74 protein-coding genes and 3 tRNA genes (1 of these 77 only partly in view) are annotated in these 54,390 nt (G+C 49.1%); 46 read left to right on the top strand and 31 right to left on the bottom strand.

The window, feature by feature from the left end; translation table 11 throughout:
* The 46 genes from HF312_15715 to dnaE form a co-directional block, all read left to right on the top strand.
* Positions 1 to 498: the final stretch of a hypothetical protein gene (locus HF312_15715; protein MCU7521664.1), read on the top strand. The gene continues 825 nt to the left of window position 1, outside the view; only the last 498 of its 1,323 coding nucleotides appear in the window; the start codon falls outside the window, past its left edge; its stop codon occupies positions 496 to 498.
* A gap of 69 nt (positions 499 to 567) precedes the next feature.
* Positions 568 to 858: a hypothetical protein gene (locus HF312_15710; GenBank protein ID MCU7521663.1), complete on the top strand. Its 291-nt coding sequence runs from the start codon at positions 568 to 570 to the stop codon at positions 856 to 858.
* A 72-nt stretch (positions 859 to 930) separates the two neighbouring features.
* Positions 931 to 1,842, top strand: a complete 912-nt coding sequence (locus tag HF312_15705) for a hypothetical protein (protein ID MCU7521662.1) — start codon at positions 931 to 933, stop codon at positions 1,840 to 1,842.
* Between the two features lie 496 nt (positions 1,843 to 2,338).
* Positions 2,339 to 2,575 (top strand): hypothetical protein, encoded by a 237-nt coding sequence (locus HF312_15700; GenBank protein ID MCU7521661.1) that lies wholly within the window; start codon positions 2,339 to 2,341, stop codon positions 2,573 to 2,575.
* A gap of 706 nt (positions 2,576 to 3,281) precedes the next feature.
* The gene (locus HF312_15695; GenBank protein MCU7521660.1) at positions 3,282 to 3,896 is read left to right on the top strand and encodes a hypothetical protein; all 615 of its coding nucleotides are present in this window, start codon (positions 3,282 to 3,284) and stop codon (positions 3,894 to 3,896) included.
* A gap of 57 nt (positions 3,897 to 3,953) precedes the next feature.
* Positions 3,954 to 4,127: a hypothetical protein gene (locus HF312_15690; GenBank protein ID MCU7521659.1), complete on the top strand. Its 174-nt coding sequence runs from the start codon at positions 3,954 to 3,956 to the stop codon at positions 4,125 to 4,127.
* 23 nt (positions 4,128 to 4,150) lie between these two features.
* The gene (locus HF312_15685) at positions 4,151 to 4,630 is read left to right on the top strand and encodes a hypothetical protein (protein ID MCU7521658.1); all 480 of its coding nucleotides are present in this window, start codon (positions 4,151 to 4,153) and stop codon (positions 4,628 to 4,630) included.
* Between the two features lie 282 nt (positions 4,631 to 4,912).
* Positions 4,913 to 5,143 carry a hypothetical protein gene (locus HF312_15680; protein ID MCU7521657.1) on the top strand — a complete coding sequence of 77 codons (231 nt, stop codon included), beginning with the start codon at positions 4,913 to 4,915 and terminating at the stop codon, positions 5,141 to 5,143.
* 327 nt (positions 5,144 to 5,470) lie between these two features.
* A complete protein-coding gene (locus HF312_15675) occupies positions 5,471 to 6,028 on the top strand; it encodes a hypothetical protein (GenBank protein ID MCU7521656.1) in 558 nt (185 codons plus the stop codon).
* A 44-nt stretch (positions 6,029 to 6,072) separates the two neighbouring features.
* Positions 6,073 to 6,417 (top strand): hypothetical protein, encoded by a 345-nt coding sequence (locus HF312_15670; GenBank protein MCU7521655.1) that lies wholly within the window; start codon positions 6,073 to 6,075, stop codon positions 6,415 to 6,417.
* 45 nt (positions 6,418 to 6,462) lie between these two features.
* Positions 6,463 to 6,813: a hypothetical protein gene (locus HF312_15665; GenBank protein MCU7521654.1), complete on the top strand. Its 351-nt coding sequence runs from the start codon at positions 6,463 to 6,465 to the stop codon at positions 6,811 to 6,813.
* 11 nt (positions 6,814 to 6,824) lie between these two features.
* Positions 6,825 to 7,163 (top strand): hypothetical protein, encoded by a 339-nt coding sequence (locus HF312_15660; protein MCU7521653.1) that lies wholly within the window; start codon positions 6,825 to 6,827, stop codon positions 7,161 to 7,163.
* Positions 7,160 to 7,396, top strand: coding sequence for a hypothetical protein (locus HF312_15655; GenBank protein ID MCU7521652.1), 237 nt, complete (start codon positions 7,160 to 7,162; stop codon positions 7,394 to 7,396). Before HF312_15660 ends, HF312_15655 begins: the two co-directional genes overlap by 4 nt.
* Positions 7,383 to 7,778, top strand: coding sequence for a hypothetical protein (locus HF312_15650; GenBank protein MCU7521651.1), 396 nt, complete (start codon positions 7,383 to 7,385; stop codon positions 7,776 to 7,778). Before HF312_15655 ends, HF312_15650 begins: the two co-directional genes overlap by 14 nt.
* A 513-nt stretch (positions 7,779 to 8,291) precedes the next feature.
* Positions 8,292 to 8,729, top strand: a complete 438-nt coding sequence (locus HF312_15645) for a hypothetical protein (GenBank protein ID MCU7521650.1) — start codon at positions 8,292 to 8,294, stop codon at positions 8,727 to 8,729.
* Between the two features lie 11 nt (positions 8,730 to 8,740).
* Positions 8,741 to 8,986: a hypothetical protein gene (locus HF312_15640; GenBank protein ID MCU7521649.1), complete on the top strand. Its 246-nt coding sequence runs from the start codon at positions 8,741 to 8,743 to the stop codon at positions 8,984 to 8,986.
* A gap of 39 nt (positions 8,987 to 9,025) precedes the next feature.
* Positions 9,026 to 9,247, top strand: a complete 222-nt coding sequence (locus tag HF312_15635) for a hypothetical protein (protein MCU7521648.1) — start codon at positions 9,026 to 9,028, stop codon at positions 9,245 to 9,247.
* Between the two features lie 95 nt (positions 9,248 to 9,342).
* The gene (locus HF312_15630; GenBank protein ID MCU7521647.1) at positions 9,343 to 9,678 is read left to right on the top strand and encodes a hypothetical protein; all 336 of its coding nucleotides are present in this window, start codon (positions 9,343 to 9,345) and stop codon (positions 9,676 to 9,678) included.
* Between the two features lie 100 nt (positions 9,679 to 9,778).
* Complete coding sequence (locus HF312_15625; protein MCU7521646.1) at positions 9,779 to 10,273, top strand: hypothetical protein; 495 nt, start codon at positions 9,779 to 9,781, stop codon at positions 10,271 to 10,273.
* A complete protein-coding gene (locus tag HF312_15620) occupies positions 10,270 to 10,878 on the top strand; it encodes a hypothetical protein (protein MCU7521645.1) in 609 nt (202 codons plus the stop codon). Before HF312_15625 ends, HF312_15620 begins: the two co-directional genes overlap by 4 nt.
* Complete coding sequence (locus tag HF312_15615) at positions 10,859 to 11,233, top strand: hypothetical protein (protein ID MCU7521644.1); 375 nt, start codon at positions 10,859 to 10,861, stop codon at positions 11,231 to 11,233. The genes HF312_15620 and HF312_15615 overlap by 20 nt, the downstream gene beginning before the upstream one ends.
* 127 nt (positions 11,234 to 11,360) lie before the next feature.
* A complete protein-coding gene (locus tag HF312_15610) occupies positions 11,361 to 11,504 on the top strand; it encodes a hypothetical protein (GenBank protein MCU7521643.1) in 144 nt (47 codons plus the stop codon).
* Positions 11,501 to 11,791: a hypothetical protein gene (locus HF312_15605; protein ID MCU7521642.1), complete on the top strand. Its 291-nt coding sequence runs from the start codon at positions 11,501 to 11,503 to the stop codon at positions 11,789 to 11,791. Before HF312_15610 ends, HF312_15605 begins: the two co-directional genes overlap by 4 nt.
* 10 nt (positions 11,792 to 11,801) lie before the next feature.
* Entirely contained in the window at positions 11,802 to 12,164 is a 363-nt protein-coding gene (locus tag HF312_15600; GenBank protein ID MCU7521641.1) for an STAS domain-containing protein, read from the top strand.
* 282 nt (positions 12,165 to 12,446) lie between these two features.
* Positions 12,447 to 12,659, top strand: a complete 213-nt coding sequence (locus tag HF312_15595; GenBank protein MCU7521640.1) for a hypothetical protein — start codon at positions 12,447 to 12,449, stop codon at positions 12,657 to 12,659.
* Positions 12,660 to 12,661: 2 nt separating this feature from the next.
* Entirely contained in the window at positions 12,662 to 13,024 is a 363-nt protein-coding gene (locus tag HF312_15590; GenBank protein ID MCU7521639.1) for a hypothetical protein, read from the top strand.
* Between the two features lie 325 nt (positions 13,025 to 13,349).
* A complete protein-coding gene (locus HF312_15585) occupies positions 13,350 to 14,687 on the top strand; it encodes a DEAD/DEAH box helicase (GenBank protein MCU7521638.1) in 1,338 nt (445 codons plus the stop codon).
* A 4-nt stretch (positions 14,688 to 14,691) separates the two neighbouring features.
* Positions 14,692 to 15,213, top strand: a complete 522-nt coding sequence (locus HF312_15580) for a helix-turn-helix domain-containing protein (GenBank protein ID MCU7521637.1) — start codon at positions 14,692 to 14,694, stop codon at positions 15,211 to 15,213.
* 201 nt (positions 15,214 to 15,414) lie between these two features.
* Positions 15,415 to 15,696 carry a hypothetical protein gene (locus HF312_15575; protein ID MCU7521636.1) on the top strand — a complete coding sequence of 94 codons (282 nt, stop codon included), beginning with the start codon at positions 15,415 to 15,417 and terminating at the stop codon, positions 15,694 to 15,696.
* A 28-nt stretch (positions 15,697 to 15,724) separates the two neighbouring features.
* The gene (locus HF312_15570; GenBank protein MCU7521635.1) at positions 15,725 to 15,907 is read left to right on the top strand and encodes a hypothetical protein; all 183 of its coding nucleotides are present in this window, start codon (positions 15,725 to 15,727) and stop codon (positions 15,905 to 15,907) included.
* A 437-nt stretch (positions 15,908 to 16,344) separates the two neighbouring features.
* Positions 16,345 to 16,407, top strand: a tRNA-OTHER gene (locus HF312_15565).
* A 21-nt stretch (positions 16,408 to 16,428) separates the two neighbouring features.
* The gene (locus HF312_15560) at positions 16,429 to 16,644 is read left to right on the top strand and encodes a hypothetical protein (protein MCU7521634.1); all 216 of its coding nucleotides are present in this window, start codon (positions 16,429 to 16,431) and stop codon (positions 16,642 to 16,644) included.
* Position 16,645: 1 nt separating this feature from the next.
* Positions 16,646 to 16,721: transfer RNA gene (locus tag HF312_15555), tRNA-Val, on the top strand.
* A gap of 377 nt (positions 16,722 to 17,098) precedes the next feature.
* Positions 17,099 to 17,174 (top strand) — tRNA-Leu (locus HF312_15550).
* A gap of 28 nt (positions 17,175 to 17,202) precedes the next feature.
* On the top strand, positions 17,203 to 17,682 hold the full coding sequence (locus HF312_15545; protein ID MCU7521633.1) for a helix-turn-helix domain-containing protein: 480 nt from the start codon (positions 17,203 to 17,205) through the stop codon (positions 17,680 to 17,682).
* Between the two features lie 71 nt (positions 17,683 to 17,753).
* Complete coding sequence (locus HF312_15540) at positions 17,754 to 19,625, top strand: AAA family ATPase (GenBank protein MCU7521632.1); 1,872 nt, start codon at positions 17,754 to 17,756, stop codon at positions 19,623 to 19,625.
* Between the two features lie 59 nt (positions 19,626 to 19,684).
* Positions 19,685 to 20,689: a PD-(D/E)XK nuclease family protein gene (locus HF312_15535; GenBank protein ID MCU7521631.1), complete on the top strand. Its 1,005-nt coding sequence runs from the start codon at positions 19,685 to 19,687 to the stop codon at positions 20,687 to 20,689.
* Complete coding sequence (locus tag HF312_15530) at positions 20,679 to 21,473, top strand: AAA family ATPase (protein ID MCU7521630.1); 795 nt, start codon at positions 20,679 to 20,681, stop codon at positions 21,471 to 21,473. The genes HF312_15535 and HF312_15530 overlap by 11 nt, the downstream gene beginning before the upstream one ends.
* Before the next feature lie 14 nt (positions 21,474 to 21,487).
* Complete coding sequence (locus tag HF312_15525) at positions 21,488 to 21,901, top strand: DUF669 domain-containing protein (GenBank protein MCU7521629.1); 414 nt, start codon at positions 21,488 to 21,490, stop codon at positions 21,899 to 21,901.
* A 61-nt stretch (positions 21,902 to 21,962) separates the two neighbouring features.
* Positions 21,963 to 22,871 (top strand): hypothetical protein, encoded by a 909-nt coding sequence (locus HF312_15520; protein ID MCU7521628.1) that lies wholly within the window; start codon positions 21,963 to 21,965, stop codon positions 22,869 to 22,871.
* Entirely contained in the window at positions 22,828 to 23,274 is a 447-nt protein-coding gene (locus HF312_15515) for a hypothetical protein (GenBank protein ID MCU7521627.1), read from the top strand. Before HF312_15520 ends, HF312_15515 begins: the two co-directional genes overlap by 44 nt.
* Positions 23,246 to 23,827 carry a hypothetical protein gene (locus tag HF312_15510; GenBank protein MCU7521626.1) on the top strand — a complete coding sequence of 194 codons (582 nt, stop codon included), beginning with the start codon at positions 23,246 to 23,248 and terminating at the stop codon, positions 23,825 to 23,827. The genes HF312_15515 and HF312_15510 overlap by 29 nt, the downstream gene beginning before the upstream one ends.
* Positions 23,827 to 24,126 (top strand): thioredoxin family protein, encoded by a 300-nt coding sequence (locus HF312_15505; GenBank protein ID MCU7521625.1) that lies wholly within the window; start codon positions 23,827 to 23,829, stop codon positions 24,124 to 24,126. Before HF312_15510 ends, HF312_15505 begins: the two co-directional genes overlap by 1 nt.
* Complete coding sequence (locus HF312_15500; GenBank protein ID MCU7521624.1) at positions 24,126 to 24,506, top strand: hypothetical protein; 381 nt, start codon at positions 24,126 to 24,128, stop codon at positions 24,504 to 24,506. Before HF312_15505 ends, HF312_15500 begins: the two co-directional genes overlap by 1 nt.
* 20 nt (positions 24,507 to 24,526) lie before the next feature.
* Positions 24,527 to 24,754: a hypothetical protein gene (locus HF312_15495; GenBank protein MCU7521623.1), complete on the top strand. Its 228-nt coding sequence runs from the start codon at positions 24,527 to 24,529 to the stop codon at positions 24,752 to 24,754.
* A 127-nt stretch (positions 24,755 to 24,881) separates the two neighbouring features.
* A complete protein-coding gene (gene dnaE / locus HF312_15490) occupies positions 24,882 to 27,863 on the top strand; it encodes a DNA polymerase III subunit alpha (GenBank protein MCU7521622.1) in 2,982 nt (993 codons plus the stop codon).
* 33 nt (positions 27,864 to 27,896) lie between these two features.
* Here dnaE and HF312_15485 read toward each other — a convergent pair whose 3' ends face one another.
* The 31 genes from HF312_15485 to HF312_15335 all read right to left on the bottom strand — a co-directional run bounded on the left by HF312_15485 (position 27,897) and on the right by HF312_15335 (position 54,363).
* Complete coding sequence (locus HF312_15485; protein ID MCU7521621.1) at positions 27,897 to 28,496, bottom strand: dCMP deaminase family protein; 600 nt, start codon at positions 28,494 to 28,496, stop codon at positions 27,897 to 27,899.
* Positions 28,497 to 28,531: 35 nt separating this feature from the next.
* Positions 28,532 to 28,993 carry a hypothetical protein gene (locus HF312_15480; protein ID MCU7521620.1) on the bottom strand — a complete coding sequence of 154 codons (462 nt, stop codon included), beginning with the start codon at positions 28,991 to 28,993 and terminating at the stop codon, positions 28,532 to 28,534.
* Positions 28,972 to 30,459, bottom strand: coding sequence for an FAD-dependent thymidylate synthase (locus HF312_15475; GenBank protein MCU7521619.1), 1,488 nt, complete (start codon positions 30,457 to 30,459; stop codon positions 28,972 to 28,974). Before HF312_15475 ends, HF312_15480 begins: the two co-directional genes overlap by 22 nt.
* A gap of 150 nt (positions 30,460 to 30,609) precedes the next feature.
* Entirely contained in the window at positions 30,610 to 31,155 is a 546-nt protein-coding gene (locus HF312_15470) for an N-acetylmuramoyl-L-alanine amidase (protein ID MCU7521618.1), read from the bottom strand.
* Positions 31,155 to 31,478: a hypothetical protein gene (locus HF312_15465; GenBank protein MCU7521617.1), complete on the bottom strand. Its 324-nt coding sequence runs from the start codon at positions 31,476 to 31,478 to the stop codon at positions 31,155 to 31,157. Before HF312_15465 ends, HF312_15470 begins: the two co-directional genes overlap by 1 nt.
* Positions 31,479 to 31,548: 70 nt before the next feature.
* Complete coding sequence (locus HF312_15460) at positions 31,549 to 32,616, bottom strand: radical SAM protein (GenBank protein ID MCU7521616.1); 1,068 nt, start codon at positions 32,614 to 32,616, stop codon at positions 31,549 to 31,551.
* Positions 32,617 to 32,780: 164 nt separating this feature from the next.
* Positions 32,781 to 33,104: a BppU family phage baseplate upper protein gene (locus HF312_15455; protein MCU7521615.1), complete on the bottom strand. Its 324-nt coding sequence runs from the start codon at positions 33,102 to 33,104 to the stop codon at positions 32,781 to 32,783.
* Positions 33,097 to 34,686: a hypothetical protein gene (locus HF312_15450; protein ID MCU7521614.1), complete on the bottom strand. Its 1,590-nt coding sequence runs from the start codon at positions 34,684 to 34,686 to the stop codon at positions 33,097 to 33,099. The genes HF312_15455 and HF312_15450 overlap by 8 nt, the downstream gene beginning before the upstream one ends.
* On the bottom strand, positions 34,670 to 34,930 hold the full coding sequence (locus tag HF312_15445) for a hypothetical protein (protein ID MCU7521613.1): 261 nt from the start codon (positions 34,928 to 34,930) through the stop codon (positions 34,670 to 34,672). Before HF312_15445 ends, HF312_15450 begins: the two co-directional genes overlap by 17 nt.
* Positions 34,931 to 34,937: 7 nt before the next feature.
* Positions 34,938 to 36,512, bottom strand: coding sequence for a glycosyltransferase (locus HF312_15440; GenBank protein MCU7521612.1), 1,575 nt, complete (start codon positions 36,510 to 36,512; stop codon positions 34,938 to 34,940).
* On the bottom strand, positions 36,512 to 37,597 hold the full coding sequence (locus HF312_15435) for a hypothetical protein (protein MCU7521611.1): 1,086 nt from the start codon (positions 37,595 to 37,597) through the stop codon (positions 36,512 to 36,514). The genes HF312_15440 and HF312_15435 overlap by 1 nt, the downstream gene beginning before the upstream one ends.
* 9 nt (positions 37,598 to 37,606) lie before the next feature.
* Positions 37,607 to 38,596 carry a hypothetical protein gene (locus HF312_15430; GenBank protein ID MCU7521610.1) on the bottom strand — a complete coding sequence of 330 codons (990 nt, stop codon included), beginning with the start codon at positions 38,594 to 38,596 and terminating at the stop codon, positions 37,607 to 37,609.
* Positions 38,597 to 38,599: 3 nt separating this feature from the next.
* Positions 38,600 to 38,797 carry a hypothetical protein gene (locus tag HF312_15425; protein MCU7521609.1) on the bottom strand — a complete coding sequence of 66 codons (198 nt, stop codon included), beginning with the start codon at positions 38,795 to 38,797 and terminating at the stop codon, positions 38,600 to 38,602.
* An 8-nt stretch (positions 38,798 to 38,805) separates the two neighbouring features.
* Positions 38,806 to 41,337 carry a hypothetical protein gene (locus tag HF312_15420; GenBank protein ID MCU7521608.1) on the bottom strand — a complete coding sequence of 844 codons (2,532 nt, stop codon included), beginning with the start codon at positions 41,335 to 41,337 and terminating at the stop codon, positions 38,806 to 38,808.
* 229 nt (positions 41,338 to 41,566) lie between these two features.
* Positions 41,567 to 42,535: a hypothetical protein gene (locus tag HF312_15415; protein ID MCU7521607.1), complete on the bottom strand. Its 969-nt coding sequence runs from the start codon at positions 42,533 to 42,535 to the stop codon at positions 41,567 to 41,569.
* Positions 42,536 to 42,573: 38 nt separating this feature from the next.
* Positions 42,574 to 45,237, bottom strand: coding sequence for a tape measure protein (locus tag HF312_15410; protein MCU7521606.1), 2,664 nt, complete (start codon positions 45,235 to 45,237; stop codon positions 42,574 to 42,576).
* 19 nt (positions 45,238 to 45,256) lie between these two features.
* The gene (locus HF312_15405; protein ID MCU7521605.1) at positions 45,257 to 45,430 is read right to left on the bottom strand and encodes a hypothetical protein; all 174 of its coding nucleotides are present in this window, start codon (positions 45,428 to 45,430) and stop codon (positions 45,257 to 45,259) included.
* A complete protein-coding gene (locus HF312_15400) occupies positions 45,420 to 45,614 on the bottom strand; it encodes a hypothetical protein (GenBank protein ID MCU7521604.1) in 195 nt (64 codons plus the stop codon). The genes HF312_15405 and HF312_15400 overlap by 11 nt, the downstream gene beginning before the upstream one ends.
* 5 nt (positions 45,615 to 45,619) lie before the next feature.
* Entirely contained in the window at positions 45,620 to 46,012 is a 393-nt protein-coding gene (locus HF312_15395) for a hypothetical protein (GenBank protein ID MCU7521603.1), read from the bottom strand.
* 14 nt (positions 46,013 to 46,026) lie between these two features.
* Positions 46,027 to 47,013: a hypothetical protein gene (locus tag HF312_15390; protein ID MCU7521602.1), complete on the bottom strand. Its 987-nt coding sequence runs from the start codon at positions 47,011 to 47,013 to the stop codon at positions 46,027 to 46,029.
* Between the two features lie 11 nt (positions 47,014 to 47,024).
* Positions 47,025 to 47,240, bottom strand: a complete 216-nt coding sequence (locus HF312_15385; protein MCU7521601.1) for a hypothetical protein — start codon at positions 47,238 to 47,240, stop codon at positions 47,025 to 47,027.
* Position 47,241: 1 nt separating this feature from the next.
* Complete coding sequence (locus tag HF312_15380) at positions 47,242 to 47,715, bottom strand: hypothetical protein (protein ID MCU7521600.1); 474 nt, start codon at positions 47,713 to 47,715, stop codon at positions 47,242 to 47,244.
* Positions 47,715 to 48,200 carry a hypothetical protein gene (locus HF312_15375; GenBank protein MCU7521599.1) on the bottom strand — a complete coding sequence of 162 codons (486 nt, stop codon included), beginning with the start codon at positions 48,198 to 48,200 and terminating at the stop codon, positions 47,715 to 47,717. Before HF312_15375 ends, HF312_15380 begins: the two co-directional genes overlap by 1 nt.
* Positions 48,193 to 48,648, bottom strand: coding sequence for a hypothetical protein (locus HF312_15370; protein MCU7521598.1), 456 nt, complete (start codon positions 48,646 to 48,648; stop codon positions 48,193 to 48,195). The genes HF312_15375 and HF312_15370 overlap by 8 nt, the downstream gene beginning before the upstream one ends.
* Positions 48,648 to 48,923 (bottom strand): hypothetical protein, encoded by a 276-nt coding sequence (locus HF312_15365; GenBank protein ID MCU7521597.1) that lies wholly within the window; start codon positions 48,921 to 48,923, stop codon positions 48,648 to 48,650. Before HF312_15365 ends, HF312_15370 begins: the two co-directional genes overlap by 1 nt.
* A 48-nt stretch (positions 48,924 to 48,971) precedes the next feature.
* Positions 48,972 to 50,030: a hypothetical protein gene (locus HF312_15360; GenBank protein MCU7521596.1), complete on the bottom strand. Its 1,059-nt coding sequence runs from the start codon at positions 50,028 to 50,030 to the stop codon at positions 48,972 to 48,974.
* Positions 50,031 to 50,046: 16 nt separating this feature from the next.
* Positions 50,047 to 50,472: a hypothetical protein gene (locus tag HF312_15355; GenBank protein MCU7521595.1), complete on the bottom strand. Its 426-nt coding sequence runs from the start codon at positions 50,470 to 50,472 to the stop codon at positions 50,047 to 50,049.
* A 16-nt stretch (positions 50,473 to 50,488) separates the two neighbouring features.
* Positions 50,489 to 51,088 (bottom strand): DUF1682 domain-containing protein, encoded by a 600-nt coding sequence (locus HF312_15350; protein ID MCU7521594.1) that lies wholly within the window; start codon positions 51,086 to 51,088, stop codon positions 50,489 to 50,491.
* Between the two features lie 42 nt (positions 51,089 to 51,130).
* Complete coding sequence (locus HF312_15345; GenBank protein MCU7521593.1) at positions 51,131 to 52,759, bottom strand: hypothetical protein; 1,629 nt, start codon at positions 52,757 to 52,759, stop codon at positions 51,131 to 51,133.
* A complete protein-coding gene (locus HF312_15340; GenBank protein MCU7521592.1) occupies positions 52,756 to 54,096 on the bottom strand; it encodes a terminase in 1,341 nt (446 codons plus the stop codon). The genes HF312_15345 and HF312_15340 overlap by 4 nt, the downstream gene beginning before the upstream one ends.
* A 12-nt stretch (positions 54,097 to 54,108) precedes the next feature.
* Positions 54,109 to 54,363 (bottom strand): hypothetical protein, encoded by a 255-nt coding sequence (locus HF312_15335; GenBank protein MCU7521591.1) that lies wholly within the window; start codon positions 54,361 to 54,363, stop codon positions 54,109 to 54,111.
* Positions 54,364 to 54,390: the final 27 nt, after the last annotated feature.

Below are 54,390 nucleotides of genomic sequence, written 5' to 3'. Positions count from 1 at the left end.
GACAACTACTACACCGACGAAGACGACAACATCTACTGTTCGGACTGCTGGCACGAGCGTTTCGTGCAGTGCGAATGGTGCGACGAATGGATCCCGCGTGACGAGGCGATTTACGCCGAAGACACCGGAGATCCCTACTGCCAGCACTGCGCCGACCGCCATCTCTACGAGTGCAGCGACTGCGGTAATTACTACACCGAATCGCTGACCGAAGTAGAGGGCATGAGGGGCGACGGCGTGTGCGAACACTGTCTGGAATGTGGCGACTATACCTGCTGCGACCACTGCGACACCTGGATTCGCAGCGAAGACGCAGTGGAGGTGCAGGGCGACTACTGGTGTCACGACTGCGCCACGCAGGAAGCCTTCGAGTGCGAGGAGTGCGGCGCAATGCACTTCAAGACTCAGCACTACTACGACCAGGAAACCGGAAAGCACCTGTGCCGCGAGTGCTACGAGGACGCGCAAGCGAACAAGGAGGAGTTGGTAACCGCTTGATCGTTGATCTTGCACCATTGGAGGATGGTGCAAGAATGAGCGATCACGCTCATTAGGGGGGAAACACACATGAAAATCAAGATTGAACCGCCGATGCGTACGATCACTGTCGAAATGGATAAAGAAAAATTCATAATTGACAGTGCCACACACACGGAATTTGAAGCACGATTATTGATCGCGCTTCGCGACTTGAACTTTGATGGCGGATTTCACATTAGTAATGATGTGGAATACTGTGGGCTTACTGAATACATCAAACCACAGTATAAGATCACGCGTTATGTCATTCTCACGCGTGACTGGCAGATGCCGGAAGAAGACATTGTGAAAGCTATCACAAGCGCCTTCCAAGTCTGATCGTTGATTGAGTCCTGTCACGCAGGACTCAAATGAGCGATCAAGCTCAATAGGGAAAAGGGGGAAATACGCATGAAATATGACATAGACACCCTGTGTCACCGCTGTCTGGCCGACATCGGCGACTTCCGCCGGTTCGGCACGCCGGGCGGCTTCGCGGAAGAAGAATACATTTTTCGCGACAATAACTCACCGATCCTTGGTGTCGCTCACCTGGACACTGTATTTGACGATAAGTCACACGACATGTTCGTTGAATACAAGAATAAGACTGGCAGTATCCACGAAGTTATATCGCCTAGACTAGACGACCGACTAGGAGCGTATGTGCTACTTGACCTACTTCCTAGGCTTGGTATCACACTGGATATACTGCTGACTACAGGTGAGGAACACGGTGCGAGCACGGCAGATATATTCGCCGTTGACTGCAAGAAAAAGTACAATTGGATCGTGGAGTTCGACCGTGCCGGAACCGACGTGGTAACCTACCAATACGGCGATGAAACACTGGATAATTTGCTGAAAAACTATGGCTTTAAGCTAGGCTGTGGTAGTTTCAGCGACATCAGCGTAATGGACGAACTAGGTTGCAAGGCCTTCAACGTCGGGATCGGCTACCACGCGGCGCACACGACGCACTGTTACGCCAACCTAGGCGAACTCACCGGCCAGATCCGTAAATTCGCCCGCTTTTACAAGAACAATCGTGACGTATTCCTGCCGCACCAGTACGAACCGCTGCGGCAAGCGTATACCTACGGTTGGGGCGGCAAATACGAACCGTGGTGGGATCGCGGCTACAGTTGGAGCAAGAAAGACGATGGCGAAGCGGAGAATCTGCGCGAAATGCTAGGCTACAATTACGACGAAGACGACCTCTACGCGGGCGGAAAGGAGGACGACGACCCGATTTACCGCAAGCCGGGTTACGACCCCGGCCCGGAAGAATTACGCGAAAACGGCTTAATTACCGACGATTGACCGTTGATACTGCGCTCTACGGAGCGCAGTAATGAGCGGTTACGGGAAAGAAACACGCCGTGCAAGCTAACGTATGCAGCTAAAATCGACGTAAAGGCACTTTACAGGCGTTTTAAGCGACTTTTATCCCTCAGACGGGTAATTAGCCATGCGACAAAAAATCTCCGCTTAAAACGCCTGTAAACGCGTTATGTGTTTTCTTTCACCATGGTGAGGCTGTGCGTTCCCCTGGAAGACGCCCCTTGTGAGCATACCGAGGGGTGTCTTCCCCCTTAAAATCGACGTAATAGGGCCTAGCGTGCCCGTAGAGCGACGAAACTAGCGCACGCGACTAATTACCCATGCGCGAAAGAAACGGGCCTTAAAACGGCTGAAAACGCGTTGCACGGCGCGAAACCCTGTTTTCACCATGTGAGAGAAGGGGTGATCGTTGACGGAGCGCCTTACCGGGCGTTCCAGTGAGCGATCACGCTCAGGAAGGGAGACACGCGAATGTATGGGCCTATGGCGTGCAATACTCACGCGCCTTCACACGGCGCAGTTCCGGTCGGAATGGGATTCGATCCTGGCGTTCGAGCGCCGGGAGAGAACGCGCCCCCCGGACGCCTACCTTAGCTACGTGGTGCAACTGGAGAAAAAGAGCTTGGTGGCGAGAAGCCCGAAGATCGACTACTGGCTTCTCGCCGCTTGGGTGCGGTCGCTGCGCGACCACAACCCGCGCTCGCCGCCCTAACTTTTGCAGTGTTTTTGTGGCACTGCAAAAGTGGCGGTGCAATGTGTTGCACGCAACAACCTAGGGTTGTTGCATGCAACACTTTTTTTGTTGCACGGGTTTATACGCGAGATTTTCAAAAAAGTATTGTTATGCAACAAAAAGACGGCGCCTGAGTTTGTGGCCAATTATAACGCAACTTTTCACCGAAAAGTTGCACACCCCTGTTGCATAGTGAAAAAATGGGGTTTTTTCAACCTGTTGCACGGGGGTTCGCGATTAGTGTACCACGAAAAACTGAAAATCGCTTCATAGTTTTTTCGGTATTTTCGTGGCATGATTTTCATAGCCATTTGCGTCACGCGCTTGAGTCAAAGAATCGGCGTGGTGTCTAGCATCGCGCCGAATTATGACGTTAATTTTTCGACCCGAGTTAGGCCGTTTTTGCGGCGCGATTACCATGCAATTTTTGGTGCCAAAGTCGTGTTGTGATTTTTCCCATTTTGTTGCATGATGCAACACTTTGCAACACGATGCAACAAATGGGGTAAAAGTTGCGTTATAATTGGCACCTTTTCCGCATGGTGCAACAGTTTTGCGACACAAGAAAAAAATCGAAAACATTACTTAGTGTATCGAATAATTAGCCTATAGAATTGTATACCGAATTGTATGCCAAATTCAGTCTTGCTAGGCAATCATGCCTAGCATAAGGGGGAGGAACAAAATGCCATTCGACACCGGAAATCGCGATGCCGACCGTTTCATGAACGGTCTAGCCAGTTACATTGAGCAAGACACCGGCACCGACGTCTTCCATGAAACATCGCAGATGCCAAACATTCGCCCGGTAATGCGTCAGATCATGGAGTACGCCGCCCGTAATGGCGCGGTTGACGAACGCGCACTGCGTTTAGTCACCAGCTACACGCGAGACGCGGCCAGTCGCCTGATTAATATGATGGCGTCCGTGCTGTGGTACGCGACAAAAGACAAGTCGTCAGAAAACGAGGTCTATTTCGGCGGTTTCGCCGGTCAGTTGGTGCAATACCTGAAGAATCGCACCGACACCGACGCGGACACGCCGGACTTCCCGGCCACTTGGCAGGAAGCCTCACAGCCGTCGCTTTCCACCATGGCGGGGGCGGCCTTGCTGCAGTCGCTGGCCGAACACCAGAGCATTCGCCAGGATACCACCATGGTGAAACGGGTGAAGGCCGACTTGGATGCCCTGGCCGCCGAGCTGGAGGACATGAAGGGCCTGATTGACGACTACTTCAAGCAGCCGGACGCGTATCGCTCGCGTCCGGGCCGGCTTGATCCGCAAGACGAAGACGAGTAGATCACGCGGTCAGTAGAGTATAGGTAAGCTATACTCTACTGACCTGGGGGGAAACGCATGGATGATTTCGATTGGTACTGTATGAAATGGATCGTTGGCGCGTTGCTGCTGGCCTGCTTGCTGGTTCATTTCTACGGCTGGCCGAAAGACGATGGCCGCGTTCCGTCAGTGCAGATCGTTCCAATTCATAACGGTACCTCTATCCAAATGGTGCCGATTGTGACGCCGTAAATCACCAAATAGGGGGAAGCACGATGAAGAGAGTAACATGCCCGCACTGTGGGATGCAACTCACAATGACTGAGATAGATGATTTGCCTCGTGGTGGTACGCGTCCTGCGGCCTTGCGTCGGTTGCTTAACAAGCCTGATGCCAAGGTGAAGGCGCTTGGCGACAATAGGTTTGAGTGCGAAGGTGAGGAGTATATGATCCTCACTGACCTTGAAGCTGACTCAAAGTGTTACGATGCTGTAACCGACTCGCTATGGTCATTCAGACCGTCGTTTATCCTGGATCATGTGAGTGGTGTTGACAACACGGTTGAGTTACAAAACGCACTCGCTGACATGCAAGATAGGTTGTGTGATAACAGTAATGCGCTCATAAAAGTCATGATAGACGACCTTTATGACTTCGTTAACGACGCGGTGGCCGCGGATGGGCGGGGTCATTTCTTGGCCTTCTACGACTGCATCGAACACCAGGAAGGAGAATACTTTATCTATCGCGTATAGGCTATCGTGGAAGGAAATATGAATACTGTTTATGGCATTGGTAAGAATAATCGTGGAGGCTATGTGCATCAGTGCTGCTACAGAAAATATTACCGCGAAAACGGTATTCCGGTAGGCAGCATCGAGGATGTAATTCCTTGTGAGGCTGAAAAACCGCAAGGAAAATGCTCTATCTGTGGAAGGAGTTTGTTAAACAGTCCAGTCAAAAGTTATTAACCGTTGATAGAGCGCCATACTGTGGCGCTCTAATGAGCGGTTAAATTTCAGGAAGGAGAATGCGCAGTGAAAACAACAAGAGTCCGTCAAGAAATGCGCCGTTCTATAGCCGTTGAGATAGAGATTGGAAGGGTGAACGAGCGTTTTGGTTTTTATCTCACCATGATGGCGTTTGCCTGTCTGATGGTGTATGTTGCTGGAAACATGCGGCTCATGATTATTCCTGTAATCGGCGCTGTGGTTAATACGATTTTCTGGTTGATAGCTAGACATTTAGTGGAATCTCAAAGAGCGTGACAGATACAGGAAGGATAACCTGAATGGCGAAGATGAAAAACGAAGCTGAAGTCATGCCAAAAGACTCGGTGTTAGTCATTCGAGTTCAGTTCAAAATTCCATTGACTCGTACTCAATGGAATCGAATACGTGTCAAGTCTGAAGAAATATTAAGGCTCGATTTACCGAGTGCGACCATCTACACGTGTCCGATTTTTACGCCTGACAGGACAATTCTAGTAGTTGACTACTGGGTTTACAACGAGATTCATTACTCGTTAGAAGGAATAGCGTATATGATCGGTAAATCTGTGGTATAATATCTCACATGGCGAAAGGGATGGAAACATGACAACCGACGAACAACTTTACTTGAAGGAGTTGAATCCTGAGCAGCGAAGTGTATTAGCGCAAGCGGCAACTTTTGAGCTAATCATGGCGCAGAAAGGAGATGTCTACAACATTGGCATCATTCAAGAAAACCATGTCGCCGCACGCCGTGCAGCGGAAATGCTAGGCTGGCACTTCACTGGTCGTAATGACGGTTGCTCACCCCGCGTCTTTAATGGCGAAGAGTGGGAGGATGCTGGTGACACGCGCTTATGGGAAGTGGAAAGAAACGGCATCACGCTTTCGCTTCTCCTGGCGCACCGGAGCCTGAACTTCCTGCCGTATGACTATGACGCCGCGTGTGGCTATTTGCCGTACAGTTGTGACCGGGTAGAGGAAATTCTGCTTGACCAATTAGAGGAAGCTATGGCAAATGGTGTAACGCCTGGATTTGTTACTAGAATTTCGCAAGCAGCATCGGAGCGTTGCGAGATACGCGGCACTGTCAAGGCACTGGAGTTGAAAGAACGCGCAAACGCGTTACGAAAGCGTTGTGAAGGGGTGGCGAAGAAATAGGAGCGATTTGCTGTACAGCAAATGAGTAGGGTTAAGGGGGCGGAATGAAAGTCGAAGATAAAGTCATCAGGGAATACACGCGGGAAATTGGAATGAACGAAGGTTCCTTCCGCCATTATTTCGACCTGGATGAGTCGAAGGTTAGCGGCAAGGATCTTATTATGTCGCTCGAAGTCAAGCCTGTGGTTCACGCCATTCGCCGTGCTATTGAGCTAGAGCAGGAGCGTTGCTTGAAGCTGTTGGAAAACGCAATTAAGAAAGAGAAACTTATAGCTGCTATCCATAGCAATCCTGTGTCAAAATGCCGACATGAATACGCTGTTGCAGCTCTACGGGACATAGTGCAACCTATTGCCGATGGCATAGAACCGGAGGATATGGAAGAATAAGTTTGCACGATTTGCTGTACAGCAAATGCGTGATCTGGAGGTATAATGGGGGTTAAGAACATGACGCCTGAAGAGATGGCGATTAAAATTTACGCGGAATCATCGAGACTTGATGAAGGGCAAGTCCGTTTCTTAATGAACTTGCGTGATGAAGATTCGCCTCTTCCATGGGAGAAAATACAGGCTCACCATGTGAGGCTATTCATCGAATTGATCTCTCGCGCCATTGAAGTTGAGCGAAATCGGTGCGCTGCACTAACGCGACAGGAGGCTCATTTAATAGAAAATGATCCATCGTACTCTTACAACAACGCGCTTGAAATATATGCTGGTAAGGAGGTCGTCAGTGAATTAAGGTGGCTTGCTAAACTGATTGAAAACGGCACGGAGGAATAAGGAGTTATAAGATGGACACGCCTAGAGCTGGTATCAAATCCGATGGCGAGGTTTTACACGCCACGCTTTACGGTAAGGCGAAGCCGCAACAACCAAGCGCCTTAGAAACTGAGTTGTTAGAGGCGCTCGTCAATATCGCGAAAGGGGTGCAGGACTGTCTGGAAGGTGAAATCTCGATCCAGGAACTCCGGGAGGACTTAAATTATGCGCGTTCAATCCGTGAACAGATCCGGCAGCACGGTTGCGACTATTGGGGCCTGCGCCCTGATGGTGTGATCGGGCCTTGCGGAAAATGCGTATCTTGTCTGGCAGTGTTCAATACGTATTGGAGTGATACGGAGGGCTTGTGAAACTGATTAGTTTTCTGAGAAACTTATTTCATCGTCGCGCTATCCAGCAGGAGCGCGACCGCTGTTTACGGATCCTGGAACGTGAATACAATCGGCAAACTTTGATCGCTGCGGATAGCGTCACTGGTCTTGAAACCCAATTCGCTGAAGGGATTGCCGGAGCTTTGCAGGAAATGATGCACTCAATCGCGAAAGGCGCGGAACCAGAGGAGGTAATAGATGGACACTTCTAATACCGCTGTGACCATCCCAGGCTGTGTAGAAAGAGAACGTAAACCGACCTTAGAGGATGTGGCAATTCGGATCTATGCTAAATGGAAAGGGTTTAGTGAAGAGTATGTCCATGCTTGCATGAATTGCAGTGACGAAAATGGCTTAGATGCTTTGCAGACACCCCGTGGCGTGGTGAAAAAGGAGATCGGCATGGTTTGTCTCGCCATGGAAATCGAGCGCGAGGCTTGTATCAATCTAGCGAGTGAGCAAGCCGCGATGTTGTATAAAAAAGCTGGCACTCGTGGCGATTTTGGGATTAGATGCGCAGACTTATACGCAGGACGTAACATAGATCGAGTAGCTGACATGATCAGCAACGGCGAAGAATGGAATGTGGGGTGATATGGAAGTCACAGTGGCGTTAAAGGATTCAGAACGGAAGTTCGCTATTACATTTAATAATGGCGTAAAAGTGTCTGAATGGGGTTTTGTGACTGAGACAATCCGTAACATGGTGAGAAGGAAGTTACCTGGCGCAACGGTGGTGATTTACGGCATACCGCTAACTACCGATAGCCAGTATATTGTCGCCGCACGGGTGACAATCTGGGAGGCCGCGAACCATTCGGATAACGAGATAAGATCCATGTTGCAAGAAACACTGACGCAACTAGACTTATCATAGAAAGGATAGTGATGAAACACTTTTGTGTCAATTGTAAACATCATGTGGGGTGGTGTTATGACAGGCATTTTTGTTATGCTAAACAGCTTAGAAAAAGGGTTGACTTTGTAACTGGAAAGGAGTATAATATTGATAAAGATGGATACGTGACTGCTGATAAGCACCCATTCTGTAAAGATATAAATTCAGATGGATTGTGTACTATGTATGTAGATAAAGAAGGGGGATAAATGGGAGCACCAAAGAGTTATCCGCGCTATAGCCGTCAAGAGGCTTTACGGTTATACCTTGGCTGTCCAGATTTTGAGATTCGTATACGCAAGTATGGACTACTTGCTATCGAAGATCAAGAATACGCGGTCTGGAACGATGCTGAGGCCGACATAGAGTGCCGTCGTATTATCGAAAGTGAGCTATGGAAATTCGACATTCATTTTATCATGGCTCACCTGCCCGCCAATCTGCAAACTGCGGCGATGAAAGGAGTGCTTGAGCATGCACAGAAAGAACTTGGTGTGGATTCAAACCCGCTAATAATGTCTGTAATAGCGAACCTTACTCAATTTTGCCAAGATGTAATCGCGATGTTTGGGCGCGAACATTTTCTGGCACCATATGACGGCAAGGAAGGTTTGTATATCGGATACTTTATCTACCGGGTGAAATGAAGGGATACTAAATGAAGTCGTATTGGTTTTATGTAGCCTTGCGAGTGGCCGATACGCCGGAAAAGATTTCCAGGCTGCGGAACTTGGTCGGTGCTGCAGTGGAGGGGGTGATACACAGCAAGAACTATTTCGTGCTGAACCAAGAAGGGGGAACCAAGATGTGCTTCTATATCGGAGTGATTGACGAACATAACTCCGATGCGGTCGAGGACGCGATAGATAGCGCGTTGCTGGTTTTTGCCAACGAAACTTTGTAACCGTAGGCTTGATGTTCGTTCACGGGAAAGGGGATTAGGATGGATGAAGAGTATAATTTACAAGACCTCAACAGGTCATTAGCCGACGGCCCAAAAGAAGAGGCCCCGGTTAAAGTAGACGACGATTTAGAAAACGCCATGCAGGTGATTGAACTCACTCTAGCTGGCACGCACAACATAATCTCTGGTTTATATACTGGAGAGAAGCCGCCAGAAGATTTAATGCTACTCAGTGTCGTGACTACTGCGCGGGCGTTATGATCCGCTAAAAACATGCGGGCTATGTTGGCTGCACGCGGTCTGGTTTCGCAACAGGACGCGTTGAGCCAAGCGAACAACTGAAAAGGGGATTGAAAATGATTAAAGTGCCGCCGACGTTAATTCAATACGCGAAAGACCACAACTGCGAGATCCGTTATGGTGCATTGCGCGAGGTTTCTTGCGGAAACTTCAAGGTGACGATCAGCACCGAAGACGACAAAATATTTGTTCTTGCTTTCTACATGCAAGACAAACAGATTCACTCGTTTTCCATGCGCTACCCGAACTGGGTTGCCACCATGGAGCGGGAGGCTTACATCGGTAATGTAGCGGTGAATTGCCTTTCCCTCATGGTGCAAACGGTGCAGGAATATCACAAGGTGCGCCGCGAATTGGAAGGAGCATGGTTGGTATCTCACATGGGAGTGTAAGTGATGCTTCATTTCTAACAAAGAGCAACTTTTACGTTGCTCTTTGTTAGAGGTGTTGACATACGCGTTTAGTTCTGATATAATACAGATGGAGGTCAGCATGGCTGAGAATAAATGTGGTATGCTTACACTTGATGGACTTGCTCAATCTGTTGTTGACTTGGATAAATCGTTTGTTGTTGGCATGCTTGCTAATCATAAGTTTTTTAATTTCAAAACTTATGAAGATGTAGTTTTAAACGATCAGTCGAAGTATTTATTCTTGCGCGAGGCGACCAAAATCTTGTGGTCTGAAATTGCGGAGCGTGTAAGAAAGCATCCAACTTATCAAAAGCTGAAGGAGTGTTATGAGCGTACGCCTGACTACCTTGGAAACGCGAATAATGCCTTGCAGTGGATAATCAAGCATTTAGAGATTGAGATCAAAGAGCGACAACTTTCCATGGAAACACTGGCTATTCGTGCTGGCCTGTCACTGGAGGAAGTCTTTCAGGTTTTTACTTATCGGCTAAACGATGTGCCGATGCGCAACTTGATCGTAGTTGCAAATGCGCTAGGCTATCGCTTAGAGTTTCAGAAAGAGGCGGACAAGTGAAGATCAATGACATCATCACCATGCGAAAGAAATATGGTCGCCCGGCGTTCTGCTGGTCGAAGCAGTGCAAGGAGAGCGGCTTCACTGCGCTGAATATTGACTGGATGGTTGATGAAGCAGTTGTGCTGCGCTACGATTACGGCCAGTTTCCTGAGCCAGAAGTAATCATCGGCGATCAGTGCGAGATCATGTTGCCGGAGATGATCGACGCCGACGCGCTTGTTCGCTGGCTGGAAGACGAGCAGGTGCAGCATCTTATGAATTGCATACAGTCAACCTACGAGATCATGGCAAACCATGACTTTGATTGTAGCACGGACATTTTGTTCCAGGCACAGATTCGGAGGTTGCGTGAAAGTTTTGATCGCGATGTGAAGCTGTTTCTCCTCCCTGATGGCGGCTATATGGATGCTGTCGAGTATTTCTACCCAATCCGTTACGAGATTGGTATTGACGGCAATTATGAGCGCCGCCAGTTGGAGGAAGTGGCGTGGCATCACGCGCAGTTGGCAGCGAAACGAAACATCATCTTTTCGCTTCCCGGCGCAGTGGAGTATTTAACAAGCATCCGTAATGAATATTCGGATGCGAAAAATCGCGCATAGGAGGTGTATTGCTATTAAACGCGCAGTTTTTCTAGGCGCGGCCATCTGGCATTTTCTTGTTGCTACTCCGGCTTTAGCGCATGTAAAGATGAAAATGCGGGTGACCGCGTATTGCAATCGCGGTAAAACAAAAAGCGGCATAATGGCGAAACAGGGCTGCATCGCGTCTGACCCGGCTATTGTGCCGATTGGTTCGACGGTATATATTCCTGGCTACGGTTATGGAAAGTGCGTTGACACTGGCCGTAAGGTTAAGGGCCACCATTTAGATGTCTGGTTGCCGTCTCGCTCTAGTTGTGTGCAGTGGGGTAACAAAAAACTTTTTGTTCACGTCAATAAAAAATATGTCAGATAGATTGACATATTGGTGATATTGTGCTACAATAAACAAGATGGAGGTTGGCATGATACGCAAGATGCTATGTAAGTTAGGACTGCATGATTGGGCGTATTGGTCGCCTGAAGCAATCACTTTTCCGTTGATGCGTTGGTGCCGACACTGCTGCAAGACTGAAATCAATATGGATGCGGAGCATCCAACGTGGTTCGACACCGAATCGCTGAAAGGCCAGGAGATCGTTGAGGCTCTCAAGCAGGAATCCACGCTGCAGAAAGGCTTGAAATGACTTCCAATGAGTATGCCGATCAATTATGGAATCGTGTGTTGAAGAAAAGCTATTTGCAATGGGTTCCTAATTCAGTATACATTAAGTTTATCAAAAAGCAAATAGCTAAAATCATTTATCAAGCCGTAGTTGAGGAGCGTCAGCGTTGCGTTGCCTATATACGAGATGAAGCTGAATATAAGCATAGCATGGCTCGTTGTAGCGATCCTTTATCTAAATTCGCAGAGCAAAATGCTTCTCACGAATTAGATAGACTGGCTGATCGTATTGAGGATGGCTTGGATTAAAGGAGGTCGTATGAATCAACCGGAGTATCAAATCCAGCAGGAAGCTAACGGCTCGGCAAGAGTGACAGTCCTTGCTGGATCCTTCGATATTTTCTGCGACATGGATGCTTTTAGCAAGGAGCTTGGCGATTTAGCCAAAACATGCAGGGAGATCGCAGTTGATTTAGAAGCAGTGCGTCATATCGACATCACAACTGTATGCGCCCTGATTAAAATTCAACGTCTACTCTCTAAATATCATGGCGAAGCCGGTAAGCTCGTGCTGCTAAATCCAACAAAATTTGTTGGCGAAATTTTATCCTGCATGCACGCAGACCGGATTTTAGAGCTTGAGTATGAAGTAGACATCACATGGATGGAGGAGGGTGAATAATGCACAGTACACAAGGGCTTGTGTGTTTGTTTGCGGTAGCCTTTTGGCTTATCTTTATTCCTCTGCTACTTTCTACACAGGGGAAAATCTCAAAACTGTTCGATACCTTTGTCGCGTATATTATTACGCTATTTGAGATGGCGTTGTGTGCATGTGGGCAGCACTGTTGGTCTAATGGTGATCCAAATAAATCGAACCGCTATAAAACGGTATCTCGCCATTGCGTATCGTGTAACTGCATTGAGCATTTAGTTAATGGGCATTGGCAAAAGGAGAACCGCCATGCAAGAGCTTCCTTACATCGGCTTTGCGCCGGGAGATCACATCACGATAGAGATGATGAACGGCAAACTCTATGAAGACGTGGTGTTTATTCGTTGGTTCGATAATGATATACTAGAGATAGCTGATAGTGATAGGCAGAATAGCCGCCATCGTTTAGTGGTGTTCGCTAATGCCTGCGAGATCAGCAAGTGTCTTACAGAAAGGGAATAAGAATGGCTTGGGAGGAATATCAGGGAATCGTTACGGGGGAGTACACTGCCACCGCGAATAAAGGTGGCTCTATTTCGTTCAGTAGCGCGGTTGCAAAAACGATCTTGAAGGACATTCAGTTTTGCGTGCTGTATGTGGATAAGGAGCGGCAATGTATCGGATGCAAGCCGGTGGATAAAGATGCCGCGAATGCGCGTCGTGTGCGCAAGTCTGGGAGCGGCATGCAGGTAAACGCCGCTGGTGCGATTTCGTTGTTAGATCTCCATCCCAACCCGACCGTGAAAGGTCGCGTGTATCGTGAACGCGATATGGTGGTGGTGGATTTTTCGGAACCGTTGCCGGTTACCCATCGCGCTCGAAGGTAATTGACTAGAGGCGGCACAAAGCCGCCTCTTTTCTACATGTTTGTGAAGGCGAGGTGATACACTTTGGATTGGCAACCTGTAGTCAAGGCGGTGCGCAAAGATGCCGGGCCGCATAAAGGCCCACTTACTAACGATGAATGGGCCACGCTCTTAGAGAGTAGCAGTAAATTACCAAAGAAAGCATACGTGCTTTTAGAGCGGTTAGCGATCTTTCATGTTGGTGGAATACCGATGCACCTTCAGAAAAAGGACGCGGATGATTAACTCGTTGCGGCCAGTTTTACGCCCGTTTCAGGAAGAGTGTCTGGATTGGGGATGCCAAAAGTTGAAAAAGACTCGTGGCATCCTCATTGCCGATCAGCCGGGAACTGGAAAAACGCTAGAATCTCTCGCCATTATCGCGGAGCGGCAACTGTTCCCGGCTTTGATTATCTGCCCTGCAAACCTGCGCTTAAACTGGCTGCGCGAAGTACAACGCTGGCTGCCTGATATAAAGGCACAAGCCGTCTTATCCGGTGGCGGCTGCGATAAAACAGCGGACGTGCTGATTATCAATTACGAATTGCTCTTGCAAAACTTAGTGACGTTACACAGCATTCCGTTTCAGGTGATGGTTTGTGACGAATTTCACTATGTCAAGTCGCCCGGATCTAAACGCTCGATTTTAGTGCGCGAGTTGAGCCAGCGTATCGCCTACCGCATTGGGTTGACCGGCACCCCTATTCAGAATCGACCGATTGAAGCCCTGAACCAGATCGATATTCTTGGTCGTCTATGGTGCTCCCATGACCAATTCCGCGAACAGTATTGCGGCCCAACTACCGTATGGAATGGTTACAAGCACGTCCAGGAGTATAAAGGAAGCTCGAATGAGCTTGGTCTGCACAATATGATGCAGTCCTTCACCATTAGGCGCAGGAAACAAGACGTGCTGCCTGATTTGCCGGAAAAGCAGTTTAGCGTCATTCCGGTCGAGATCCCTAACATGGCGGAGTATCGTAAGGCGGAAGCGGATTTTCGCCAGTGGGTCGCGGAGTTCGGCGAACAGTCGCTTGAACTGGAGTACCAGGATAGCTTTGATCTAGATAGCGAACTGCCGTTTGCTCAAATGAAACGTTTGCAGGCTGAAAAGCTGCGGCATTTCTCCAAATTGCGCGGAATTATCGCCGCCGGTAAGGAGCAAATCGCCCGAGACTGGGTAGCAAACTTCCTGGAAAGTGATGAAAAATTACTGGTGTTTGCATTGCACATCAATGTGCAGCAGGCGCTTGTCAAGGCGTTTCCCGGTTGTGCCCACGTTCTCGGCGCGGACAGCATGCAAAACCGCATGGCGAACGTGGATCGCTTCCAAACCGACCCGGATTGTAGGTTGGCGGTGCTCTCCATGCAGGCCGCTGCCGAAGGCTTGACGCTTACCGCTGCCTCGGACGTGTATTTCCCGGAGCTTGGTTGGGCACCAGGACACATCGAGCAGTGCATTGACCGTGCCCACCGCATCGGCCAACAGGCAGATGCGGTAAACGGCTATTTTACCGTGGCGATCAATACGGTAGAAGAAAGCGTAGCGCGGTTGCTGGATTGGAAAAGTGAAACGATCAGTCTCGCCACCGATGGTAAATTACTGGTCGATGTTTTGATTAGTCAGATGTTGAAAGGATATTAAGCTGATGCGCCGTTATTCTACTGAAGAAATGCGCTATATCATTTCGCTTGCTGAAAAAATTGGCGCTTCGGAAGCCGCTAGAATTTGTTCAGTGCCAGTTAATACTATAAATTCCTGGCTATTCTATGCCAGACGCGCAAAGAAGAATGATGCGGAAAAGTATACTGTTGAGCAAAAATACGAGATTGTCCGTTACGCGCAGGAATATGGAACGCATGCTGCTTCTCAGGATAATGGTGTTTCTGAATATACCCTAAGCAAATGGCGAAGAGAATTTGAGAATGGAGACCACCATGGATATCGGGTTGTCAAGCGTAAACGACTCGGATTTTATCTTAATCGCAATGTGTTCAAACGTCGGTTGAAAAAACTCGGTATTAAGCAAAAGGATTTGGCGGCAATGGTTGGCCGTGATGTAATGACAATATCTGCTTACGCGAACGGAAGCCGCTCGATGAAGCCTGCAATCGCGGAAAAGATCGCTGCCATACTTCAGGTTGAATTTAAGGATTTAGTTAGTAAATAGGACACTTGAAATCGAATTGCCTATGCGATATGATATACGCGTATGTTGTGACAAGCCATTTCTATCCTCACTATCTCCTAAAAGGGAAGGGCCGGTTTTAGTAACCGGCCCTTTTAGGGGATAGGATTTAACTTCGCACATTATGTCCACCTACATCTTACCCTATTTTACCCAAAAAATCAAGGAGAAACACCATTCAAGATGGAAGGCAAAAAATACGATGCCGGGAAAGACCGATGGGATCTCCTGCCATTCGCGCAAGTCCGGCAAATCGTCAAAGTTCTTACCTTCGGCGCGGCGAAATATGAGCCGAATAACTGGCAAGGCGTTGAGAAGGAACGCTATATCGCCGCCGCCTTTCGTCACTTAACCGCCTGGATCGATGGTGAACGCTGCGATCCTGAGAGCGGAATCCACCACCTCGCACACGCTGCTTGCAATCTCCTCTTTTTGTTATGGCAAGACGACAACCCAAAGCAGTAGTCTTGTCTCCCCTATTTAGGACACCATGATGCTAAAAGTAACCCTCGCTGGAGAATACATGATCCCCGCCGTTTGGATTGGTAAACGAGACTTCAATGAAATTCGGGAAGACCCGTCGATTATCTACGACATCGTAGCCGACGAGTTAGGCGAAATCGTTGAGGACTTGTCGGAATTGATTGAGAATGTGGAGTGGGTAGACAATCCGTAAATTGTTTCAAAAAACGCTTGACGCAAAAGCCTAAAGGTGCTACAATATCGGTGTTGGAACAAATAAAGGATTGTTCCAATAGACACCGCTGGAAGCTAACGGATGCAGTTCGATTCTGCTGAGGTGTCGCTAATGAAACGTCGCTGGCCTCATAAGGCTAAGGATGTTGACTCAACAGCGTTATTCTGTTTCATGTGCTGTTCTTCCTCCGTTTAAGGGCCGGGGGTAGTCTCCTTGGCGCAAGATACAGATGCGCGGCGACTGGGTAGCGGCGCTTAATTCGCTGCCCGCCATGCCAGAGTAGTTTAAGTAAAACGCAACCGCGAGATTGCCTAATGCTTACACGGTTGAAATCACGGTTCGACTCCGTAATCTGGCACTGATAGAACGATCAGGCCAAGGCGGCAGGAGTGCAGCGCCTAATCTGCGCTCCCAATGCAGGCGTGGGCTAATTGGCATGTCACCATGTGGAGATGAAGGTTCGAGTCCTTCCGTCTGCTCTAAAAAGAATGGCGGTGTGAATGAGCAACCAAAAAATCATCGAGCAACTCCGCGATGGCGTGTATGATGGCTTGTTGTGGCGTATTTCAATCATTGGCATCTTTAGTGTGCTTGCTTGGAATAATTTGAGTCACTGGTTTTTGGTTGTCTCATTTTTTTTCGCGATTAAGTGTATCGCTTGGGCTGAACAAAACCTGGAAGACATTGACGATTTAGAAACAGTTTTGTGTAAGTAATCGGAGCGTAGCTCAATTTGGATAGAGCGCCCATGACGTCTGGGAGGTTGCAGGTTCGAGTCCTGACGCTCCGACCAGTTTTCAATAATGACAATAAATAGTTCGGCGGTGTGGCGCTTATGACACGCAGGGTACAGGTTCCTGGGGGCCGTGTATGTAGCTAGGAGTACGGTGAAATTCCGGTAGCTCAATAACCCCCTAGTCAGGTGAAAGACTGACCCGAACTAGGTTTGATACTACAGTCAAAACGAAAGGAATGCACGTCATGCAAATCACAAAGGAAGAAATCGTAAAGATTATTGATCAAGAAATCAGTTGGTGTATGTGTCATAATTTCGATTATTACATAGACGAAGAATATAAAAAGGGTTTTATCAATGGCATGGAAAGTGTCAAAAAACTTTTTGAAAACTTGTTTGATGTATTGAAAGATGATTAAGGAAAGCCATATTTTGCCGCTGTAGGCCAATGGCAGAGTCAGGCGATTTAAAATCGCTACAGTGAGGGTTCGACTCCCTCCAGCGGCACCATTAAGGGGATAGGTAGAAAGAGGGTTCGATGCCGGAAGTGAATGTGGAGTGCAACCTGGAAGATTCGTCGCAGTGTGGTGAGCAAAAGTGGCAGGTTGTCACCGTCTCGTTTCTACCTAATGAATGGGAAAACCTTGCCGCTTTCGTTTTAGAGGACAACCCGGCGCTCCGGCCAAAGCTATCTGGCGATTTGAGAGATCGCGTGGCGCAGGTGGAGCGTAACCGGGCGATCCCGGAATATGGCGCAGACAACACGGAAGCCGAGCCTCCTAACTGCTTGCGTGAATTACGGCTGCGTTCGCGGCTCAACATCAACGAAGCCGCCGCCGCGCTAGGGCAAAACTTCGATGCGGCAAAAGTCTCACGTCAGGAGCGCGGTTCTCGCAAGCTATCCGCCGAGGACATCATTGCTTACGCGGCGCTATACAAGGTTCCTACGTATCGCCTGTTTGTGAATTTTTCAGCGGCCTTAGATGCTGGCGAAGAAGATTTAAGCGACGTAAGCTAACGTTGCTATCCCAAAAAAGCCCGCCTTCACTGTATGTGCTGGCGGGCTTTCGTTTCAATGTGGAGGAGACAGTGAACAATGTGTTAGAAGGGAATGAGAGGCTTGAGGCCGCGCTGCAATATGTCCGAGACGGCTACTCTGTTATTCCTGTTAATAATCAAACAAAGAGATCGTTGATTAAGTGGAAAGAGTTCCAAACTCGCCTCCCTACCGAAAACGAAATCCTCCAATGGTGGGAGCAGTTCCCTTCCGCATCGGTGGCGATTGTCACCGGCAAGCTGTCGAACATTATTGTATTGGACGCCGACCTTCGCCATGGCGCGAGGCCGGACGCGATTTTCGAGAAAGCTCCAACTAGTCGAATCGTACAAACTGGAAACGGCTATCACTTTTGGTATCAATACCCGGAAGGGTATGAGGTAATTCCTCCACTCACCTCAGTGCTCGAATCTGTTTCTCTTGGCCTTGACGTGCGTGGCGATGGCAGTTACGTGATTGTGCCGCCCTCAATGCACAAAAGCGGAGCACAATATCTCTGGTATCAAGAGGAAGAAATAGGTGTTTTACCAGATAAATTTTGCAAAGAGATTCTCAAGAATTACCATTCTAGCAATACAACCGAGCAGGATTCTAAAGCCACTCCCGAAGCGCCTAACGAAGAAAAATGGCTCAGTAACATCATCGCTGGCGTTGGTGAAGGCGAACGCAACCAAGCATTAACTAAATATGTTGGGTATCTTGCCGGTAAGGGCATCCCAATAGATGTCGCGACCCGCATTGTCGAAGAGTGGGATAGCACAAAGAACATCCCGCCCTTGCGGGCAGAAGATCCGGCGCAGTTTCAACGCACCATCGAGAGCGTTTACAACATGGAGCGGGCTAAAACCGCTGCCGCCAAGACTAACGATTCCGGTCTTGAGTTCACCATGCAGGATTACAATTCCTACATGATGGAATACGTCTCGGAAGAAGTATCTTGGTTGATTGATGGTTGGGTGCCACTTGCCACTACTGGATTGATCGTTAGCCCTCCTGCAACTTATAAAACTTGGCTCCTGGCTGATCTAGCGGTTTCAGTAGCCACAGGAACACCATTTTTAGGGCGTTTTAAGCCTAGTATTACAGGCCCGGTGTTCATGTTTCAGCAGGAAGACGCGCACCAGATTATCGCCTCGCGCTTAAACTTGATCTCTACCGTGCGCATGCCCAATCTGGTGCCAGACGTAAATTGGGATGAAAAGCGCGACGATTTCACTTTTCGTATGCCACCAAAGATTCCGATTTACATTCACCCGGAGCGCATGCTGCGTTTTGGTGACCGCTACTCCATCGAGCGTTTAGAGTATTTCGTGAAAACTTATAGGCCGGTATTGGTGATCCTTGACCCGCTTTACTCTGCCGCTGGCACGGATGATTATATGGCGAGTGCCGCTGGCGACATGATGATTTTCAAGCGCCTGCGTGATGAATACGGCACTACCTTCCTGGTGGCGCACCATACAAAAAAGGGCGCGGACGGCGGACGTGAAGGCGCGTGGGGTAGCCAGTTCTTGAATGCTTGGTTGGAAACCGGCTGGCAAATTCGTAAAACGGAAATGCCGAATGTCGTCACTTTGATGCGCCACTTCAAAAACACCGGCACGATGGACACTGTAGCGTTGCAGTTTGATATTGATGATGCAACTGATTGGCGCTACAACGTTATTCTCGATGATGAAGATAGAGAAGTCGCAGCAGTAGCGAGTCCTAACTCAAGTCACGACATAATTACCAATGCCCTCTCTCATGGTGGAATGGATATTAGCGAATTGGTTGAAGTCACCGGCAAGAATCGCACTACGGTTTACCGCTGCATTAATCAAATGCTTAAAGATGCTGAGATAGTGAAAGTAGACCGTAAATTTTTCTTGCAAAAACTGATCGCTACGCAAATGTTCGACTAGCAATCGCTTGACAAATCAGTATTTGTTGTGCTATACTTAGACAAACAAAGGGGGATAGGATGCAAAACCTGGGAAGGACAGTTAGTTATTCAGAAATTTCAACGTGGCTGAGTTGTCGCTACCGTTGGATGTTTGCCTACGAGCAGGATTTGCGACCACTTATCGGCAGTCCTGAGCTTGACCTTGGAACGGTTACGCATGCTTGCCTTGCCGCTATCCATTCATCCGCTTTTGACGGCGTGATGATGCAAAAGAACGCGAAAGACGCGGCTGAGAAGTGGATTGATGAAACTGCCGCCAAACGCACCATGTTAGAGGGCGGCATGCAGGAGTTGCGCAAAACAGCGGAACTTGCTTACCACCTTGCTTTTCGCGCCATGGAGTATATAGGCGTTGACCGTTGGGAAACTGTTTCCTATAACGGCAGTCCGCTGATTGAGCGCACTCTAATCGTTCCATTGGCTTATACCGGAGGGTACAAGTTTATCCCTGACTGGGTTGCGCGAGATCGCGTCACTGGTACAGTATGGGCATTTGACTACAAGGTGCGCAAAACGCTTCAGGAAGAAGACGGTTCTCAGTTCGTGCAACTTCCGACCTACCAAGCGGCATTACACCAGCTTGGAATCAAGGTGGATGGCACAGCAACCTTGCAAATTCGTAATAAATTGCCGACAATCCCGAAGTTAAATAAGGATGGAAGTGTCAGTCGTGAAAACATTACTACTAGTTGGGATATTTATCGCACTTTCGTGATCCAGCACGGCTTGAACGTTTTAGATTATGAGGACATGAAAGATAAGCTGTCAAACGTCAAGTTTTTCAGCATGGATCAGCGTTATCGCAACGAAGAAACCTTGCAACGCATCTGGAGCACCATTGTTGAGCCTGCGGCGCGAGGCATTGCGGAAGGTAGTGTCGGTGCGGTGATGGCGCGGACTGGCTTCAACTGCAACCGTTGCGACTATTGTCCGATTTGTGACGCCATCCTTGATGGCGACGACGTGGAATGGATTAAGTCTGTGCATTATGTGAAGGAGGAGCGCCACAAAAATGCCAAATAGCTATATTGTAACCCCCGATCAAGTGATGGCGAAGGGGTTTAACTTGCTCATTTACGGAAACCCTGGCTGCGGCAAGACGATCCTTGCCGCTTCAGCCCAATATCATCCGAAAATGACCGAAGTGCTAGTGCTGAACATTGAAGGCGGCTTGATGTCCGTGGCGCATAGCTCAGACATTCGCGCTATCGACATTCATAATACGCAAGAAGTGGAGGATATTTTCTGGAAGCTCTACAATCACGACAAGGAATACGCCAAAGTGCGCACGGTCGTGATTGACTCTCTGACGGAATTGCAGACGATTAACTTGGAAGAGATCGTCAGGGAGCGCAACCCGAATAAGCTGGATGATATATACCAGCAGGACTATAAAAAGTCTACCGCTATGCTCAAGCGCATTACTCGCTGGTATAAAGAACTGCCGATGAACTTTATCGCCACTGCCTTGCCAGCCGAAGAATACAGCAAGTCGGAGGACGGCAAGGATCAGTTGTCGGAGATCCACCCGGCAATGACCAAAAAGCTATGCTTGGCGGTTCAGGGTTACATGGACGCGGTGTGGTATATGTATGCCACGGAGACAAAGGTGAAGGGGGAGGAGATTGTTAACCGGCACTTAATGACTCGTGACCATGGCGTATACAAAGGCAAAACAAGGGGCATCAAGTTTTCGCAGGCGTTGGGGTTAAAGGTTGACAACCCAACGATGCCGATGCTTTACGATATGTATGTCAACTCTGAGGTAGAGGAACAGAACGAAAATCTTGCTAATCTTGGCAAGTAGAAAAGAGCAGTGTAATGGCTGGTAATCCTTTTGGCGGCGGTTCTGAGGACGGCTTTTCCGTAGATTTGACGCAGGTTGAGGAGCAGGGTAAAATCCCTGCCGGTACCTATCCTGCGGAAGTGATTGGTCTGGAAAAGACCGTTTCGCAGAACAGCGGCAACCGGATGTGGGTCTGGAAATTCATGATCAACGATGGCGACTATGAGGGCCGCAAGTTTCAGGTCTACTCCGTCTTAACCCCAAAGGGCCTGTGGCGCGTTGCGGAAATTCTGAACGCGCTGCATCTCGGCAAGGCTGGAGAGGAGGTCAACTTTACGCTGGATCAGGTAATCGGCGGTGAGGTGCTTCTGCAGATTGTTGACGATGTATACAACGGTGAACCGCGCAGTTCGGTGAAGCACGTCAAGCCGGTTAGCGAAGAGGTGTAATCTGTTTGGAGGCGATAGCCATACGGCTATCGCCTCCAGTTTTCATTGTAAAGGGGGAGACATGGGAAATATTTACGCTGTTATCGGCTCCCAATATGGGCACGAGGGCAAGGGGGATGTGGTAGCGTGTTTATCTAAAGGGTGCGAGTTGAACGTGCGTTGCGGCAAGCCGGGCATGACGAAGACAACTTACTGGCAGGGCAATAAATACACCACTGAGTTTATCCCTTCCGGCTGGCAGCATGAAGACACGGTGCTCTGCATTGGCAAGGGCACGCGTTTAAATCCGGCGGTCTTTTACGAAGAGTTGCAATACTTATCGAAGTTTGATGCCAACCTGCGCCATCGGATCATTATTGACGGTAGCTGCACTTTATATCACTCCTTCACCATGGTGAAGGATTTTGAACCGTTTGTCAATTTCTGCAAAGACCGCGATATTGAGATTGTAGACAATACCACGAGCTTGATCATCAGCGCCGCCAAACAAGGCGAGGTGATCATTGAGGGCGAAGGCGGCTTTGAGTTATCACCCTATAACGGAAATGGGGTTGTGGAGTCCGCTTACGACACAACCATCAACACGCTTTCTTCGGAAGTTGGGATACCTTTAAGTTTATTGACCGTGTTAATGGTAGTAAGAGCGCGTGCTGTTTCTAATGAAAGAAAAGTGATCGATTTTGATGCGCAATCACTATCACGTGCCGTGTTTGTGAACAGACCGAATGCGTTTATCGCTACTTATCTGGATTACATTAGCCCCAGAGATCGTGATGTTAATGAGTATGACAAGCTCCATCCTTCCAGTATAGCATTTGTTGACTATCTGGAAGGATTATGGCAGATCCCGGTTGCTTATCTTGGCACCGGAAGGGGGGTGTTGATGGCTAACAAAGACACCTCAAAGAATAGGAGAAAAAGCACAAATGCTAAAACCGACCGTAGCGGAGCGAACAAATGCGGAAAGTAAGCTCCCTTTCTTCACCAAGTCTTTTTCAGTGCCGGTGTATGGTTACGACTGCACGCTAGTAATCGGTTCGGTCGAAGAAATGAACGGCTGGATGCAGCGCAAGTTCAAGATCCCTTTTAATTATGAGGATGGCTGGACTGGCTGTTATTTGGAGTTTGCGGCACGTGATAAGTGGAACCGCGTGATTTGGTTGGATGGCTTCAAAGGCCAAAACACTATTTGTGATCTGGTGCATGAGTGCGTGCATGCCGCGAATGGCATTTACGCGGCGATTAACGCAAACCCGGATACCGAGAATGACGAACCGTTCGCCTATTTAGTAGGGCATATTTTTGAGCAGTGCATAAATATTCTTTCACAAAGGAGTGCCGCTGATGCAAAAGCCAAAACAGCCGCAGCCTGAGACACCTACCGTAATTCAGGGCAAGGACTTGTTCGCCAGTCCCAACTACGCCACGGACTTGATTGTTCCCTATCTTCGCCATGTGGTAGAGAGCGAGGAGTATATCTGGGAGCCTGCAGTTGGCGAGGGGAAAATTTATGATCGCTTACAGTCATACGGCTTTCATGTCTGTGGCAGCGATATTAGCGGCGATTGGTTACGTTTTAATTTTGTCACTGATCACCTAGATAACATGGGCCGTATTGGTGCGATTGTGACAAATCCGCCATTCTCTTTGAAAAAGAAGTTTGTCTATAAAGCGATTGAATACGGACTTCCGTTCGCGTTTTTAATCCCGTGCGAAGCGTGCCAGTGGTTTTTAGACGCGGTGAAGGATTATCACTGCCAAATATTGGTGCCGACACGCCGGATTGATTTCATTACACCAACTGGAAAGTCCGGGAAAAAGTCAAGCGCCAAGTTTCATTCGTGTTGGTTTACTAGTGGTTTTAATCTGCCGAGTGACTACACGGTTGTGGAGCTTTCTAACGAAACAAAGAAACGAGATATTTAGTGGTTCTCACATTACAGAATTATCAAGAAAACATCGCAGAATCTCACGGCTTGGCGATGTTGGCCTTTACTGCCAAATGGTGCTCCTCCTGTAAGGCGATGTATCCGATCATGGAGCGGGCTGACTGGCTGCGCATTTATCTAGTTGATGCGGAAGAGGAGGAGAAGTTGGTGCAACAGTTTGGCGTACAAAGCCTGCCGACTTTCATTCTGTTTCGTGACGGTTGCATCATTAGTGAACTGCGTGGCAAGGTAAAGTCAGAACTGTTTCTTGCATGGGCGAGAGGGGATAATCCGTAATGAAAAAGCCGGTCGTATATGTTGCAGGCCCTTATCGCGATGCGAGAGGGCCTTGGTTTATGCGCCAGAATATCTATCGCGCTTCGTTGGTTGCGGCCCATCTTTGGGCCGCTGGCTTTCCAACAATCTGTCCGCACACTAACTCTGCGTTCATGGACGGCATTGCCGCAGATAACGTGTGGCTAGAGGGATATATACGCATCTTAGAATTATGTGATGTGGTTGTATTCTTGCCACATGAAAATAGCGAAGGTTCCAAAGCAGAACATTCACGCGCAGTCAATCTCAAAAAGAGTGTTTATGAGATGGATTCTGTTGACCCTGAAGACATCGACAAGCTCATTCGCCATCTGGATGTTGTTGCGCATGTTCTTGGTTAGTGTTATAATAAGGGGGTAACATGATCAAGAAACTACCGCCTGATGGCACGCGAGTTCACGTTTCTGGTTTTGGTTGCGGCAGGATTGTGCAAACCACAAAAGAGATGTGGCGTAACGGCTTTGTGATTGTCATGCTGGAACACACACCGCCAGTTGAGTATAACATGGGAACTAATCCGGCACTAGTGTTACGAAGATGGCTACAGGCGCTCAAGCCAAAACCGCCATATAAGGGGGAGAAGAGATGAAAATTATTTATGCTGTACTGGGAATTGTATGCTTTGTAGGCGGAATTGTTAATATTAGGAGCGATCCACAAGTAGCAACAATCAACTTTCTGTGTTCGGCGCTTATGTTGCATATTACGGGGGAGAAGTGACAGATAGCAATTTCGTTCATTTACATGTGCATACCGACTACTCGCTGCTTGACGGCGCAGCGCAGATTGGCGATCTGGTCGCTGCGGCCTACGACATGGAACAACCAGCTTTAGCCATCACCGACCACGGTAACATGTATGGCGCGGTGGAGTTCTATGATGCCTGCGTAGAGCAAGGAATAAAGCCGATTATCGGTTATGAGGCGTACCTTGCCAGACGCACCATGAAAGATAAGGAGGCGGAAGACCGTTCTTCATATCACCTAACACTCCTGGCGATGAATGAGACTGGCTACCGAAACTTGATTAAGCTGTCTAGCAAAGCATCGCTAGACGGCTTTTATTATAAGCCAAGGGTCGATAAAGAACTACTCTCCGAGTATCACGATGGAATCATTTGTTTGTCCGGGTGCATGATGGGCGAGGCGTCACAGGCCCTCCTCCATGGTGATCCGAATGGTGTAGTAGCGGCGCTTCAATGGGGCAAACAAATTTTTGGTGATCGTTTCTATTGCGAATTGCAAATGCACGGTTTGGACGGACAGCAGGAGTTGTGCGAGGCGCTGCAAAAACTGGCTGATGCACTTGCTATCCAGTGCGTAGCCACTAATGACGTGCATTACCTGGATCGCCAGGGCTACGAAACCCAAGAGCTGTTACTTTGCACGCAAACGCACACTACGCTTGATGATCCAAAGCGTATGCGCTTCGGTTCAAGCGAACTTTACCTGAAAAGCGGCGAAGAAATGGGCAAGTTGTTCCAACCGGAATACCTTGCCAACACAGTAGAGGTCGCCGAACGCTGCAATTTGCAGATCGAAAAACAACTACTGTTCCCGGAATACCAAACACCGGACGGCAGCGAGGCGGAAGTTTATCTGCGCAAGGTGGCCTTTGATGGTTTCGTCGTCAAGTACCCGAACTACACGCCGGAACTACTCAGTCGGCTCAACTACGAACTGGACGTGATTTGCAAAAAGGGCTTCGCGCCTTACTTCCTGGTGGTGCTCGATTTCATCACCTTTGCTCGTAGTCGTGGTATCCTGGCGCAAGCGCGTGGTTCTGCGGCTGGCAGTATCGTTGCTTATTCGCTCGGTATCTCGCTAGTTGAGCCAATCACCAACGACCTGATGTTTGAGCGATTTCTGCGCGTGGACGGCAAGAAGATGCCGGATATTGATGTAGACTTCTGCGATAACCGCCGTGGTGAAATCCTACAATACGTCTCCGACAAGTATGGCGCGGATCACGTCGCGCAGATTATCACTTTTGGACGCATGGGCGCAAAGGCAGCGGTGAAAGATTCCGCCCGCGCCATGGGGTGTGACTTTGCTACGGCAAACTGGCTGTCCAGTAAAATGCCGGACGTGGGCAGTATAGAGAAAGCATTTCAAGACGATCCGACGCTTTGGAACAGCCTGAATCAACACGCCAAAGAGGTTGTCACGAAGGCTTTCACCATTGAGGGGTTGTGCCGCAGCGCAGGAACGCATGCCGCTGGAGTAGTGATCTCTCGCGTGCCTGTGACGGACGTTTGCCCATTGCAGGCCAGCAAAGGCTCGACGTTGCCAACCACGCAGTTCGATTGGCGCACCGTCGAGCGTATCGGCTTAGTAAAAATGGACTTCCTTGGGGTGACCTACCTAACGGTTGCGGCTAAGGCGCAGGAGATCATCCGTGACCTCCATGGCGTAGAATTAAAATTGGAGGACATCCCGCTCGATGATCAGGATGTCTACAAAATGCTCGCCATGGGGGAGACGGACGGAGTTTTCCAGGTAGAGAGCGATGGCATGCGCAAAATGTTGGCGCAACTCAAGCCAACCTGCTTCGCTGATCTGGTGCCACTCCTCGCCTTGTATCGCCCTGGCCCACTCCAATCCGGCATGGCGCAAGACTTTATGAAACGCCGTCACGGGAAAGCCCAAATCACTTATTTGCACCCGATCCTGGAGCCGATCCTGAAATCGACTTACGGCATCTTGCTCTATCAGGAGCAGGTGATGCGGATCGCGATGGATATGGCTGGCTTTGACTCCATCGAAGCCGAGGGCTTGATGAAAGGGATGGGGAAAAAGAAGCCTGAGATCATGGCGCAATATCGTGATAAGTTTGTTGACGGTGCAGTTATCAATGATGTTGACGAAAAGGTTGCTTCACAGATATATGAGTTGATGGCTAAGTTCGCAGGGTATGGATTTAATAAATCACACGCTGCTGCTTATGCACTTCTCATGTATCATACAGCGTGGGTTAAGTTACACTATCCTGCTGAGTATATGACTGCTATCCTCACTTGCCATTCTGATGATAAGGTGAAGGTTGCACACTATGTCTCGGTAGCAAAACGCATGGGGATCCCGGTGCTGAAGCCGGACGTGAACGAGAGTGAGGCCGGGTTTAGCTGCCGGATTGACGGCCAACCGTCAATTCTAGCCGGGTTGTCCTGCATCGAACGCCTGAGCGAAGCAAGCATGGCGGAAATCGAGCGTATCCGGCAGGATGGGCCGGTCACTTCGCTACTCGATTTCTGTAAACGGGTGCAGAATGCGCGTGCCGTCAACAGCGCGGTAATCAAGAACATGATCGAATATGGCGCGTTTGATCGCTTCGCAGTGCGCAGTCAAATGCTCGAAAAGTTTGATCTGGTCTTGCGTGAAGCAAAGCGGTACAAGACGGCTATCGCAAAGGGGAAAACGTGCGAGTGCGATGAAGCCAAGTTTGGCTTTACAGCCCCGGTGCAACGCCAGGAAAAGCCAAAGTCAACGCCAGCCGGTGAGCAAATTATTTTACGCGCTCCCCGTTGTGGCAAACAAATGTTACTAAGTCTCGCAGTCATGGCAAAACGCTATGAAGGTGACTGCGTATTGGTAATCAAACACGATGGCGAGGACATCTTACTGCCCGGAGTGCGAAACGACGCGAAGTTTCTCAAGCGGATAGAGGCTTTAACGGACGGAGCGGTGGTTCAAAACTAGAAAAGGCCCGGTCAAGTGACCGGGCCTTTTCTTTTAGTCGTGTTCGACTTCAACACGCACGTTCGGCATAATGCCAAAGAAATTTTCGGCAAATTCCTTCATCTTACGGCAGAGTTCATCGTAATCTGGTGTGTCTTGCGGTTCGTCTGTAGTCTCTTCTTGCATCTCCGCCTCATTAAGCCGCTCCTGGTAGGATTTCAGGTTGAACGGCGGCTGAGACAAATCCACCATGCGGACGCCAGCCTCACGCGCTACTTGATACACTCGCGGATCGTCAGTATAGTAACCGGCATAATACACGGTGTAAATACCGGCATTGGCAATCGCTTTGATGCAGTTGTAGCACGGTAAGGCGGTGACATACATATCAGCATCTTTGGTGCGCACGCCATTTTTCGCCGCCTGGATGATCGCATTCATTTCCGCGTGGAGGCATCTCTGACAGTGAAAATTCTCTACTTCGCAGCCAACATCATCGCAGTGCGGAGCGCCAGGGGCGCTGCCGTTGTAGCCGGTGGAGATCACATTCTTATCGCGCACAATCACCGCACCATGGTGAGCACGGGTGCAGGTTGAGCGCGTTGCTGCCTTGATTGCCAAGTCCAAGAAATACTCGTGCCAGGAAGGGCGCATATTGTCTTTAGAAGCTAGTCCAGTGTGTAGATAATTCATTGTTTTTTCTCTCCCAATCTGTTAGACTTCCAGTGTGAGGGTTGACCGAAAACAGACTGCAGCGGCCATCCAGCCCTTAACCTACTAGAAATGGTGCTTGATCGGATTCCTAGTTTTTTACTCCATTCAGCGATTGAATGGGTTTCTCCATTAAAACTGATGTTGCGCTGGTGTAAAGAATAGCGATTTTTATCCTCTAATGTGCCCCAAATGCAGTTTGATGGGCAAAAATCCTTTGTCTTATCCCTTCTCACGAAATATGGCCGATCATCAGGGCGACGGCCCATGCTGCGCAGAAAGCCGCGAAAGGTGCTCCATTCTTCGGCGACTTTGATGCCCAAAGCGCCACAATTTTTATACTGACTGGAATAACGATTGTAGCAGCTTTGGTGAATACGTTTCCATATCGCGTATTCCGGCATCTGAGTCGGAAGCATTAGACGGTCTTTTGATTCCATGCACTCCTCCCACAAAATCTTTGTCCTTCATTGCAATACGGATCCATGCCAGCCATATTGCGTAATACACATGAAGGCGCGAGAAATTTGGCGATTTCTGGAAATACTTCGCCAATTTGCTCAACTTCTTGCATGCTGGCCTCTCGAATTTCATCTTGCGCGTTAAGGCACAGCCGCGTGGCGTATTTGTGCTGCAGGTCAGCGAGAGATCCGGTTTCAGTCATGCGAATGTTGAGCGCATTCGGTAAAATGTAGACAAAGCCCTCCTCATTGTTAAGTATATTAGCACAATGCCAACTAACCTCCATGGCGTGCTCGAATACATCTCTGGCCTTGGAATGTTTGGCGATCATTTTTGGCATCGTGCAATCCGGTTGACTGCCAATGTAGTTACTGAGCAGTGGCCTGCTGGCGCTCACCATGCGGTGACGTTGGTTTTGTGAGTCCGCCGTATGGCTGAGCCGCTTGGCAAACGTGAAGTGCGCGTGCGTTAAACAAGCGCCAAGTTTCGTTTGACGGGTTGGGCGCAATGTTTCTGCCAGGGCCGGAGAGTAAGCAGGATTTAGCGCATGCTCCAACGCCATTTGGTCGCTCATTTCGCTAGGGAATAACCCAAGCACGTCGCGCACTGCCGTGGCGGTCACGTAAGCCGCGTCGTTCGTGTAAGTGAATAGTCTGCTCATCCGCCCGCCTAGCGCCATGTCGAAAGAGCGGATATACTTTTCCGTGCTCCCGAAACGACGATGGTATTCTTCCGGGTAGTCTGGATACTCCAGATTGCAGGAGAGCAGAGCGCGGTATTTCGGTTCGGAGTTGCAGACAGCCTGCACCATTTTGGTAGCGACTATATCCTGTTCTTCTTTGGCGTCTCCGGTATTGCGCAGGTGCCAATACCGCATCAGCGTGGTCGCATCTACCGTGTGATAAAGCCGTGTAGTCATGCAAATTGGCAAGACGTAGCGGGCATTCTCCATGGCGATCTTGCTGGTTTGACTATACCAATCGCGCTCATTCTTTTTGCGTGCCGGAAAACGCTTAAAATACTCTTCGCAAGCAGGCTGAAAAAGCAGGTCACATAATTGGTAGTAGCACAGGATCATTTCTTCTACCGTGCTTTTGTAGATCGCCGCTGCCTTATCCGACATCGAAGGGGTGACATAACCAACAACACCGGCATCGACATACCGTTGTGATTGTTGGCTGCTATTGTAAAACGGATGCGTGTGCAGGAACGACCAGACAAAATGCCTTGACACCCCACTAATGGCGAAGGTGAAATTCGCATGTTGATTTACCGTATGGTGTCCAGCTTGATAGATGCCTTTTGAAAAATCTTCACCAACATGATCTACTTCGTCTGGAGTGACGAAATCTTTGGCGTAGCAGGTTTTCGCTGCGGCCACGCCGGTTTGGAAGGTTTTGCGCGGGGCGTCAATCAACTGAACAATCGGGTCAAACGTTGGCATTTCGACCTCTTCCTACCCTAACGGCTAGGGTTCAAGTGCTCGGTTAGGGTGCTTTAGTCTAACACGCCAGGGCGATTATGTCAAGGGCTTTCACATAGAAAAAGCGTCACTGACTATTCTCAGTGACGCTTTTCCCAACACGTAAACGTGTCACATAAACATATCTGCAAGTTTGTTTGCAAAGGCAATACGGACATCGCGATTAACTAACGCTTTTGCATCCTGCTTGTTGTCGAGGTAGCCAATTTCCAACAAGGCGGCACGCCCTTTGAAACTGAGCACGGCAAGATGTTTGTACTGGCTGTTATACTCAGGCTTCACCCCGCGATTTTTCAGGCCGGTAGCCTCTACTGCGGCATTGCAAACGGCATTAGCAAACTCCTGGTCGCCATTATCACGATAGAAAGCCTCCACTCCCGCGCCGCCACCGGCATTGCAGTGAATCGCCAGGAAGTGTGTGCAACCTGCTGCCTCGGCACTTGGAGCACGTTTGGTGAGCGGCATGTTTGTTTGGCCGGTATGCGTCACAAAACAACCAATGCCGCGTTGCATAAAGATAAAGCGGATTGTTTCCGCCCATTTTTCAGCGATCTTCGCTTCAATCAAACCGCCGTTTACTGCGCCCGTATCAAACTTGCCGTAATGCGTGTTTCCCATACCGTGTCCAGGATCGATGCCAAGTTTCTTTTCAGCCATTACTTCTCTTCCTTTTTATCCTTCTCAATTTTCAACACGTCTTCGTTAATCCCTAATTCTTCCAGTGGAATATTCAATCGCGCTAATAGCGAAGTGATAACTAATTTCACTCCAGTCATTGCCTCACCAATACCGCCGGTGCTCTCCTTCAGGTCGTCTAGGCTCACCTTGACCCCATAAAGAACCTGCGTATTTTCTTTCAATACCTTAATCAAAATGGTGGCAAACCAAATCACAAACACTAACATACCAACAAAAACAAGTTTGTAGTAATCAACATCTTGGATAAACTGCAAAATTAAACCAAGATTATGCTCATTCATTATGCTTATCCATTTCTGCTTGCGCACTGACAACTAACAGAAGTATTGCATATTTGAATATGTTCACCCCCTAAAAGTAGAACGACGCTTGGATATTAAACTGCCTGCACGCGTCTTTCGCCATGGAGAGATTAGCCTGTAGTGGTTCGGCTACGCCAGGAGCGCGAAGACTGTGCTGCTTCTTGTCCATCCATGGCGATTCGCCACCGCCACATTCTGCGTTATAGGTAATATATGTTGCGCCGGTATGGTGCGCGAGTTCGGCAACCGCCGCCATGTCAGAAAGGTTTGCGGAAGTGACAGTCATGGTGTAGCCATGACGGATGCCGCTATCGACAATAGCCTCCAGGTTGGAGCGGAACCGTTCCCAGGTGTCCTGACCGCGCAAACTTTCGTAGGCTGCTTTGGTCGCGCCGTCTACCGAAATATTGACAACGGAAAGCATGTCTTTAAGCGGCAGTATTTTTTCACGCAAGGTTAAGCCATTGGTAGTCATGCGAATTTTTGCGCCATTCGCTTCACGGATTAAATTCAATACGCGCTCATAACGAGGTGATACGGTAGGCTCTCCTCCCACCAACTCCACCACCAGGGCACGGCGGCAGAATTCCACGATCTGTGAAGCGTTGCGCTCCACGTCTATCCCCTCACGTCCCCACCAGGGATGAGAGCGGTCATCGGTCTGCCAGCAGTGAGCACAGCGCAAGTTACACACGTAATCAAGACAAAGCGCCAGATCGAGGGGATAATGCCGTACAACCGTCTCCCCTAAGCGAAAACTTTCCTGGGCAGCGATCATGTTGGCGCGTTGTAGCTCGGTCAAGCCTTGCGCGTCTGTGCCAACCCCATAGATGAAAAACGGACAGGGGCCGCGCTCACCGTCTCGTGTTACGTCTTTACAAGCAACTGTCTGCCCTTGGGACGCCATCACAGATCGGGCGGCGACCATGACTACGGAATTCCAAGTATTCCACAACTCATCCTCTGGTTTGGCTGGTCGCCATTGACTGTGGGTGTAACTGCGCTGCTCCGCCCAACAGCACGAAAAATATTGCCCGGTGCCGTAGTAGAGCCGCATCCAGGGAGAGGCGCAACACTCACTCGTTGTCATCACCGTCTCTAGCTTTGATTTCAACATTAACGTCAAATACCTGGCCGTCTATTTTTATTACGGCTACTTTGTTGATCTCCACCCGTTTATTTTTTATTAATTCAGTCTTATCGAATAATTGTTTGATAAATACCATAAATAGGCTTTTTAACATGATAATCCTTTATATATAAAATAAAAAAATGGGGGGCTTAGGCTAAATCCGGGAGAACAGAAAGCTCTAAAAAACCGGTGTTAGGAAACGTCAAAACAGCCCCGCCAGAAAACGTAACCTGCCACTCTACGTCATAGGAGCCTGCGGCGGAGATGTCGTTGGTAGCGAGAGTGTAACTCACTACACCGTTAGGCGCGTCGGTAATCGTCGCTGCCTTGTTGACCACGGTACCGGTGTTGCGGCAGCGCAAGTGGATCTGCACCGCTGCGCCGGTGAGATTATAAGCCGCGCCAGTATTGTCCTTCAGCGTGGCCTCCATCGGCGGCAGCGTGTCGTGCAATTTAATCGTATAATCAGCCATTTTTCACCTCTACAGTTGTATTCTTGCTTTGTATGCCAACTTGATTATTACTGGATGCGGGATTTGCCCCGGTCACGGAATTCACCACATCCAGGACGCCGGGCTGTTGTTTGACTAGCGAGAGCACTGCATACACTCTACGAGTATTATTGTTAATATTAAAAATACGGGTGTATGGTTCGTAGCCGCGTTTAGTGATCGTCAGGGTGAATGGATCGAGGTGTGAGCGAACCTGTACGCCATCAACTCCCCGTGCCGTGTATGTAGTGACCAGCAAGCCATTCGCTGGAAAGGCGTCGCCATCGTATATAATACTTCCCGTGGAATTCACCAGGGTAGCGTGAGCGCCATCAATCGCGTTGCCGTCGGTATCCGCAACCGATAATATTACGGTGTATTGCGCGTGGATCGTATTGGTGAGCGACCCGTTATTGACCTGAGTATCGTAATCTACAAAATCACAGTCCTGCGCATAGACGGTTAGGTTATAATTTACCGCGCTCGCTTTCTTGTCACTACCAAAATCAGTATTGGTAATACGGGCATCAGGTGTTCCTAAGTAGACTCCGCCCGCATTGGCGATTAGCAAGTTAGAGATCGCCATGAGTTTGGAATAGAAATACGTTGACCGCCCGTTGCATTCCAGGGTGGTGTCTAGGATTTGGCCGGTAGAATTGCTTGGAAAGTAATACGCATCTCCGGATAAAATGCTGTTACGTATGTCGCAAACACTTGATATTGAAACCTCGTTAAAAGACCCCTGTGGTTTCCAAAAAAACGAATCGTACATATTGAAGGTCGAAGCAGCACTCCACGTGTTATACGGTTGGGTGTTTGAATACGGGTAATAACGCAAGGTCGCTCCATTAGCGGACATCCCGTTGACCAGGTTTCCCAATTGCAATTTGGAAGCGCCAACCATCTGGAGCGATCTGAGATTAGTCGCGGTTCCAATCGTTACAAAGCAATTAGATAACTGCCAGGTTGCTGCAGCCGATTTCCCGATAAACACATTCGAGTCTATTTGGTAGGCGTTATTGATGCTGGAAACAACGCCCCAACCGTTAGTGTCGCTTGTTGTCTGCAAATCCGCAGGGGTGTAGACCGCGCCGTCTAAATGCAACGCCCAATCCAATACCGTTGCCGTTAACCCAGAATTCGCGCCACCCTCAGTCAAGCCAGAAACAGCCGTAATGCGGCAACGAATTGCGACGCCTTGATCGGGATACGATTTCACGTAGGCGATGCTCATCGCGTTTGGCACTGAAAACGACACCGTGCCCGAATTGCGAAACGCGTTCGTGCCGTCATTAACATCAGGGATAGCCGACCAGGAGTATGAGTTTATTGCGTACTCCCAGACAACGCTAATTGAGGCAGCAACAAGGGGTGTGGTGATGTTTAGGGTGAGGTTGTGCCAAGGGAATTGGTTGGTCGCAAAAACCATGCAATCACCGACAGCCGCGTCCTCGGGGAACAAATCGAAATTGGTTGTGCTGGCTCGTTTAGCGTAAGTGTTGGTGTTTTTCTTGTAGTAGTAAATACGGTCAATATTCGCCGGTTGATCAAACGTTATTGCCATTGATGACACCCCTCAATATATTAATCTGGGCCTCTAAATCGGCGGTGTCTTGCAGCGGCAGCAGCACAACATATTGTTGCTTATCTTGCTGGAGAGACTCTCTCCAACGCAATAATTCCTCGGCATCCTGGTTTGCCCGCTGTATATTTGCCAGTTCGTTTTCCAACTCGGAAAGTCGCACAACCTGCGTATTTTGCGCAATAATCTCTATCGTGTCCTGGTCAATAACTCGATATTCAGCCATTTTGCCCTCACTTGGTAATGTGTTGTTCTAATACATGTGAACGACGCAGTAAATATTGCACCATCAAATTATCACGTTTATTGACTGCCTGATCGTACATAACAGAGTTGGCGCGAATATGATATTCGTGAATGATTGGCCCCGGCAGGGCTTGGCTGCGTATTCCATTAAGCCACCATTGGAGGAAGAGGAGTGCGTCTTCGCAAATAGGCACGGTTTCATCAAACAATTTACCGTCTTGTGGAATGAGCGAGGCGTGGATAACAGTGCTGCAGGGATGAATCCAGCCCTGCAACTGCTGATCAATCATTTGCGGCTGCACAATCGGCGAGAGGTCTGGCGGTATCTTGTTGCCGATGTGCGTAAATGCGCCATGCACCATGAGGTTGCCCCCGTCACGCGCCCGCCACAAAGTGTGATGTACTCGATCTACTCCCATCACATCATCGGCGTCCATCAACATTAGTGCCGGATAACGGTCGCGGAATAGCTGCCCCATGAAGATTGCGCGGTTTTTCGCCTGTCCTGCGTTTGCGGCTTTCGGAAAAGTCATAATGCCGACGTGATCAGCAGAACTAGCGTGACGTTTGACCAATTCAACGGAGTTATCAGTCGAGGCGTCGTCGGCATAGGTTAAAATCCAGCGATAGCCTGCCATCGCTCGTTCGACGGAATCCAGGCATCTTTCAATCCATGGCGCGACGTTATTCCCCGCGATGGCGACGTGAATACCGGGGAGCGGGTTCCACCAGGGATCACCGCCCCAGGTGGCATCCATGTGATACTTCTCACGCCATGCGGTAAGACTAATGTGATAAGCAGGGCTGTTGATGTTGGCGTAATGATCCCCGAATGATTGGTGATCTTCGTGAATTGCCAATACGCTTTCATCTCTACCCCAAACACCTCCTAGTCGCAGGCAGCGCATGGAATAGTCGGATTCGTCAAGGCCCCAACCTTTACCGAAAGCTAAGTCAAACTGCCCGACACGCTTCAGCCAGTAACGATCCCATAACACACAAGTGCCAGGGATCGGGCTATTAACACGTCGCGCTTGATAGGTGCGGTTCGAGTCCGGTTCGGTTTTAATCCGATTGTCAAGCCACGGCCCCACGCACGCCCAGCCATTTTGCGTTAGTGTATCGAGCAGCTTTTTGAGATCCTGCGTGCCGGTAAAGAAACAATCGTCATTGAGTAAGAGCGCGTAACCTTCATCAGCACGCATCTCACTAATCGCCGTATTGATGCTCCTGCAAAAGTTAAAGGGCGGGTCTAAGGAGATAATCGCCGCGTTAGTATCTACCTCTCTTGCTGTTTGTAATGCCTCCGGCGTATTTGGACAAACAACCAGCATGATGCGCAAGTCTACCCCATTGGCGGCATTTTTCAGCGCGGCGAGACAGCGTTGTAATCGCTCTTTGTTTTTCGCGGTCGTGGGGATGATGGCTAAAATACTGCCACGTTGCTGGCTTGGCTTTACACCATAATCAATCCAGGGCAACCAGGGATTGTTTACTGGAACGGCTATTTGACTGATTTCGGAAATTTGTTGTTTTGTTACTCGGACAGTCTTGATTGGCATTACACAATCCCAATTCGCTTAAATTGCAAACGAAAAGTAGAGGCTTCGTTGTCGGTCACAGTGATGGCGGCGGTGGCGTATTTGTTTGCATCACTTGGCAATGCGGCCTTGACGTGATACACACCTGCGGTAGCGGGCGCAGTATATAGGCCATCACTAGTGATGCTGCCACCATTTTCCTCAACTACAGACCAGTTGACTGTTTGATCGACGCTTTCGTAAACTGCGGCTGAGAATTGGTAGGTGCCATTTAAGCCGCAGTTGCCGATCATCGGCTGGATGGCGATAGAGACTTCATGCGTTGCGGTTCCGCTTGGCAGTAACCCAAACATGGCGACAGACCAACTGGCAGGATTGGTGACTCCCCAGTTGACTGTTACGTTAGAAGTTACGCCAGACATGCGCAGAGCAGTATAGATGGCGCGTAAATCGCCCCAATTATCCGTAGCGACTACGCTTGGCAAATAAGCCTTCTGTGAATATTCTGTATCCGTGTATTGAATAGACGCTTGTGACCAGCCGCTCGGAATCTCTACGCTCATGTTATAGCCTAAAGAGGCGTTGGTTGGCGATGCGGTGAAATAAGCGGCAAGCAGTTCTGAATTAACTTGTGCGGTGAGTGAAGGCGAAGTAGCATTGTAAGCCGCCATAATGCGCGAGGCGGGCGCAAAGTGATAATCGGACACGCCACGGAAAGAAGAAACGCAAAAGCTGCCATAATAATCATACTTGGCAGGATCGCTCACGGAAAAGATAAAGTCTTTATCATCAGCGCCAGTAACGCGATGCACGTAATATTCGATAAAGCGATATAGATACAAGCCGGTAATCTCTTCATAGAGCGGCCCAACCCAGCCAGTGCGCGTCCAGCCGGAAGGCGCGGTGATGGTCGGGTGCGCAATCTCCGAACTGGAAGAATAAGAGATTAAGGGGAGAATAAATAGGTCGTCTGTTTGGATGGATTCCAAGCCAACGTTATGCGTATCGTCTTTGACAATGACGTGGAACTGCCCGGTGGTAGCGTTGTAATTGCCATTCAACGAGTTGCTTACATCTTGATAATTACCAACATTGATTACGCTCATAATCTCCTCTTAATAGTAGTAACCATTCACCGCGACACGCTCAATTAAAAAGCATACTTGACTGCCGTTTGTTTTATCGCCATTTGGCATTTGCGCCAACTGCGTCACGCGAAAACCGGGCACGTTGCTGCCGTTAATCTCCAGCCACGCTTGCGTCTCTAGCGCCTTAGTGAACGTAGCTTGGTCGGAATGATCCCAAACCACGTAGAGTTTTTCACCTTCGCTCACAGCAATGTCCTGATAATCAGTAATGGTGGTCGTAGCAATGTCGCCGGAGTTAGGCGCGGAGATTGTCAGTGTTTTTGGAGCAGTGCCGCTATTGACAATGGTGACACCATAGCCAGCAACTAGCTTCGCGCCAAGGTAGCCTTCAGTATCATCAACATCAATCTTAACTTGCTTGGTGTCAGTATCAACCGTGTCACCACTAATTTGCAGAGTTTCGTTCCCACCATCATTAACTTCGACAACAGTAATGTTGTTTCCTGCAACAATTTTATCTTTAAGGTTTCCGTAGTTAGTGTCATTACTACTAACCTTAGTTTTGCCATAGATTTCACTGCCTGGAGCACCCGCGCCTGTAGGTGAAATATAGGTGCGCTGATCGACCAGGTTTGTGAGTGTGGTAGAACCATCCCAACTAACCGTGCAAAGCAAGAACCCGGTCGTGCTGACAGGCGCGGTGAGCGAGACGGCTAACGCCCCAGTGCTATCGTCAATATACACGTAGTACAAACCAGCATTGACCGCAGGAAACGGATAAGTGATTGGGCCGTGATACCGCTTGCCAAGGAAGTAAAGCACACCGGCGCTAAAATCCAGCGAGGTGCCGACGATGCTTGGCGCAAAACCATCGGCAGTCAAAACACCATCGCTGAAGAGTTCGTCAACGCGGCGCTCAAACTCAGCCTGCGCCTCCCCCTGCATGGTGTTGACCGCCTGCGCGGTGAGCTTATTTCCTGGCGCGAAAACTTGAGAAAAGTAGATGTCTTTTGCCATTGGTTACCCCAATATATCCGCGTTACTGGAAGGATTATCCGCATCATCCAGTTCAGAAATATCCAGGAAGAAGAGGCCAGCGGTGTTCGGATTTTCGTGTTTGGGATAAGAAAAAGATACGGAACCGATCTTTGCTGGTGCTTCTTTTCCGGCGATATATTCAATCGTTTTAACTATTTCACGAGTAGTAGAGTCATACATAATTTCACCTAAGCAATCACACAAGTATAAGTTACCATGTGCTTAATTTCGTCTTCAGTGGCTTCCATGCGCCGGTCTTCGCCAATAACGCGCAACAGCGTGCCGTACGGCACATCAATTCCCATCATGTTGCAGGTGACAAACTGCGTGGGAAAAACTGCCTTGCCCTCGGTTTCCCAGGTCACTTCCTCGCAGTCAGCGGCCATGCGTTTCCCTTTTGCCTTTGCCGCCGCTTCCGGGTCTTTCTCGCCGGAGTCCTCTTCGACTTGCTCCCAGATGTCGCCAACGTAATAACGGTAGTTGATATTGCGCTGGCTGTCTTTGTCGCTCCAGACACCCTTATTTTGCGCCGGAAGCAAGTCGTCAATGCCGGTGCTGGTATCGGCTGCGCCGTCCGTGTTTTCGTCTTCTTGCTTGCCGAGGGAAAAACCGCCGATAATTTCAATCTCGTTATAGAACTTGCTCAGATCACGCTTATGCTTGACGCGATTAACTGAGTTCATGTGGTTGACCGGGTTATTTTCAATGGTGAAAATAGAGTTAGTCGCGCTTGCCGCTGGGCGCGGCAGGGCGTTATAGCAACCGTCTGGCTCAATGCGCCAAATCCAATCGCCGCGTTTTTTCACCAGATAGTCAATCCACTTCAGCATTGGCGTGGTCGGCTTTGGCGCAAGGCCAATGTCGTCTTTGCTCATGCCGATTTGACTTTTTACCGCGTCAGTCATTTGCTCTAAAGTGGAGGGAGATTCATCGCCATCGGTGTTTTGGTCGATCTCACCTTCCAAGCGGAAGGCGTCCGTGTTTTTGGCAATGTTAATGAAAACGCCATTGATCTTGATCCGGTCGTCACTTACTCCACAGGCGTTCAAGGTCTGCTTCCAAACCTTCCACCATAGCCAGCCGCTCACGTCGCCAACCTTGTCACGCACGTATTTTTTATCAAGGCGGTAAGAATCATCGCTCAAGGTAACGGTGCGCGGTTGTTCAATGATCTCCGGGCCGATTTCGTCTTCCGGGTCGATTAACCGGCCAGTAAACACCGGGTATTCGTAGTAGGTAGCGGTATCATCCACGTAGGCGGCGATAATTTGAAATTCCTCGTTACCCTTCATAAACGGCATGCTTTGCTCTGGCGCGACCACCAGACGGGCGGAAGCGCCGCGCATATTTCCGTCGTCGTTTTCGTTGCGCTGAATTTCTACACTCAATAAACTCAACGGTTGGTCTTCATGTGCGATCCGCACTACTTCTGGCTTGTAGACTTCAGACATGCGATAGAGGATCGGAGTGCGTAACGGGTTCGCCGCCACCAATTTCAAGCCCAATTTAGTGAGCTTTGTTTCTTCGCCTTCTTCTTTGGTGTCAGCGTTATCCTCGATGATGCCTTCTAAGGAAGCACCGTCACGTTTCGCGCCAGCCACTGCCCGCCAGTGTAAGGAGAGGTGTTCGGTCTGCACTTCGTTTTTAAAGGTGCCGGATGCTTCATCGAAGTAGGAAGGAAGGTTGCCCATTTTTGCCGGTCGGATGGTAACTGAACCTTCGTAAGAAGTGGTCTGGTTGCCTTCGCCATCAGTGGATTGAGTACCTACTACCGATTGTTGACAGGGAAGGAAAGCAGCTTGCTGACCCTGGGCAAAGAGGCCAATGCGCCCGATGATTGGCTGGTTATTGGCGATTACTTTATCCGTATAACTCCACCAATCCCCAATGGTGCCGGAAGTGATAAACAGCTTGCTCTCTAGCTGTCGGATGATTACTACATCTTCAACGGTATTAGCGTTGAATTTTGCGGCACTGATTTGCGCGGAAAGGGCGTTGCCTTGATAAGTAGCTACGGTTTCCCAGTCTCCAGTCTGACTGCCAGTAAGTATTTTATCGCCGACTTTTCCAGCTACGCATACGCGCCTGATCACAGGCTGGCGTATGTCCATTTCAGTGCTACCATAAGGAGCGGTGATACTTGGTTTAAGGCTTTTTTCGCTATGAGTCGGGAACATAATAATATAGCGATAGGTGTTGCCTTCGTATGTTAAGTCCGGCAGGGAAATCCCAGTCCAGGGAGAGAGCAGGCCATTTTCTTTCGTGACGGTAATCAGCGATTTAACGCCACCAGTGTCTTGAATGTCCAGATTGGTTGGCTGGTTGCGCATAATGTAGCAAACTACGCCAGCGTCGAAGTCGTAGTTTGCCTTCGATGTCAACGCCCCCCAATGGCGCGGAGAAGCGTCGTAGTATTTAATATAGTTCGCAATCGGCATCCCCATAATAGTGACAGTGCGCCATTTGGTAGAGGTGACACCGGGCCATTGTTCCCAATCAACTGACTTGGTAGAAACTTTGTCGTGCTTTGAAGCGATGAGGGCAGCATTAAGCGGCTCGAAATACTCGACGTTATCGAAGCTCCAGGTCTTTAGCATTTCGTCGTAGTCTTTTTGATTGCCACCCTTGAACGCCCAATCGCGCACGTATGCTTGAGAATCCAGCACTCCAGCGGCAGGAGGCGTGTGCCACAAACAGCGAAAATAGTTGCTAACTATCATGCCCAGGTTACTCCATCGTCAAGAGAATACCGACTTTTTTGCGAACCGTCCGTGTCTTGATAGATTACTTCCAACATGCCGGAGGGCCAGATTTGCGCGGTGATTTGCATATAGTTCGATGGCAAAGTAAACGCCGTCCAAAATTCGGTGCGCACATTATCCTTTATCTTTACTAGATTGCCATCTACAGCAAAAACATAGACAGTGCCATCATCTGCCTTCACTGAAACTATGCAATAGTATGCCACGTATCACCATCATCCATTGAATACATTTTCCTGTCACTAAAGGTTGCTACTACAATGCCGCTCGGCAAAATCGCTAGGCCGTGCTCCTCGTTAAAATCGCCGGTATTCATCACCTGCGGCGTGGATAAGGAACCGTCACGCCGCGTGATGCCGCCGTTCATGCCGGAAGTGAAGAGGGTGCCAAATTTATCGTTGGCAGACTTGATACTTTTGTGCAAAATGCGGAATGTGGTTATTTGCTCTGGGAGAGCGTAAAACATCCAACCGCCATTATACCCATAGATTTCTAGTGAACCTTGCCTGCCGATACGCACAGGCCAATCGCCAAAAAACGATTCGTAATCGGACATGTCGTGCCGGTATAGAGTCCATGCAGAAAAATCATAATCAGCAGTGATTTTTAGATAGTAATTCTCGCCACGATAAAGGGGCGCATCCCAATTTACAACAATATAGCCAACGTCATAAATTGTCGCTACAAATTCATTCTGACCAGGATTGCAATACCCAATGGTGGTATATTCGATTGTCTGTTCACCATTTTGAACAACCTGCACTCTTTTTCTTTGCTCTAAAATTTTAGTAGTGTAAGAAATGGTGCGAGTGCGATAATACCCCTGATAGACGCCATTTTGGTTTTTGTAGAGCGTGACTCGATTAACAATATTTTGATCCACTGGCGTATATGTTGGAACCAGCATGGAGCCATCATAATAACCCGAGTCTAGGTTGTCGCCATGCGCTAGGTATATTTTCCCTTTGTAATACTCAGATTCTTCATTCACATACGGTTCTTGATCTACGTTGAGCCTGTTGAAATAAGCAGTGCCTATATCTGGGTTGCCGAGATATACGGGGCTATAAACACTGCTATAAAATTCAACCGTAGCAGAAAAAGTCCGCTGCCACGTTACTCCTAAGTCTGTCCATGTTTCGCTGAGTATTGCCATATATAAAACGGGCCATCTTTTACGATGGCCTGTTCTCCTTATCTAGCGGCACGCATCTGGTTGCGCATTACCGAATTTGCAGTGGCCGATTTAATGCGAATGACCCACTCGCCATCATTGGTTTGTTCGGCGCTGATCTCGCCATTGGTGACGATGTTTTTGCCCATAGCCATGCTGCCCATGCCAGATGATTGCACGTAAGAAGAGGCAGATGGCTGGTTCGCTCTCGGATAGAGTGTAATACCAGAAGCGCCAGCAAAAGGAAGGGTGCCGTTAAATTGATCTGCATTTAAGCGTTGCAACTGCGCTCTCGCTATCGCGGAAGTCAACGCGGATCCATTCCCTAAACTGCTCGGCACTACAATGAATGGCGCTTTCGTGCGCGGAAATTTTGGCGTCAGGTCAGGCAAGCGCATTGGAGTACGCCGTGCGTTCACCATGCCATCGCCAGGAAGGAAGGGCACGATGTTTGTGCCAGCAGAAACAACCGGCCCTGCTGTTCCAGGCATATAAGGATGCACTGCTGGAGCGCGATATAAAACTGGTGCCAAGGCATGCACTGCCGTGGCTCCCATGCGATTTCCAAAGCGATCCAGAAGCGACATCCGTTCTACCATTCCGCGCACAAAAGTGTCAATAAAGGCACGACCACTTTGCGACAAACGAGCTAATGGCCCGCGCTTTGCGTTTGAGTGTGGCAGGAATTGATTGAGGCGCTCTAATATCTCTCCAATGGCGCGAGTAAGTGGCGATCTCGAATCGCGCATGCCTTGAATGAAAGTGTCAAACAAGGCTCGCCCACTGCGATACATGCTTCTGGCGAAGTTGCCAATTGCCGGGAAGAAGCTAGTCAGCAACCTAATCAGCCGCGCCGGAAGATCGGAAAGCGCGTTCCAAATTGACCTGCCGAAATCAATTAGACCCTGGCTAATCTGACGCAGGTGCTTTGAGAGTTCGTAGAGAGCCGCGATCAGTAGCAGAACGCCAATGACCGTTAATGTAATTTCCCATTCCGCGATAGCTTTAGCAATTGCTAATCGGATAAAATTCAGTGTCGCTACTGCCGCTGCTTTTGCGACTCCCCACAAGCTAACAGCTAATCCTTTGAAAGATAGTTTTGAGATCGTGTTTGCGGCAATCAAGGCCCAAATTTGCGTCACTAAATTTTTTGCCTGTACAGCAATAGCCAGTAAATCGGCTGGTGTCTGGATGCTTTTCAATATAATCATTGAACCAGCAAGACCGGCAATCGCCATGGCGAGAGTGCCAATCCCTACTGTCAATGCCCCGACTGCTAGAAGCATACCACCAAACACAATGGCGGCGACCGTTGCAAGGGAAAATAACACTGAGAGGATGAACTTCAACCACTTGGCATGATTATTCAACCATCTATTTATTTTAAATAGCCACACTGACACCTTTGCGACTACGCGCAAAAAGAATAGCAAGGTTTGGATCAGTGGCAACAAGCCTTGATAAAGCAAAAGAACAATCGATTCCGCGATGATCGAGAACTGTCCAGGAACAGTCTGCATTGCGTTATCCATCGCTCTCTTAAATCGTCTGTCGTTTAAGAAGGCGTCTAGTAATGCTTCAACTGCCCACTTTGAGGGAACTTTACCAGCCCGCACTAGCTCTTGCAACTCACCACGGGTAACATGTAGTTTCTTGGCAAGAATATCCGCAGCCGGGATGCCGTTTTTATGTAGTTGATTGAGACGCATGGCAAAAACATGCGTTTCAATGTTCATTTTCCCTAGCGCCATGGCGATATTCATAAAGGTAGCTGTGGAACCGCCTAAACTACCGGCGGCATTACCAATCGCCATCATTGCCGGAAGTAACTTATCGGCGCTAAAGCCCATTTGCATTAAGAAACGGGCAATCGGAAGCAGGTCTTTCGTGACAAATGGTGACAGGATAGCAAATTCCTGTAAATCATCCATTAATTTATTTGCTTTTTTTGCGCTACCGAGTAGTTTTGCGAAGCCATTTTCCGTGCTACGCACTACGGTGTCGTAATCCAAGGCAGTTTTAGTCATTTTCAGACTAATTCCGGTAATCGCTGCTCCAATGCCAGTAATAATCGCCCCAATCGGTATGAGCGACATGGATAAATCCATCCAGTTGCGGCGATCACGAAACAAATTTTTGTGTGCTTCCGCCATTTCTGCATTGGTTTTACGCATTTCATTGCGCAAATAGGTGATGCCGTTAGCAAGGCGTCGAGCGGCGGCAAGGTTTTCGTTATAATCCTGGGTTAATTTATCTAATCTGGCGCGTTGGGTATCAGTGACTTGCCCGGCAGATTGCAAAGCAGCACATTCCTGCGCAATGCTGGTATTTAACCGGCGAACATTGATTGCCAAACTGCGATAACGCGTTTCTAGTTTAGCAATATTCTCAGCATATTTGCCATCAAAACCAATATTGGCAATGCGCAGATTAAAGATACCGCCTTTTAGAAAACGCGCACGTTGTTCTAGTCTGCTAATATTGCTACTAATGTTACGTGTAGCTTGATCGAAAGATCGTGCGGCGTTCTTAGCGCCACCGGCCATGCGCGGAACAGAAACGTTGAGTTTGGTTACTGTGTTTTCCAGGCTTTTCAGTTGCGAGTTAAAAGCACTAATAGCTTGCGAGGCGCTGTCGATAACGGAGATTTCAATTTTTAACTGGAGGTTTTGCGAACGAGCCACGTTGACCTCCTTTCAATAGTTACTTTGAGGTAACGGCAGGCATTTCTTTCGAGAAGGTTTCCGTAGTTTTGAATCTGCCGTTCTTATAAGTTTCTTCACGAACAACGTAACCATTCTCAATTTTACGGATGGAAAGGGATACGGATTCTCCCGATTTCGATGGCGTCGATGTCTTAATCTTCTTAGCGGCCATGTTCTGCTTTCTTTCTTTCGCTTTCTTCTTTTTTGTATTCTTCTTCCGCGATTAGCAGCCAATCTTCGACAATCTCGGCGTGCTCCGATAACAAGTCTTCTGCTTTATATGCAGGATAGCGCCGTGCAAGAGCATCAAGGACAATACTGACCTCTGGATCCCGCACGGCGCTACCATTCACCATCTTTTTTACTTGTTCTCGGAGCTTGTCGCGTTTCCCCGGCTGTTAAAGGCAAGGCCAAGCGCCTGAGTCGCGATTTCGATCAAGAGATCACCCGGTAGGTTGCGCACGTTCTCCAAGCTAAACGGATACTCTTTCACAATCAGCTCGCCAGTATTGTCTTCAAACTCGGTTTGCAGATTATCCCAACCCTGAACAACATTGTTATCCACGGTGATCTTCACCAGATCGCCCATGTCCATGCCATCCAGGGAAACGGTCGCATTGCCTTCCGCGTCCGCGCCACTCACTTCGCCAAGTTTCAGTAACTTGGCGTACGCTACTTTTGCGCCATAGCTAATTTTCAGATAGAACGTCGCATCATCAATCGTGACTTTTTTCAGAAACGGAGAAATCCGCATTATCCAACCTTTCGTTAAACCCCAGTTTGTTCGCTAAATGCCAAACTTTGCAGATAAGGATTTGTCTTGCTGGTCTTGAAACTAAACACATGCACCGGCTCGCTTGCGCCATTGGTAGCGTCACACTCATACTCAAAGCCGAAGTCGTTGTCTACCGACATATTGCTCAAGGTAGCAATGAACGGATTGCCTGTATCGCCGCAGTTGGTGTAAGTAATCGTTGCCCCAACAGAACCGGGCTGGAAACACGCGGCAGCAAAATCGCTACTGTTCGCCGCAGCCCAATCCATCGGCACTTCACAGGTGCCCTCAAAGGTAACCTCTTCCTCGCCCGGTTTCAGTTCGTAGGCTTCACGAATGCTGGAGCCAGTGCGCGGCGTGGTGTTAGCAATCTTATCGCCATAGGTCATGTATTTATGGTTGTTCTTCAGGCCAATCTTCCAACTGCGAATCCGAAAACCGCCAGTGGGAACCGTCGGCCCAGTTAATGCCGCTACCGACTGCCAACCGCGCAAGACCGGATCGTTCAGGGCAGTATTCGTGAGATTATTCACAATCTGCCCGCCAAGAGCAAGGATGCTAAATGTGCCCTTGAGCACTTCGGAATCTTCGGTATATTCCTGCTCCAGATCCAGGCTATCAATCACACATCCCCAGAGCTTTAAGCCTTCCTTGCTGCTACCGGCAGTCATAGTCATAGATGGGCACTTGCCGTCCGGTGCCCAGGCGGAGCCAGTTTTGCGTAGGGCGTTGACGATAAAATCAATGCCCTGCATCTCTAATTCGAGGGAGTCGATGCCAGCGCGGATAATCCCGCCACGCCGGTCAGTGATCCCTCCTACATGGCGTTGGGTTTGCACGTTGGCGTGCATGTAAACGCGCCCGCGACTCATCCGGTCGGTGCTTACTCCACCAGCAACAGGCACACCCGGAGTTGCCTCGGCCACCCAGGTAGGATGCACCTCCAATATTTTCTCAACCGGAACAGTTGTTCGAGCCATTTTCTATCTCCTTAGTTCGAGCCGCAGGTCACGCAATCCGGTTCGGGATCAATCTGACCATACTCACTCTCTTTACATTGATAGAGATATGGTCGCCTGCCCTCTTCGATCTCCTGCAAAATACGTGTATCGGTAATATCGACCGGAGACTTTTTGTTTGCTACATTGCCGTCCGGCAGTAGCGCGGTATCGGCAGGGTATTCGCCACGTAATTTATAATATGCCAATTTAATCTCTCCTATTTACTACTTCAATCCGAATCGCAGCTAAACTATACCAAGACTGTTCCGATAAATCCTTGCGCGTCTTAAAGCTCACCGAATCGACTCGGACAGTCTCTGCAGCCGGAGTGCCCTTGTAAAGCAAGCCCCGATTGCTTTTGACGATAGCCTTAATCACATCCACCAGATCCAAACAGGATTTTGCCGAAGCGACAGGGCCAGTATCATCTTTAGCGACCACGGACACAAAAATCGTTGTCCACTCCCGATCTCCATTACTGGCGACTGCTGGCCGCACTTCCTGAATTTTAGTGCCTTGCAGATAAAAAACGCTTACTCGTGGAAAGGATGCTTCTGCCGCATCCACCTCTTCCGGGATCGAATCAAACACATCCTGCGAAACAGCAGTATTGGCAAACACCGCGTCGTCTTTGATAATCCCATACAGGTTATCCCAAATCATTGAAAGAGAGTTAGCCATCAAATAGCCTCAATCACATGGTCAAAAATCATATCGCCAATGGCGTCAACGTTTGCGTCGGTAATATCAGCGAACTGGCGCTGTGGTAAAGGGGTGCGGCGGTTTGGCAAACCAAAGTTATTCCAAGCGGCGGTAGAATCCTGACTGCCAATCGTCATTCCTTGCTTGTGGATGTCCGTAATATTTTCAGGATGGGATTCAGAAGTAAGGCTCACGAACATATCCCACCAACGCCGTAGCTTGGTGGTTCCGGTGCCCTCACGTACCCGTCTCGCTTCGTAGCTTTTATTTAGCGGTGCCCATGGCCCGCCTTCCGGTGCAGACTCGCTATCAAACGCACTGATCATATTGTCCACCATGTAGGGCCTAATATGATCGGTAAATACTGGCCTTAAATCCTGGATTGACTTACGAACCGTGTTCATTACTCGACGCAAATCATCGCGGTCTGAAGCAATGAGGATTACTACTCTATCCCTAGGCATATTCGCTATCCGTTCGTGGTTCAACTTTATCTGTATTGTAAACGATGCGTTGAAACGAACCGGAATCTTCATCGGCTAATTCGGAAAGATAGCCGTAGCCGATAGCTTCTGCTTTCGCCATTTGGAGGAGTTGCATTACGTTTTTGAAAGCCTGACTACGTTTCGCGTCTGGACTTGGGGTGTCCGTATAGAGGTCAACGCGTGTCGCTAAAATCGAGGCGAATTTATTCAGCGCGTAGAATTTCAGCAGGGCTTGCACACCAGGAACATCGGCACTGAGCACCTCCATGGTGCTCAAGGTTTCGTAATTGGCTGGCTTGTATGCTAAAAAGGCGTTATCAATGATGCTACTAAGGCCGGTAAGGTCGGGAGATAGCTTGGTTTCGTTAATCAACGCTGCATATTCGCCAGCAATAAAACTAACTGCTGATATTCTTGTATATGCCATTACTTACTCCGCTTGAATGGGTTATCCTTGCCTGGTTTCGTTTTTACTGCAACCGTTTCAGCTTTTTCCTCGACCTTATTATCACACTTTTCGTAAACAAGATCAAGTGTCCTTTTTACACTCTCTAAAGTACGTAATGTGCGAAACTGAGGGGTAATACGTCCAATGTTTTGATAAGGTTCGACACCAAATTTGTCAGCAATCCTGGCAGTAATTTCAACCAAACCATCGAGACATTCTTTGTTCATGCGCTCAAGCGCAGCGATACTTGCCATAAAACCTCCAGAGCGCCCTACAATGACGTAGGGCGCTCAGTTAGAACATTAGATATGCGGAGTGGCATATCCGGTCGGAGCAGCGTAATTTGCATTGCCAATACGCATTACTGCCGCGCCAGTGCGGTTGTATGCGCCGAAACCGGCAGTGCGCTCATACTGGCGCTCCCAATACGGATGGTCTTCGCGCTCGGCGATAGCGGCGAAGCCAGGAAAATCCGGGTCTTCGCGCATGCGCAGTGGCTTCACGCCATTGGTCATATAGGAGATCATATAACCAGAAGGCAGAATATCCCAGGTGCGGATCCAGGAACGCGAACTCTTGTCGTAGCCCAACTTTTCGCCGGGAACGATGGAGTTCGGGCCATCGCTATTCAAGGTCGCGTCCGCGTTGCCGGGCGTGATATTCGGGTCAGGAGCTTCCATGAAGGAGGTCAACGCTTCGGTTTCATCCTGCAAATCCTCGGCAATCAGGGTCACTACTTGGCCTTCGTTGTCCGGGTGTTCACGCAGCGTATTCGCCAGAGAGAGATACGGGTTCGCCTCCGCGAAAGTCGCCTGCGCCAACAGGTGATTGTCGGTGCTACCGTATTCCGTGTCGTTGCGCTTCATGTAAACCACGGTATCATTATTCGCAAGCGGTTTTACGGTTAGCGTGCCGTGTTCCTCGTCGGCAAAACTCCAGTCGGCGGCGCGGAACAAGGCGGTGAGCATCTGCGTGCGCAGCCAACGCACATCCGCGTCAAACAGCGTTACCAGCAGGTCATTAACCTCTTCCACCGTCATTTTTACTGCCGCCTTGCGCGTTCGCGCCCAGGCAATACCGGCGGACTGGATCGGGTAGCCTAATTCATAGCTGCCCCCAACCACGATAGGCCGCGCACGTCCAAATTCATCTAAGGGCTGCAGCGAAGCGAGCGAGCTAGTCTTGTAAACGGTCTTAAACTCAGTCGTACGCTCCACCAGGGTGTCAAAAAGCGCGGTTACCGCCTGATTATGCACGGCAACCGAGGCGTCGATAGCCTTGCCGATAATTTCTACGCCAGCTTCAGTCACGCGCTGACTAAACAAATGGCGCAGGTCGTTGAAACCATATAAAATAGGCACTGTTTATCTCCAAATCTTAGAGGGTGAAGTTGACATAAACCATCTTGTCAAACGCCTGACCGGGGATACTGTTCGGCACCGGCATCACGTAGCCAATCTTGACACTCGTGGTGCCTGCGGCATCGCCAAAAGCGCCAGCGGTATCAGACAGATACAGCAACACACCATAGCCTTGCCCAGTCAAATCGTAACCATCAACAATGCCTTCACACAAGACGGTTACCGCCATGCCAGAGGATGCTTTCTTCAAAACAATGCCCTTGGCGTCTGCGGTTCCGGCAGCGGAAGCATCCGCTTTGACAACGCACCCAGCCCCAGCGTCGGCGGCAACGATGCGCACGATGTCACCAGCAGCGAGATCCTCACCAGCCACGGCAGAAAACTGCCGCAAGCTCTCCACGATACGAAAAACCGTGGCGGTCGTTAAAGAAATATCGGCCATTTTGGATTATCCTTTTCTACAAACGATACATGCTTTTTTGCGCTTTCATTGCCTCTTCTTTTCGCTTACCGGAACCGGCTTCGCCAACCGGATCAGGGGATTTCCCTAATCCCGGCTTTTCGCTTTCCGTTTTCGCGGTTTCCGAGGCTTTGTCAGCCCACTCACTGAGCTTAAAGAGATCGGTGCTTTCCAAATCAGGAGCCAGGGCGCGAATGCCTTCCGGCAGGCGGGCGATCTTTTTCATCAGACGCTCCCGTTCCTTTTCACGGAATTTTTCGCTTACCTCTTCAGCCTGTTTCAGTTTCGGCTCTAATTCTTCCAGCCGCGCCTTATATGTCTTGGCAAGTTGTTCAAACTCGCCATTTTCACGTTGGCGCTTCTCTTCAGCTTCTCGATCCTTCTGCTCTCGCTCCTCTAGCATCTGGCGCAACTTGTTGCGTTCTTCAACAAGTTTATCAATGCGCTTCTTGACACCAGGAGTGTCTTTGTCAGTGTTTTCGACAGGATCTTCATTGTCTGAAGTAGTATCATCCTGAACATCAACTTTGTTTGTATCGACAATTTCTTCATCTTTGTCGAGAGCAGGATTTTCTGGATCGTTTTTAATCGGCGGCATATTTTCCTCCACGGTTCTTAACGTGAACGACTCGATTGAAGGTTAGTTTTGACTGCTACGGTCAGTCTGATTACTCGTAGAATCTTTACTACTATTTAGACTCTTTTGCAACTCAGTTTGTTTCGCCATTGCTGAGTCTTTTATCTCTTGCAACTTTTTTGCAACTGGGCCATCGCAATCTTTAATAAATTCAGTAATGCGAGTTTCATCCCAGCCGTCATCACGCAACAAGAACTCAAGCGGCGCACCAGCATTAAGGGCTTGTTGGAACGCCGTCCAGCGCGAAGCCTCAACGGTATAGACTTCACCTTTCGCATCAGGCAGCAGCGGGCGCATGTCAATGTCAAAGTCCAGATCGCCAGCCTTATAGCTATCTAAGCTGAAAGGCTTAAAGACTTCTTGCTTTCTGGTGAGATCCGTCCAGGCCCCGGTATTCGCCCGCCACCCCCCAATGGCGAGGCCCATTTGAATCAGTTTGACTGTTTGCCGGTCTGCGGCGGCAGCGGTGCGAGTGAAGCGCGATTTCACATCAGAAGACAGCTTTTCTACTGCAGGCCCGGTAGTCTGAGTCATTTGACGCAAGACGTTGAACACCGAAAGCTCAGGGAAATCATTCTCTAACTCTTTTATAACTCCCTCAATCGCCTCCATTGCTTGACTGACATCAAAGGAGAGGGTTTCCAGACCGGCATCCGGCGGGCCATACAAAATATCCAAACTGTCACGGCTGGAATAGGGATCCGGGTCGTCGGCAGTTGGTTGCGTCTTACGGCTTCCGATCAAATCCTGCAAAGTGCGGACGTTTTTCCCGCCCTTCACCATGATGGGGGATTCCAGCATCTTATTGATCTGGTCGTGAGTTTGACTGGCAAGGTTGTTTAATTCGTCAATCTTGCCAATCGAGTGCCAAGTAACCGGAGCGCCGTAGACGCTGCCAAGGTTGTTAAAGCGCAGCCAACAAGCCGGAACAAACCCGTATGGGTTAGCGTAAGTTGACCCCATGCCATTCGCATTGTACGGTTTATCATCGAGCGTGATGGAAACCTTTTCTTTATCTACTTCTTCACGATATAGTTTGATTCCTCCGTCTTCATCTTCAATATCGTATTCAAGCACATAACGTTGAACGTTACCGGCGGTATCCAATTCAATATCACTAATTAGCCCAGGCCAAACTACCTGTGCTGAAACACGCCCGCGATCTACTTCGTCATTGATTTTTACCAAAACATTGCCAAGCGCAGCCGCATAGCGCAGCATAACGTGCATTTGTTCCTGCCAGTTGCTCATTTCCCAAAACGAACCAATGGCGGAACGCAATTCAGGACTAGTATCTCGCGCCAGAGGAATTGCTAATGGGGTGCCGTCAGGAACACGTTTCGCGTCAGTCGTTAATACGCCAGGGTATAAAGTGGTGTAAAACTCCACTAAACGAGCAGTCGGGTTGTAAATTTGCCGAATATAGCGATACAATCCGTGCTGCCGTTTATATTCAGACCACACATCCAGGTTTTCAAACGCGTTATTGCTGTAGTATTCCCACAAACGATCATAGTAATTAACGCGTTTTTGAAAGTGACGTGTCGATAAAGTGCCTTGGTCGAGCCATGCTTGACGAAAACTACTTAACGCGGCAGACACCGCACTAGTAATGCGATTAAAAGGTATCATGCCATTCTCCTTCTGGAGAAGCCGAACATCTGCGCCACTCCGGTTCCAGCAGGCTCCATCCAATTACCGCCTGTTGCGCCAACAACTGCGTATCGCAGTGCATCTAAGTGATGATAACGCTTCTTATTCAAAATATCATCCGTAGTATCACCGGAATCGTCCGTGTCGCGGCGGTAATCGCCCAGTTCTTCAATCAGGCCGGACAGATTGCTGCAAATGTAGAGTTTGTCATTTCTAAACAGGCCGGTAACGCGATCAATGCCAGCCTCTACGTCAGAAAATGGCAATTCGTCAACCGGAACGCCATTATCATTCCAGTCAGCGCGTTGCTGTGTTTCCCCAGGTGCTCCCCCAAACCACATGGTAAAATTATAATGTTCATCAGCACGGGAAACGCGATTAGCTGCCTCCGCTGAAGTGGAGTTACCACACTCTAAATCACGGTAGGCGTAATATTCATCGACAGCGGGATTATAAGCAATCCAGAGTGCTACCTGATTAGTCGCGCCAAAATCAATACCGCCATAACGTTCTAAACCCCAGGGCAAGGCTTGGATGGGTTCAATCACATGCCCGCCGTCTTCACGCGGTAGGTTGATAAAGTCAGAGTAAATTAACCCGGCAGGTTTAGCAAACATGCCGTCATAGAAGAGATGGAAACGCCACTCTGGAAGGTTTTTCTTCGCCCATTCATACTCTTCTTGCGAGAACGCTGGATTGAGCGTTGAAGAAAACTGAATTACGTCAACGTCCGGGTCGCCTTTAACCCACTTATCGTATAACCGTTTTTTCAGCCAGCCAAGATTATATGGCGTAGTGGTTAATAAAACACGGCCACGATTCAGAGAGACGCGCCGTAGCACTGCTTCATAAGCAACTAGGCGAAACTTGTCTTGCCCGGCTTCATCTAACCAAGCAGCCTTAGCAGTTGCCGATTCTAACGAATCGGGATTAACTGCTGAGGCAAAAATGACACGAGTCTCTACATCAGGCACATGCCCGAATGTTTTAATACAACCCTCTTTAGAGAAAATAAAGGCATGCTTTGCCTCTTTCCACTCACCAAGATGCAGGGTGTATTCAAACAAACGCCTGAACTCAGGCAACATTTTTAATTCGAGCAATGGAAAACTGGCAGTAACGCACAGGTAGTCGCCAGGGCCACGAATACCAATTTCACGATGCAACCATAGCGGCCCAAAACTAGTCTTTCCTCCCTGTGAGCCTGCTAAAATGAGGATAAAACGCTTGTCACTATTCCATGCTTTAGCTTGACCAGGGTGTAAATTAGCTACTAATTTACCGTCTTGAATTGTCCAAAGTTGTTTTGTCGCCATGAGGTTTATCTATTAGATGTTTGGAGTTTCTTCCGGCACCGTCTCCACGTACTCGTAGCGCCCGTCGGTCTGCATCACCTGAATCGTTGTTTCAGAGGCCGTCACCTCCACCCGCACCCGGCCACCGTCCAGCATCTCCAAGCAGGTGAAGCCGCCACGCCTTACCCCGTCCGCGTCGGTGTAGACCAACTGCGGGACATCCTGTGCCTCGCATCGCGGTAGATCTGGGCCACCTGGGAACATCCGTGTCGCAAAGATTGCCTTCATTTTCAGCCCTTCATAAACTCTTCCAAG

The organism is Ignavibacteria bacterium, assembly GCA_025612375.1.
Classification (GTDB): domain Bacteria; phylum Bacteroidota; class Ignavibacteria; order Ignavibacteriales; family SURF-24; genus JAAXKN01.
This window is presented reverse-complemented; position numbering and strand designations above follow the sequence as displayed.

What these genes read in the sequence shown, in the direction of transcription:
- HF312_15710 (MCU7521663.1), top strand. Translation starts at nt 568, where the DNA reads ATGAAAATCAAGATTGAACCGCCGATGCGTACGATCACTGTCGAAATG.
- HF312_15705 (MCU7521662.1), top strand. Translation starts at nt 931, where the DNA reads ATGAAATATGACATAGACACCCTGTGTCACCGCTGTCTGGCCGACATC.
- HF312_15700 (MCU7521661.1), top strand. Translation starts at nt 2,339, where the DNA reads ATGGGCCTATGGCGTGCAATACTCACGCGCCTTCACACGGCGCAGTTC.
- HF312_15695 (MCU7521660.1), top strand. Translation starts at nt 3,282, where the DNA reads ATGCCATTCGACACCGGAAATCGCGATGCCGACCGTTTCATGAACGGT.
- HF312_15690 (MCU7521659.1), top strand. Translation starts at nt 3,954, where the DNA reads ATGGATGATTTCGATTGGTACTGTATGAAATGGATCGTTGGCGCGTTG.
- HF312_15685 (MCU7521658.1), top strand. Translation starts at nt 4,151, where the DNA reads ATGAAGAGAGTAACATGCCCGCACTGTGGGATGCAACTCACAATGACT.
- HF312_15675 (MCU7521656.1), top strand. Translation starts at nt 5,471, where the DNA reads ATGACAACCGACGAACAACTTTACTTGAAGGAGTTGAATCCTGAGCAG.
- HF312_15670 (MCU7521655.1), top strand. Translation starts at nt 6,073, where the DNA reads ATGAAAGTCGAAGATAAAGTCATCAGGGAATACACGCGGGAAATTGGA.
- HF312_15665 (MCU7521654.1), top strand. Translation starts at nt 6,463, where the DNA reads ATGGGGGTTAAGAACATGACGCCTGAAGAGATGGCGATTAAAATTTAC.
- HF312_15660 (MCU7521653.1), top strand. Translation starts at nt 6,825, where the DNA reads ATGGACACGCCTAGAGCTGGTATCAAATCCGATGGCGAGGTTTTACAC.
- HF312_15650 (MCU7521651.1), top strand. Translation starts at nt 7,383, where the DNA reads ATGGACACTTCTAATACCGCTGTGACCATCCCAGGCTGTGTAGAAAGA.
- HF312_15645 (MCU7521650.1), top strand. Translation starts at nt 8,292, where the DNA reads ATGGGAGCACCAAAGAGTTATCCGCGCTATAGCCGTCAAGAGGCTTTA.
- HF312_15640 (MCU7521649.1), top strand. Translation starts at nt 8,741, where the DNA reads ATGAAGTCGTATTGGTTTTATGTAGCCTTGCGAGTGGCCGATACGCCG.
- HF312_15635 (MCU7521648.1), top strand. Translation starts at nt 9,026, where the DNA reads ATGGATGAAGAGTATAATTTACAAGACCTCAACAGGTCATTAGCCGAC.
- HF312_15630 (MCU7521647.1), top strand. Translation starts at nt 9,343, where the DNA reads ATGATTAAAGTGCCGCCGACGTTAATTCAATACGCGAAAGACCACAAC.
- HF312_15625 (MCU7521646.1), top strand. Translation starts at nt 9,779, where the DNA reads ATGGCTGAGAATAAATGTGGTATGCTTACACTTGATGGACTTGCTCAA.
- HF312_15615 (MCU7521644.1), top strand. Translation starts at nt 10,859, where the DNA reads ATGCGAAAAATCGCGCATAGGAGGTGTATTGCTATTAAACGCGCAGTT.
- HF312_15610 (MCU7521643.1), top strand. Translation starts at nt 11,361, where the DNA reads ATGCGTTGGTGCCGACACTGCTGCAAGACTGAAATCAATATGGATGCG.
- HF312_15605 (MCU7521642.1), top strand. Translation starts at nt 11,501, where the DNA reads ATGACTTCCAATGAGTATGCCGATCAATTATGGAATCGTGTGTTGAAG.
- HF312_15600 (MCU7521641.1), top strand. Translation starts at nt 11,802, where the DNA reads ATGAATCAACCGGAGTATCAAATCCAGCAGGAAGCTAACGGCTCGGCA.
- HF312_15595 (MCU7521640.1), top strand. Translation starts at nt 12,447, where the DNA reads ATGCAAGAGCTTCCTTACATCGGCTTTGCGCCGGGAGATCACATCACG.
- HF312_15590 (MCU7521639.1), top strand. Translation starts at nt 12,662, where the DNA reads ATGGCTTGGGAGGAATATCAGGGAATCGTTACGGGGGAGTACACTGCC.
- HF312_15580 (MCU7521637.1), top strand. Translation starts at nt 14,692, where the DNA reads ATGCGCCGTTATTCTACTGAAGAAATGCGCTATATCATTTCGCTTGCT.
- HF312_15575 (MCU7521636.1), top strand. Translation starts at nt 15,415, where the DNA reads ATGGAAGGCAAAAAATACGATGCCGGGAAAGACCGATGGGATCTCCTG.
- HF312_15570 (MCU7521635.1), top strand. Translation starts at nt 15,725, where the DNA reads ATGCTAAAAGTAACCCTCGCTGGAGAATACATGATCCCCGCCGTTTGG.
- HF312_15560 (MCU7521634.1), top strand. Translation starts at nt 16,429, where the DNA reads ATGAGCAACCAAAAAATCATCGAGCAACTCCGCGATGGCGTGTATGAT.
- HF312_15545 (MCU7521633.1), top strand. Translation starts at nt 17,203, where the DNA reads ATGCCGGAAGTGAATGTGGAGTGCAACCTGGAAGATTCGTCGCAGTGT.
- HF312_15535 (MCU7521631.1), top strand. Translation starts at nt 19,685, where the DNA reads ATGCAAAACCTGGGAAGGACAGTTAGTTATTCAGAAATTTCAACGTGG.
- HF312_15530 (MCU7521630.1), top strand. Translation starts at nt 20,679, where the DNA reads ATGCCAAATAGCTATATTGTAACCCCCGATCAAGTGATGGCGAAGGGG.
- HF312_15525 (MCU7521629.1), top strand. Translation starts at nt 21,488, where the DNA reads ATGGCTGGTAATCCTTTTGGCGGCGGTTCTGAGGACGGCTTTTCCGTA.
- HF312_15520 (MCU7521628.1), top strand. Translation starts at nt 21,963, where the DNA reads ATGGGAAATATTTACGCTGTTATCGGCTCCCAATATGGGCACGAGGGC.
- HF312_15515 (MCU7521627.1), top strand. Translation starts at nt 22,828, where the DNA reads ATGCTAAAACCGACCGTAGCGGAGCGAACAAATGCGGAAAGTAAGCTC.
- HF312_15510 (MCU7521626.1), top strand. Translation starts at nt 23,246, where the DNA reads ATGCAAAAGCCAAAACAGCCGCAGCCTGAGACACCTACCGTAATTCAG.
- HF312_15500 (MCU7521624.1), top strand. Translation starts at nt 24,126, where the DNA reads ATGAAAAAGCCGGTCGTATATGTTGCAGGCCCTTATCGCGATGCGAGA.
- HF312_15495 (MCU7521623.1), top strand. Translation starts at nt 24,527, where the DNA reads ATGATCAAGAAACTACCGCCTGATGGCACGCGAGTTCACGTTTCTGGT.
- HF312_15485 (MCU7521621.1), bottom strand. Translation starts at nt 28,496, where the DNA reads ATGCGCCCTTCCTGGCACGAGTATTTCTTGGACTTGGCAATCAAGGCA.
- HF312_15480 (MCU7521620.1), bottom strand. Translation starts at nt 28,993, where the DNA reads ATGGAATCAAAAGACCGTCTAATGCTTCCGACTCAGATGCCGGAATAC.
- HF312_15475 (MCU7521619.1), bottom strand. Translation starts at nt 30,459, where the DNA reads ATGCCAACGTTTGACCCGATTGTTCAGTTGATTGACGCCCCGCGCAAA.
- HF312_15470 (MCU7521618.1), bottom strand. Translation starts at nt 31,155, where the DNA reads ATGGCTGAAAAGAAACTTGGCATCGATCCTGGACACGGTATGGGAAAC.
- HF312_15465 (MCU7521617.1), bottom strand. Translation starts at nt 31,478, where the DNA reads ATGAATGAGCATAATCTTGGTTTAATTTTGCAGTTTATCCAAGATGTT.
- HF312_15460 (MCU7521616.1), bottom strand. Translation starts at nt 32,616, where the DNA reads ATGTTGAAATCAAAGCTAGAGACGGTGATGACAACGAGTGAGTGTTGC.
- HF312_15455 (MCU7521615.1), bottom strand. Translation starts at nt 33,104, where the DNA reads ATGGCTGATTATACGATTAAATTGCACGACACGCTGCCGCCGATGGAG.
- HF312_15450 (MCU7521614.1), bottom strand. Translation starts at nt 34,686, where the DNA reads ATGGCAATAACGTTTGATCAACCGGCGAATATTGACCGTATTTACTAC.
- HF312_15445 (MCU7521613.1), bottom strand. Translation starts at nt 34,930, where the DNA reads ATGGCTGAATATCGAGTTATTGACCAGGACACGATAGAGATTATTGCG.
- HF312_15440 (MCU7521612.1), bottom strand. Translation starts at nt 36,512, where the DNA reads ATGCCAATCAAGACTGTCCGAGTAACAAAACAACAAATTTCCGAAATC.
- HF312_15435 (MCU7521611.1), bottom strand. Translation starts at nt 37,597, where the DNA reads ATGAGCGTAATCAATGTTGGTAATTATCAAGATGTAAGCAACTCGTTG.
- HF312_15430 (MCU7521610.1), bottom strand. Translation starts at nt 38,596, where the DNA reads ATGGCAAAAGACATCTACTTTTCTCAAGTTTTCGCGCCAGGAAATAAG.
- HF312_15425 (MCU7521609.1), bottom strand. Translation starts at nt 38,797, where the DNA reads ATGTATGACTCTACTACTCGTGAAATAGTTAAAACGATTGAATATATC.
- HF312_15420 (MCU7521608.1), bottom strand. Translation starts at nt 41,337, where the DNA reads ATGATAGTTAGCAACTATTTTCGCTGTTTGTGGCACACGCCTCCTGCC.
- HF312_15415 (MCU7521607.1), bottom strand. Translation starts at nt 42,535, where the DNA reads ATGGCAATACTCAGCGAAACATGGACAGACTTAGGAGTAACGTGGCAG.
- HF312_15405 (MCU7521605.1), bottom strand. Translation starts at nt 45,430, where the DNA reads ATGGCCGCTAAGAAGATTAAGACATCGACGCCATCGAAATCGGGAGAA.
- HF312_15400 (MCU7521604.1), bottom strand. Translation starts at nt 45,614, where the DNA reads ATGGTGAATGGTAGCGCCGTGCGGGATCCAGAGGTCAGTATTGTCCTT.
- HF312_15395 (MCU7521603.1), bottom strand. Translation starts at nt 46,012, where the DNA reads ATGCGGATTTCTCCGTTTCTGAAAAAAGTCACGATTGATGATGCGACG.
- HF312_15390 (MCU7521602.1), bottom strand. Translation starts at nt 47,013, where the DNA reads ATGGCTCGAACAACTGTTCCGGTTGAGAAAATATTGGAGGTGCATCCT.
- HF312_15380 (MCU7521600.1), bottom strand. Translation starts at nt 47,715, where the DNA reads ATGGCTAACTCTCTTTCAATGATTTGGGATAACCTGTATGGGATTATC.
- HF312_15375 (MCU7521599.1), bottom strand. Translation starts at nt 48,200, where the DNA reads ATGCCTAGGGATAGAGTAGTAATCCTCATTGCTTCAGACCGCGATGAT.
- HF312_15370 (MCU7521598.1), bottom strand. Translation starts at nt 48,648, where the DNA reads ATGGCATATACAAGAATATCAGCAGTTAGTTTTATTGCTGGCGAATAT.
- HF312_15365 (MCU7521597.1), bottom strand. Translation starts at nt 48,923, where the DNA reads ATGGCAAGTATCGCTGCGCTTGAGCGCATGAACAAAGAATGTCTCGAT.
- HF312_15355 (MCU7521595.1), bottom strand. Translation starts at nt 50,472, where the DNA reads ATGGCCGATATTTCTTTAACGACCGCCACGGTTTTTCGTATCGTGGAG.
- HF312_15350 (MCU7521594.1), bottom strand. Translation starts at nt 51,088, where the DNA reads ATGCCGCCGATTAAAAACGATCCAGAAAATCCTGCTCTCGACAAAGAT.
- HF312_15345 (MCU7521593.1), bottom strand. Translation starts at nt 52,759, where the DNA reads ATGATACCTTTTAATCGCATTACTAGTGCGGTGTCTGCCGCGTTAAGT.
- HF312_15340 (MCU7521592.1), bottom strand. Translation starts at nt 54,096, where the DNA reads ATGGCGACAAAACAACTTTGGACAATTCAAGACGGTAAATTAGTAGCT.
- HF312_15335 (MCU7521591.1), bottom strand. Translation starts at nt 54,363, where the DNA reads ATGAAGGCAATCTTTGCGACACGGATGTTCCCAGGTGGCCCAGATCTA.